The sequence below is a fragment of the Streptomyces sp. NPDC037290 genome (assembly GCF_055603245.1).
Genome location: NZ_JBVJVZ010000001.1, coordinates 243,365 through 299,150 on the forward strand (window position 1 = coordinate 243,365; position 55,786 = coordinate 299,150).

44 protein-coding genes and 2 pseudogenes are annotated in these 55,786 nt (G+C 70.5%); 33 read left to right on the forward strand and 13 right to left on the reverse strand.

Going from position 1 to position 55,786, the window contains the following annotated elements; translation table 11 throughout:
• Positions 1-163: 163 nt before the first annotated feature.
• Complete coding sequence (locus tag ACZ7HQ_RS01130) at positions 164-1,165, reverse strand: hypothetical protein (RefSeq protein ID WP_470983058.1); 1,002 nt, start codon at positions 1,163-1,165, stop codon at positions 164-166.
• Positions 1,166-1,302: 137 nt separating this feature from the next.
• Between ACZ7HQ_RS01130 and ACZ7HQ_RS01135 the strand changes: the two genes are divergently transcribed.
• From ACZ7HQ_RS01135 to ACZ7HQ_RS01185, 11 genes are all read left to right on the forward strand, one after another.
• Positions 1,303-3,927, forward strand: a complete 2,625-nt coding sequence (locus ACZ7HQ_RS01135) for a valine--tRNA ligase (protein ID WP_470983060.1) — start codon at positions 1,303-1,305, stop codon at positions 3,925-3,927.
• A 236-nt stretch (positions 3,928-4,163) separates the two neighbouring features.
• On the forward strand, positions 4,164-5,678 hold the full coding sequence (folC, locus tag ACZ7HQ_RS01140; RefSeq protein ID WP_470983063.1) for a bifunctional tetrahydrofolate synthase/dihydrofolate synthase: 1,515 nt from the start codon (positions 4,164-4,166) through the stop codon (positions 5,676-5,678).
• A 9-nt stretch (positions 5,679-5,687) separates the two neighbouring features.
• Positions 5,688-6,050: a DUF4233 domain-containing protein gene (locus ACZ7HQ_RS01145; protein ID WP_470983065.1), complete on the forward strand. Its 363-nt coding sequence runs from the start codon at positions 5,688-5,690 to the stop codon at positions 6,048-6,050.
• A 64-nt stretch (positions 6,051-6,114) separates the two neighbouring features.
• Positions 6,115-6,528 carry a nucleoside-diphosphate kinase gene (gene ndk, locus ACZ7HQ_RS01150; protein WP_189941963.1) on the forward strand — a complete coding sequence of 138 codons (414 nt, stop codon included), beginning with the start codon at positions 6,115-6,117 and terminating at the stop codon, positions 6,526-6,528.
• Between the two features lie 314 nt (positions 6,529-6,842).
• A complete protein-coding gene (locus ACZ7HQ_RS01155) occupies positions 6,843-7,862 on the forward strand; it encodes a rod shape-determining protein (RefSeq protein ID WP_031158632.1) in 1,020 nt (339 codons plus the stop codon).
• Positions 7,863-8,026: 164 nt separating this feature from the next.
• Positions 8,027-8,968, forward strand: a complete 942-nt coding sequence (gene mreC, locus ACZ7HQ_RS01160) for a rod shape-determining protein MreC (protein ID WP_470983069.1) — start codon at positions 8,027-8,029, stop codon at positions 8,966-8,968.
• Between the two features lie 13 nt (positions 8,969-8,981).
• Positions 8,982-9,659: a rod shape-determining protein MreD gene (mreD, locus tag ACZ7HQ_RS01165; protein WP_470983071.1), complete on the forward strand. Its 678-nt coding sequence runs from the start codon at positions 8,982-8,984 to the stop codon at positions 9,657-9,659.
• A 116-nt stretch (positions 9,660-9,775) separates the two neighbouring features.
• The gene (mrdA, locus tag ACZ7HQ_RS01170; protein ID WP_470983073.1) at positions 9,776-12,025 is read left to right on the forward strand and encodes a penicillin-binding protein 2; all 2,250 of its coding nucleotides are present in this window, start codon (positions 9,776-9,778) and stop codon (positions 12,023-12,025) included.
• Entirely contained in the window at positions 12,022-13,221 is a 1,200-nt protein-coding gene (gene rodA / locus ACZ7HQ_RS01175) for a rod shape-determining protein RodA (protein ID WP_470983076.1), read from the forward strand. Before mrdA ends, rodA begins: the two co-directional genes overlap by 4 nt.
• A 120-nt stretch (positions 13,222-13,341) precedes the next feature.
• Positions 13,342-14,850, forward strand: coding sequence for a CYTH and CHAD domain-containing protein (locus ACZ7HQ_RS01180; RefSeq protein ID WP_470983079.1), 1,509 nt, complete (start codon positions 13,342-13,344; stop codon positions 14,848-14,850).
• Between the two features lie 70 nt (positions 14,851-14,920).
• The gene (locus ACZ7HQ_RS01185) at positions 14,921-16,891 is read left to right on the forward strand and encodes a TIGR03960 family B12-binding radical SAM protein (protein ID WP_470983081.1); all 1,971 of its coding nucleotides are present in this window, start codon (positions 14,921-14,923) and stop codon (positions 16,889-16,891) included.
• A 182-nt stretch (positions 16,892-17,073) separates the two neighbouring features.
• Here ACZ7HQ_RS01185 and ACZ7HQ_RS01190 read toward each other — a convergent pair.
• From ACZ7HQ_RS01190 to ACZ7HQ_RS01200, 3 genes and pseudogenes are all read right to left on the reverse strand, one after another.
• Positions 17,074-17,301, reverse strand: a pseudogene (locus ACZ7HQ_RS01190) (IS481 family transposase); the annotation flags it as partial.
• Positions 17,302-17,387: 86 nt separating this feature from the next.
• Complete coding sequence (locus ACZ7HQ_RS01195; RefSeq protein WP_470983083.1) at positions 17,388-17,696, reverse strand: hypothetical protein; 309 nt, start codon at positions 17,694-17,696, stop codon at positions 17,388-17,390.
• 112 nt (positions 17,697-17,808) lie between these two features.
• Positions 17,809-17,952 (reverse strand): hypothetical protein, encoded by a 144-nt coding sequence (locus ACZ7HQ_RS01200; protein ID WP_470983085.1) that lies wholly within the window; start codon positions 17,950-17,952, stop codon positions 17,809-17,811.
• A 524-nt stretch (positions 17,953-18,476) separates the two neighbouring features.
• Here ACZ7HQ_RS01200 and ACZ7HQ_RS01205 point away from each other — a divergent pair.
• The 13 genes from ACZ7HQ_RS01205 to ACZ7HQ_RS01265 all read left to right on the forward strand — a co-directional run bounded on the left by ACZ7HQ_RS01205 (position 18,477) and on the right by ACZ7HQ_RS01265 (position 32,225).
• A complete protein-coding gene (locus ACZ7HQ_RS01205) occupies positions 18,477-18,602 on the forward strand; it encodes a hypothetical protein (protein WP_470983087.1) in 126 nt (41 codons plus the stop codon).
• Between the two features lie 386 nt (positions 18,603-18,988).
• Positions 18,989-19,210, forward strand: a complete 222-nt coding sequence (locus tag ACZ7HQ_RS01210; RefSeq protein WP_470983090.1) for a response regulator transcription factor — start codon at positions 18,989-18,991, stop codon at positions 19,208-19,210.
• Positions 19,211-19,592: 382 nt separating this feature from the next.
• Complete coding sequence (locus ACZ7HQ_RS01215; protein WP_470983092.1) at positions 19,593-20,738, forward strand: hypothetical protein; 1,146 nt, start codon at positions 19,593-19,595, stop codon at positions 20,736-20,738.
• 374 nt (positions 20,739-21,112) lie between these two features.
• Positions 21,113-22,570, forward strand: coding sequence for a cysteine peptidase family C39 domain-containing protein (locus ACZ7HQ_RS01220; RefSeq protein ID WP_470983093.1), 1,458 nt, complete (start codon positions 21,113-21,115; stop codon positions 22,568-22,570).
• Positions 22,571-22,680: 110 nt separating this feature from the next.
• Positions 22,681-23,700, forward strand: a complete 1,020-nt coding sequence (locus tag ACZ7HQ_RS01225; RefSeq protein WP_470983095.1) for an asparagine synthetase A — start codon at positions 22,681-22,683, stop codon at positions 23,698-23,700.
• Positions 23,701-23,773: 73 nt separating this feature from the next.
• Positions 23,774-24,967 (forward strand): cytochrome P450, encoded by a 1,194-nt coding sequence (locus ACZ7HQ_RS01230; protein ID WP_470983097.1) that lies wholly within the window; start codon positions 23,774-23,776, stop codon positions 24,965-24,967.
• Entirely contained in the window at positions 24,955-25,989 is a 1,035-nt protein-coding gene (locus tag ACZ7HQ_RS01235) for an amidohydrolase family protein (protein ID WP_470983100.1), read from the forward strand. Before ACZ7HQ_RS01230 ends, ACZ7HQ_RS01235 begins: the two co-directional genes overlap by 13 nt.
• A 27-nt stretch (positions 25,990-26,016) precedes the next feature.
• Positions 26,017-27,021, forward strand: coding sequence for an asparaginase (locus ACZ7HQ_RS01240; protein ID WP_470983102.1), 1,005 nt, complete (start codon positions 26,017-26,019; stop codon positions 27,019-27,021).
• An 8-nt stretch (positions 27,022-27,029) separates the two neighbouring features.
• Positions 27,030-28,661: a B12-binding domain-containing radical SAM protein gene (locus ACZ7HQ_RS01245; protein WP_470983104.1), complete on the forward strand. Its 1,632-nt coding sequence runs from the start codon at positions 27,030-27,032 to the stop codon at positions 28,659-28,661.
• A gap of 33 nt (positions 28,662-28,694) precedes the next feature.
• Complete coding sequence (locus ACZ7HQ_RS01250) at positions 28,695-29,690, forward strand: ABC transporter ATP-binding protein (RefSeq protein ID WP_470983107.1); 996 nt, start codon at positions 28,695-28,697, stop codon at positions 29,688-29,690.
• Entirely contained in the window at positions 29,687-30,448 is a 762-nt protein-coding gene (locus ACZ7HQ_RS01255; protein WP_470983110.1) for a hypothetical protein, read from the forward strand. The genes ACZ7HQ_RS01250 and ACZ7HQ_RS01255 overlap by 4 nt, the downstream gene beginning before the upstream one ends.
• Positions 30,435-31,229 (forward strand): ABC transporter permease, encoded by a 795-nt coding sequence (locus tag ACZ7HQ_RS01260; RefSeq protein ID WP_470983113.1) that lies wholly within the window; start codon positions 30,435-30,437, stop codon positions 31,227-31,229. The genes ACZ7HQ_RS01255 and ACZ7HQ_RS01260 overlap by 14 nt, the downstream gene beginning before the upstream one ends.
• Positions 31,230-31,271: 42 nt before the next feature.
• Complete coding sequence (locus tag ACZ7HQ_RS01265) at positions 31,272-32,225, forward strand: JmjC domain-containing protein (protein WP_470983119.1); 954 nt, start codon at positions 31,272-31,274, stop codon at positions 32,223-32,225.
• A 140-nt stretch (positions 32,226-32,365) separates the two neighbouring features.
• Here the strand turns inward: ACZ7HQ_RS01265 and ACZ7HQ_RS01270 are convergent, their stop codons facing one another.
• Positions 32,366-32,929, reverse strand: coding sequence for a hypothetical protein (locus tag ACZ7HQ_RS01270; RefSeq protein WP_470983121.1), 564 nt, complete (start codon positions 32,927-32,929; stop codon positions 32,366-32,368).
• A gap of 190 nt (positions 32,930-33,119) precedes the next feature.
• Entirely contained in the window at positions 33,120-34,163 is a 1,044-nt protein-coding gene (locus tag ACZ7HQ_RS01275) for a helix-turn-helix transcriptional regulator (RefSeq protein WP_470983123.1), read from the reverse strand.
• Between the two features lie 724 nt (positions 34,164-34,887).
• Here ACZ7HQ_RS01275 and ACZ7HQ_RS01280 point away from each other — a divergent pair.
• Positions 34,888-35,166, forward strand: a complete 279-nt coding sequence (locus tag ACZ7HQ_RS01280) for an IS110 family transposase (protein ID WP_470985140.1) — start codon at positions 34,888-34,890, stop codon at positions 35,164-35,166.
• Positions 35,167-35,595: 429 nt separating this feature from the next.
• Here the strand turns inward: ACZ7HQ_RS01280 and ACZ7HQ_RS01285 are convergent.
• Positions 35,596-35,735: pseudogene (locus ACZ7HQ_RS01285) on the reverse strand (MarR family transcriptional regulator); the annotation flags it as partial.
• 153 nt (positions 35,736-35,888) lie between these two features.
• Here ACZ7HQ_RS01285 and ACZ7HQ_RS01290 point away from each other — a divergent pair.
• The 3 genes from ACZ7HQ_RS01290 (at position 35,889) to ACZ7HQ_RS01300 (ending at position 38,101) form a co-directional block, all read left to right on the forward strand.
• Positions 35,889-36,770, forward strand: coding sequence for an NmrA/HSCARG family protein (locus ACZ7HQ_RS01290; protein ID WP_470983126.1), 882 nt, complete (start codon positions 35,889-35,891; stop codon positions 36,768-36,770).
• Between the two features lie 119 nt (positions 36,771-36,889).
• On the forward strand, positions 36,890-37,309 hold the full coding sequence (locus ACZ7HQ_RS01295; protein WP_470983128.1) for a MarR family winged helix-turn-helix transcriptional regulator: 420 nt from the start codon (positions 36,890-36,892) through the stop codon (positions 37,307-37,309).
• Positions 37,310-37,471: 162 nt separating this feature from the next.
• Positions 37,472-38,101 (forward strand): sensor histidine kinase, encoded by a 630-nt coding sequence (locus ACZ7HQ_RS01300; protein WP_470983131.1) that lies wholly within the window; start codon positions 37,472-37,474, stop codon positions 38,099-38,101.
• Positions 38,102-38,241: 140 nt separating this feature from the next.
• On the opposite strand, the gene ACZ7HQ_RS01305 is transcribed toward ACZ7HQ_RS01300, so the two are convergent.
• From ACZ7HQ_RS01305 to ACZ7HQ_RS01315, 3 genes are read right to left on the reverse strand one after another with little or no spacing between them, the layout of a single operon-like run.
• Positions 38,242-39,450, reverse strand: coding sequence for a cytochrome P450 (locus tag ACZ7HQ_RS01305; protein ID WP_470983133.1), 1,209 nt, complete (start codon positions 39,448-39,450; stop codon positions 38,242-38,244).
• Positions 39,451-39,489: 39 nt separating this feature from the next.
• Positions 39,490-40,884, reverse strand: a complete 1,395-nt coding sequence (locus ACZ7HQ_RS01310; RefSeq protein WP_470983135.1) for an NAD(P)/FAD-dependent oxidoreductase — start codon at positions 40,882-40,884, stop codon at positions 39,490-39,492.
• The gene (locus ACZ7HQ_RS01315; protein WP_200420786.1) at positions 40,874-41,101 is read right to left on the reverse strand and encodes a ferredoxin; all 228 of its coding nucleotides are present in this window, start codon (positions 41,099-41,101) and stop codon (positions 40,874-40,876) included. Before ACZ7HQ_RS01315 ends, ACZ7HQ_RS01310 begins: the two co-directional genes overlap by 11 nt.
• 215 nt (positions 41,102-41,316) lie before the next feature.
• On the opposite strand from ACZ7HQ_RS01315, the gene ACZ7HQ_RS01320 reads away from it, so the two are divergent.
• Entirely contained in the window at positions 41,317-42,510 is a 1,194-nt protein-coding gene (locus ACZ7HQ_RS01320) for a CapA family protein (protein WP_470983139.1), read from the forward strand.
• Between the two features lie 40 nt (positions 42,511-42,550).
• Here the strand turns inward: ACZ7HQ_RS01320 and ACZ7HQ_RS01325 are convergent, their stop codons facing one another.
• From ACZ7HQ_RS01325 to ACZ7HQ_RS01335, 3 genes are all read right to left on the reverse strand, one after another.
• Positions 42,551-43,525, reverse strand: a complete 975-nt coding sequence (locus ACZ7HQ_RS01325) for an alpha/beta hydrolase (protein WP_470983142.1) — start codon at positions 43,523-43,525, stop codon at positions 42,551-42,553.
• A 389-nt stretch (positions 43,526-43,914) separates the two neighbouring features.
• Positions 43,915-45,120 carry a cytochrome P450 gene (locus ACZ7HQ_RS01330; protein ID WP_470983145.1) on the reverse strand — a complete coding sequence of 402 codons (1,206 nt, stop codon included), beginning with the start codon at positions 45,118-45,120 and terminating at the stop codon, positions 43,915-43,917.
• Complete coding sequence (locus ACZ7HQ_RS01335; protein WP_470983147.1) at positions 45,117-46,112, reverse strand: DUF1259 domain-containing protein; 996 nt, start codon at positions 46,110-46,112, stop codon at positions 45,117-45,119. The genes ACZ7HQ_RS01330 and ACZ7HQ_RS01335 overlap by 4 nt, the downstream gene beginning before the upstream one ends.
• Before the next feature lie 285 nt (positions 46,113-46,397).
• Between ACZ7HQ_RS01335 and ACZ7HQ_RS01340 the strand changes: the two genes are divergently transcribed.
• The 4 genes from ACZ7HQ_RS01340 (at position 46,398) to ACZ7HQ_RS01355 (ending at position 55,653) form a co-directional block, all read left to right on the forward strand.
• Entirely contained in the window at positions 46,398-49,019 is a 2,622-nt protein-coding gene (locus ACZ7HQ_RS01340; RefSeq protein WP_470983150.1) for an amino acid permease, read from the forward strand.
• 128 nt (positions 49,020-49,147) lie between these two features.
• On the forward strand, positions 49,148-50,194 hold the full coding sequence (locus tag ACZ7HQ_RS01345) for a hypothetical protein (protein WP_470985142.1): 1,047 nt from the start codon (positions 49,148-49,150) through the stop codon (positions 50,192-50,194).
• A gap of 46 nt (positions 50,195-50,240) precedes the next feature.
• On the forward strand, positions 50,241-51,017 hold the full coding sequence (locus tag ACZ7HQ_RS01350) for a TIGR03936 family radical SAM-associated protein (protein WP_470983153.1): 777 nt from the start codon (positions 50,241-50,243) through the stop codon (positions 51,015-51,017).
• A gap of 262 nt (positions 51,018-51,279) precedes the next feature.
• A complete protein-coding gene (locus ACZ7HQ_RS01355; RefSeq protein ID WP_470983155.1) occupies positions 51,280-55,653 on the forward strand; it encodes an Rne/Rng family ribonuclease in 4,374 nt (1,457 codons plus the stop codon).
• The last annotated feature ends 133 nt before the right edge of the window (positions 55,654-55,786 follow it).

The following is a 55,786-nucleotide window of genomic DNA, read 5'->3' on the forward strand; positions in this document are numbered from 1 at the left end:
AAACCACACCCCGCCCCCCCAGGACTCCGGGGGTTGGGGGTAGGGCAAACAGAGGTCGGCGGACCCGCTCCCGGCACCCCGTGCGAAGGCGCCCGGCGATATCGCCGGGCGCCTTCGCCGTTGCGGGACACGTCGGTCCCGCCTCCTGCGGTGACTCGGTGCGTCAGGCCTTGACGCGGATTTCCTCGCGCAGCCTCTTGGTGAGGTCGACCGCGGTTTCCTTCGACACGTCGCCGGTGTTGTCGCCGGGGGAGACCATGGCCATGGTGCTGTAGTCGGCCCAGGCGCAGAACCAGTCGGTCTGCGGCCGCTGGGTCAGCAGGTTGGTCCCCGTGGCCGCCTGGCACTTCATGACCGCGCCGTCGATGTCGACCGACTCGGGGTTGCCGATGAACTGGGTCTTGCCCGAGGAGCTGCGGGACGAGTTCTTCTTCTGGGAGCTCTTCTTGATGTCCGCGAAGAACGCGTCCAGAGATGCCTTCGGATCGGCGACCTTGCCGTAGGCGCCGACGATGGTCATGCTCTTGGCCGTCAGGAGCTCGGTCTTGCTGGGCGCGGTGGAGGGATCCTCCGGGTTGTAGTGGCTGAGGTCGGCCGTCGAGTACGCGGCGAAGACAGCCGTGCCGTTCTGTACGCCGCTCTTCTGCAGGTCCTTCACGGTGCTCGAATCGCTGGCGGCGGTGTCCCCGTCCTTGGTCGCCCGGTTGTACTGGCCGAGCACCTTCGCCGGAGTCGTCAGCTTGTGGGGACCGTCGTCGGTGAGCCCGGACCCGCTCGCGCCGAAGACGAAGTACGCCCCCACCCCGATCGCCGCCACCACGGCCACACCGCCGATGATCAGGCCCGTCTTCTTCTTGCCCCCCGCAGGCTGGGGCGGCTGCGGGACGCCGTAGGGCTGCTGGCCGTAGGGGCCGGGCTGCTGGCCGTACGGGTTCGGCTGGGGCGGGACGCCCTGCTGCGGGTAGCCGTACCCCGGCTGCGGCGGAGCCGGCGGCGCCTGCTGGGGGTAGCCGTAGCCGGGCTGCGGAGCCTGCGGCTGCTGGCCGTACGGTCCAGGCTGGCCGTAGGGCCCCGGCTGGCCGTACGGTGCCGGCTGCCCCGGCTGGCCGTACGGACCCGGCTGCTGGGGCGGCTGGCCGTACGGGCCCGGCTGGTTGTTGCTCATTTCTGGGTTCCCCCTAGGACGCTTATGTGTTCCTGACATCCTGGACCAGGCCCAGGAAACGCACGGCACCGGGGGCCGCACCGTTACAGAACAAACGCGTTTCGGGACCACCCCGTGACACCTCTAAACTGACCCCCGTGACCGAGAACGCTCAGCAGCAGCCACCCGCGCCCGACTCCGAACTGCCGACCCAGTACGCGCCGGCCGATGTAGAGGGCCCGCTGTACGAGCGCTGGGTAGAGCGCGGTTACTTCGAGGCGGACGCCAAGAGCGACAAGCCGCCGTACACCATCGTCATCCCGCCGCCGAACGTCACGGGCTCGCTCCACCTCGGGCACGCCTTCGAGCACACCCTCATCGACGCCCTGACCCGCCGCAAGCGCATGCAGGGCTACGAGACGCTGTGGCAGCCCGGCATGGACCACGCCGGCATCGCCACGCAGAACGTCGTCGAGCGGGAGCTCGGCAAGGAGGGCAAGTCCCGCCACGACCTCGGCCGCGAGGCCTTCGTCGAGCGCGTCTGGCAGTGGAAGGCCGAGTCCGGCGGGCAGATCAGCGGGCAGATGCGGCGCCTCGGCGACGGCGTCGCCTGGTCGCGTGAGCGGTTCACCATGGACGAGGGGCTCTCCCAGGCCGTCCAGACCATCTTCAAGCGCCTCTACGACGACGAGCTGATCTACCGCGCCGAGCGCATCATCAACTGGTGCCCGCGCTGTCTGACGGCCATCTCGGACATCGAGGTCGAGTACCAGGACGACGACGGCGAGCTGGTCTCGCTGAAGTACGGCGACGGGGACGACACCGTCGTCGTCGCCACCACGCGTGCCGAGACGATGCTCGGCGACACCGCCGTCGCCGTCCACCCCGACGACGAGCGCTACCAGCACCTCATCGGCAAGCTCATCAGGCTCCCGCTCACCGACCGCTCCATCCCGGTCGTCGCGGACACCCACGTCGACCCCGAGTTCGGCACCGGCGCCGTCAAGGTCACCCCGGCCCACGACCCGAACGACTTCGAGATCGGCCAGCGCCACGGCCTGCCGTCCATCACGATCATGGACGAGCACGCGGTCATCACGGCCCACGGCCCCTTCCAGGGCCTGGACCGGCTCGAGGCCCGCTCCGCCATCGTCGCGGCGCTGCGCGCCGAGGGCCGGATCGTCGCCGAGAAGCGGCCGTACGTCCACTCCGTCGGCCACTGCTCGCGCTGCAAGACCACCATCGAGCCGCGCCTGTCGATGCAGTGGTGGGTCAAGGTCGGCCCGCTGGCGAAGGCCGCGGGAGACGCCGTCCGGGACGGCCGCGTCACGATCCACCCGCAGGAGATGGAGAAGCGGTACTTCGACTGGGTCGACAACCTCCACGACTGGTGCATCTCGCGCCAGCTGTGGTGGGGCCACCGGATCCCCGTCTGGTACGGCCCGAACGGCGAGGTCGTCTGCGTCGGTCCCGACGACGAGGCCCCCACCGGCGAGGGCTGGCACCAGGACACCGACGTCCTCGACACCTGGTTCTCCTCCGGCCTGTGGCCGTTCTCCACCCTCGGCTGGCCCGAACAGACCGAGTCGCTCGCGAAGTTCTACCCGAACTCCGTCCTGGTCACCGGCTACGACATCCTCTTCTTCTGGGTCGCCCGGATGATGATGTTCGGCCTGTACGCGATGGACGGCACCCCGCCGTTCCACACCATCGCCCTGCACGGCATGGTCCGCGACCAGTTCGGCAAGAAGATGTCGAAGTCCTTCGGCAACGCGGTCAACCCGCTGGACTGGATGGACAAGTACGGCTCCGACGCGCTCCGCTTCACCCTCGCGCGCGGCGCCAATCCGGGCGTCGACGTCCCGATCGGCGAGGACTGGGTCCAGGGCTCCCGCAACTTCGCCAACAAGATCTGGAACGCCACCCGTTTCGCGCTGATGAACGGCGCGACCGTGGACGGCCCGCTGCCCGAGCCGTCGGCGATGTCGGCGACCGACCGCTGGATCCTCTCCCGCCTGAACTCGGTGGTCGCCGAAGTCGACGCGTACTACGAGGACTTCCAGTTCGCGAAACTCTCCGACGTCCTCTTCCACTTCGCGTGGGACGAGGTCTTCGACTGGTACGTCGAACTGTCCAAGACCGTCTTCCAGGCGGGCGGCGAGCCGGCGGAGGTCAGCAAGCGGGTCCTCGGCGAGGTCCTCGACGTCACCCTCAAGCTGCTGCACCCGGTCGTCCCGTTCGTGACCGAGACGCTGTGGACGACGCTGACCGGCGGCGAGTCGGTCGTCATCGCCGAGTGGCCCCAGGACAGCGGCTTCCGTGACACGGCGGCCGAGAAGGAGATCGAGACCCTCCAGTCCGTCATCACCGAGGTCCGCCGCTTCCGCGCCGACCAGGGCCTGCAGCCCGGCCAGCGCGTCCCGGCCCGCCTGACCCTCGACGGCACGGCCCTCGCCTCCCACGAGGCCGCCATCCGCCAGCTGCTGCGGCTTCAGCCGGAGGGCGAGTCCTTCACGGCCACGGCCACCCTGCCGGTCGCCGGCGCGGAGGTCGCGCTCGACCTCTCCGGCACGATCGACGTGGCGGCCGAGCGGAAGCGGCTCGCGAAGGACCTGGCCGCCGCCGAGAAGGAGAAGGCCCAGGCCACGGCCAAGCTCGGCAACGAGGCGTTCCTGGCGAAGGCCCCGGAGAACGTGGTGGACAAGATCCGCACGCGCCTGGCCAAGGCCGAGGAGGACATCGCCCGCATCACCGCACAGCTGGACAAGCTGCCGCCGGCGTAAGGGTTCGTACGCCGCCGAAGGCCCCCGGAGCCGTTCAGACACCGGGGGCCTTCGGCGTGCCGGCGACGAGGCGCTGCTCGCAGCCGCGGCGGTGCTGGTCAGCGGGCGGCACCGCAGCTCCCCCCAGGGGCGCGGGGAACCGCGCGACCAGCCCCCGAACACCCGCACCCGGGCGACAAGACAAGCCACCCCATACCGGCGCCGCGAAGCCCCCGCCCGCTCCGTAGACTGGCACCGTGAGCGACCACCCCGGCACCAGCGACACCCCCGACCCCCTCGACGGCTTCGACGACATCATCGAAGCCGAGACCACCCGCGACCCCGACCTCGCCGTGATCGAGGCAGGCAGCCGAACCCTGCGGACCCAGGGCGGCCAGCCGTACGCCGACGTCCCCGCCCGGCCGGAGGACCCGGAGGTCGACAGGGCCCTGCGCGAGGTCGAGGCGGAGCTTGCCACCCGCTGGGGCGAGACCAAGCTGGAGCCGTCGGTCAGCAGGATCTCCGCGCTCATGGACGTGCTCGGCGAGCCCCAGCGGTCGTACCCCTCGATCCACATCACGGGCACCAACGGCAAGACGTCCACCGCCCGCATGATCGAGGCCCTGCTCGGCGCCTTCGAGCTGCGCACCGGCCGCTACACCAGCCCCCATGTGCAGTCGATCACCGAGCGCATCAGCCTGGACGGCGCCCCGATCTCCGCCGAGCGGTTCATCGAGACGTACCAGGACATCAAGCCGTACGTGGAGATGGTGGACGGACAGCAGGAGTACCGCCTGTCCTTCTTCGAGGTCCTCACCGGCATGGCGTACGCCGCCTTCGCGGACGCCCCCGTGGACGTGGCCGTCGTCGAGGTCGGCATGGGCGGCTCCTGGGACGCCACCAACGTCATCGACGGTGACGTCGCCGTGGTCACCCCCATCGACCTGGACCACACCGACCGCCTGGGCGAGACGCCCGCCGAGATCGCCGGCGAGAAGGGCGGCATCATCAAGCAGGACGCGACCGTGATCCTGGCGCAGCAGCCGGTGGACGCGGCGCAGGTGCTGCTGAAGAAGGCCGTGGAGGTCGACGCCACCGTGGCCCGCGAGGGACTCGAGTTCGGGGTCGTCGCCCGGCAGATCGCCGTCGGCGGGCAACTGGTGACGCTGCGCGGCCTCGGCGGCGAGTACCCCGAGGTGTACCTCCCGCTGCACGGCGCCCACCAGGCGCACAACGCGGCCGTCGCCCTCGCTGCCGTCGAGGCGTTCTTCGGCGTCGGCGCACAGCGCGCGGAGCCGCTGGACATCGACGCCGTCCGCAAGGCCTTCGCCGCCGTGTCGTCGCCGGGACGCATGGAGGTCGTACGGCGCTCCCCGACGATCGTGCTGGACGCCGCGCACAACCCGGCGGGCGCCCGGGTCACCGCCGAGGCCGTCCAGGAGGCGTTCGACTTCAGCCGGCTGATCGGCGTGGTCGGCGCGAGCGGCGACAAGAACGTGCGGGGCCTGCTGGAGGCCTTCGAGCCGATCTTCGCCGAGGTCGTCGTCACGCAGAACTCCAGCCACCGGGCCATGGACGCGGACGAGCTGGCCGCGATCGCCGTCGAGGTGTTCGGCGAGGAGCGGGTGCAGGTCGAGCCGCGGCTGCCGGACGCCCTGGAGGCCGCGATCACGCTGGCCGAGGAGGAGGGCGAGTTCGCGGGCGGTGGCGTGCTGGTCACCGGTTCCGTCATCACCGTCGGCGAGGCCCGGCTGCTGCTGGGGAAGGGCTGAGGATCGTAGATGCGTACGCTCTGTGCGTCGACCCTGATCGGCGAGTTCTTCGTCATCGGGTTCGCCGGGCTGGTCGCCATGAAGGACCCGGGCCTGTCGGTCTCCACGGTGTGGCTGGTCAGCGGTGTGGCCATGCTGCTGTGCGTGCTGCTGTGCGGCATGGTGACCCGGCCCGGCGGGGTGGCCCTCGGCTGGGCCCTGCAGATCGCGCTGATCGCCTCCGGTGTCTTCGTCCCGACCATGTACTTCATGGGTGCGGTGTTCGCGGCGCTGTGGTGGGCGTCGGTGCACTTCGGCAGAAAGGTGGACGAGGCGAAGGCCAGGTTCGCCGCGCAGGCCGAGGCCGGCTCCTCTCCGGCTGACGCTGTGTGACCGGCGCCCCGACACGCCCTGTAACCTCGTCCCACCGCACACGCCAGTCGTAAGGAGTCCTCCCGTGAGCCAGCGCACCCTCGTCCTCCTCAAGCCCGACGCCGTCCGTCGTGGCCTGACCGGCGAGATCATCAGCCGTATCGAGCGCAAGGCGGGCTGGCAGATCACCGCGCTGGAACTGCGCACCCTGGACCAGGACACCCTGGAGCAGCACTACGGCGAGCACAAGGGCAAGCCCTTCTACGAGCCGCTGGTCGAGTTCATGTCCTCCGGCCCGGTCGTCGCGCTGATCGTCGAGGGCGAGCGGGTCATCGAGGGCGTGCGCGCGCTCGCCGGCCCGACCGACCCGATCGCCGCCGCGCCGGGCTCGATCCGCGGTGACTACGGCGTGATCGTCCGCGAGAATCTGATCCACGCCTCCGACTCCGAGGAGTCCGCCGAGCGCGAGGTGAAGATCTTCTTTCCGGGCCGGGCGTAGGCGCCGCGAGCCGAGTTTTTCGATAATTTTCCTGATGGGGCGTCAGCTCGCTACGGTGGCGCCTGACCAGGGACGGCCGTACATTTCCGGCCGTCCCTTGGCATATGCCTTGCCGATCGGGGGAACGCGTGCCTCCGTTGGACCGTCTCCACAAGCGGGGCGGGCCGCCATCTGGTGACAATGGCGGAGACCCTCGCGCAGTGTCCGTGCAGGCGCGTTTACGATGGAAGCCTTCACGTCACAGCACCCGCCTCGCCGTCCTGACATGCCCTCAAAAGCTCGGGAAGGCCAGATGAATCCGGATGGGGAACTCAATGTCGTTCATCGGCCGTGACATGGCTGTCGACCTCGGGACCGCCAACACGCTGGTGTACGTCAGGGGTCGCGGAATCGTACTCAACGAACCGTCCGTCGTCGCGATCAACACCAACACGGGTGGGATTCTCGCGGTCGGTGCCGAAGCGAAGAAGATGATCGGCCGTACGCCTGGCAACATCGTGGCCGTCCGCCCGCTGAAGGACGGCGTGATCGCCGACTTCGAGATCACCGAGCGGATGCTCCGCTACTTCATCCTGAAGATCCACAAGCGGCGGTATCTCGCCCGTCCGCGGGTCGTCGTCTGTGTGCCCTCGGGCATCACGGGTGTCGAGCGCCGCGCCGTGATCGAGGCGTCCTCCCAGGCCGGTGCCCGCCAGGTGCACATCATCGAGGAGCCCATGGCCGCCGCCATCGGCTCCGGCCTGCCGGTCCACGAGGCCACCGGCAACATGGTGGTGGACATCGGCGGCGGCACCACGGAGGTCGCGGTCATCTCGCTCGGCGGCATCGTCACCGCGCAGTCCATCCGGGTCGCGGGCGACGAACTGGACAACGCGATCATCCAGTACATCAAGAAGGAGTACAGCCTTCTGCTGGGTGAGCGCACGGCCGAGCAGATCAAGATCACGATCGGTTCGGCGTACGACCTCGACGCCGACGAGCACACCGAAGTCCGCGGCCGGGACCTGGTCTCCGGGCTGCCGAAAACCGTCGTGATCTCGGCCGCCGAGGTCCGCAAGGCGATCGAGGAGCCGGTCAACGCGATCGTGGACGCGGTCAAGACGACGCTCGACAAGTGCCCGCCGGAACTGTCCGGCGACATCATGGACCGAGGAATCGTTCTGACCGGTGGCGGCGCCCTGCTGCGCGGGCTCGACGAGCGGCTGCGGCGGGAGACCGGCATGCCGATCCACATCGCCGAGGACCCGCTGGACAGCGTCGCGCTCGGCTCCGGCAAGTGCGTCGAGGAGTTCGAGGCGCTGCAGCAGGTCCTGGACGCCCAGCCGCGCAGATGACTCAACACTTCGATTCCGCCGTACGAGACGTTCTCCTCTCGTGCGGCGGATCGTTGATGAGAGGCATAAGCTCCCACAAATGGGCCCCTCGGGTTTGCGTTTCGAGTATCGCGCCCGCAAAGAGGCTCCCGAATTCCTATTGAGGAAGGGCACGGCCGCCGCACGTGAGGGACACGAAAGAGAGCCGTCTGCTCCTGGTCCTGCTGGTCGCCATCGCATTCGCACTGATCACGGTGGACATCCGCGGGGGCAGGAACTCCCCGGTCGACGGTGCCCGGCAGGCCGCGGCCACGGTGTTCGGCCCGGTCGAGAACGGGCTGTCCTCGGCGGTCGACCCGGTCGGCAACGCCGTCTCGGCGATCCGGGACTCCGGCAGCCGGCACGACCGGCTCGCCCGGCTGGAGAACGAGAACGCGGCCCTCAAGGCGAAGCTCGGCAGCGACGACCGCAACCGCAGCCGCCTGAACCAGCTCGACAGGATGCTGAAGATCGCCGGCGAGGGCCAGTACGGCATCAAGGGCGCCCAGGTCATCGCCATAGGAGCGGCACAGGGCTTCTCCTGGACCATCACCATCGACGCCGGTGCCAATGACGGCATCAAGCGCGACATGACCGTCCTCAACGGCGACGGGCTGGTCGGCCGGGTCACCACGGTCGGCCCCGACACCTCCACCGTGCTGCTCGCCAACGACCCCGACTTCACCGTCGGCACCCGCATGGAGGGCAGCGACGAACTCGGCTTCGCCTCCGGGCAGGGCGACCGCCCGCTGCGCGTGGAACTGCTCAACGGCAAGGCCGAGGTGAAGAAGGGCGACCGCCTCGTCACCTTCGGCTCGCAGGCCGACCGGCCGTTCGTGCCGGGCGTACCGGTCGGCGTGATCTCCCGCGTCGAGCCCTCCAACGGCGGCCTCACCCGCACGATCTACGTCACCCCGTACGTCGGCTTCACCAAGCTCGACATCGTCGGCGTGGTCGTCCAGGCCCCGAAGAAGGACCCGCGCGACGAGGTCCTGCTGGCCAAGCCCAAGCCGGTTCCGACGCCGACGGTGACGGTCACCGTCAACCCGTCCGCAGATGCCACCGCCAACGACGAGCAGCAGCAGTAGGAGCTGAATCCCCATGCGTGTCAACCGGATCCTGCTCTCCTCCGTGCTGGTCGTCGTCGCCCTGGTGATCCAGGTGAGCGTCCTCGCCCGCCTGCACCTGCCGGGCGCCGTCCCCGACCTGCTGCTGCTCACCGTCCTCGGCCTCGCCATGGTGTACGGCCATGTCGGCGGCGCCCTCGTCGGCTTCGGCGCCGGCCTGCTCGCCGACCTCGCCCCGCCCGCCGACCACGCGGCCGGCCGCTACGCCCTCGTGCTGTGCGTCATCGGCTACTTCGCCGGGCTCATCAGGCCGGACAACGGCCGCCTGAAGTCGGCGACCGGCCCGATGGCCGTCGTGGTCGCGGCCGCCATCGGCTCCACACTGCTGTACGCGGGCGTCGGCGCGCTGGTCGGCGACACCGCGGCCCGCCATGTCGGCCTGCCCGGGCTGCTGTTCTCGGCGGCCCTGTACGACCTGCTGCTCGCCCCGTTCGTGGTCCCCGGGATCATGTGGCTGGCCCGCCGCGCGGACAACGACCCGCTGGCCGAGGCCGGCCCCGCGACCAAGGCCGGTGACATCTCCGCCGGCTGGCTGTCCTCCGGCACCGGCCTGCGCATCGGCAGCCAGCGCGGCGGTCTCGGCGCGCTGAAGGCCAAGGCCCGCACCCGCTCCGCGCGGGTCGGCCGGATCAAGGGGGTCAAGCGGCTGTGAACACCGGGGAGTTCACTCGAACGGGTCAGCTTTCCTGGAACGCGGGTTCACAGGCTGGTCGTTCATCATTCGTACGCGTTCTCACACATGCGCACTGAGAGGGGGAGACAGCCGCAGTGACCAACATCCCCGAGACCGGTCGGACCCCACGGGTCCAGATCCGGCTCGTCGTGATCCAGATCCTCGTCCTCTCCCTCCTCGGCACGCTCGGCGGCCGGTTGTGGTACCTGCAGATCCGCGAGGGCGCCCAGTACCAGAAGGAGGCCTCCGGCAACCACGTCCAGCAGGTCGTCGACCCCGCCGTGCGCGGCGACATCCTGGACGCCCGAGGCGTGCCCCTCGCCGACAACGAGACCCGCCTGGTCGTCTCCGCCTCCCGCACCGACCTGCTCAAGCAGAAGGACGACGGCAAGGCGGTCCTCACCAAGCTGGCCGGCGTCCTCGGCATGAAGCCCGCCGACGTCATCCAGAAGGTCCGGCTGTGCGACGCCAAGACCCCCCAGCCCTGCTGGAACGGCTCGCCGTACCAGCCGATCCCGATCACCGACGAGGCCACCCCCAAGCAGGCCCTGCAGATCCGCGAGCGCTCCGAGGACTTCCCCGGCGTCACCGCCGAGCCCGAGGCCGTGCGCCGCTACCCGGGCCCGGGCAAGTCCAACACCGCGCAGGTGCTCGGCTATCTCTCGCCCGTCACCGACGCCGAGATCCAGAAGGCCAAGGACACCGAGTCGCCCTACCTGCGCTCCGACATGGTCGGCCGCTCCGGCCTGGAGCGGGAGTACGACAGGGAGCTGCGCGGCAAGGCCGGCGTCACCCGTTACGAGGTGGACAACCTCGGCCGGGTCATCGGCAAGGCCAAGTCGGACGCCGCCGAGCCCGGTTCGAACCTGGTCACCAGCATCGACTCCCGCGTGCAGCGCGTCGCCGAGTACGAACTGGACAAGGCGATGAAGACCGCCCGCGGGCAGTTCGACAAGGTCACCGGCGAGAACTACAAGGCCGACTCCGGCGCCGTCGTGGTCATGGAGGCCAAGACCGGCCGGATCGTCGCGATGGCCTCGGCGCCGACCTACGACCCGAACGTGTGGGTGGGCGGCATCTCCGGCAAGGACTACAAGTCCCTCACCGGCAAGGACTCCGACTACCCCCTGCTCAACAGGGCCATACAGGGTCAGGCCGCACCCGGTTCGACGTTCAAGGTGGTCTCCACGGCCGCCGCGGTCAACGCCGGCTACGTCTGGGACGGCGGCTACCCCTGCACCAGCTCGTACTCGGTCGGCGGCCAGGTCTTCAAGAACTTCGAGGGCGAGAACTTCGGCCCGATCTCCCTCGGCCGCGCCCTGGAGGTCTCCTGCGACACGGTCTTCTACGGCCTCGCCGACAGGGAGTGGAAGAAGGACGGCGGCATCAACCCGAAGAAGGGCCAGCCGAAGGACTACTTCTTCAAGACCGCCCACCAGTTCGGCCTCGGCAAGGAGACCGGCGTCGACCTGCCCAACGAGGTCACCGGCCGCGTCCCCGACCGCCAGTGGAAGCTCGACTACTGGAAGGCCAACAAGGACGCCTGGTGCAAGAGCGGCAAGAAGGACGGCTCCTACGTCGAGAAGATCGCCTACGAGAACTGCCTCGAGGGCAACAAGATGCGCGAGGGTGACGAGATCAACTACTCGATCGGCCAGGGCGACACCCTCGTCACGCCGATCCAGGAAGCGATGATCTACGGCGCCGTCGCCAACGGCGGCACCGAGTACTACCCGACCATCGGCAAGGCGATCATCAGCGCCGACGGCAAGAGCGTCCGGGAGATCAAGCCCAGGGTGCAGCGCAAGCTGCCGGTCAGCCAGGCCACCCTCAAGGGCATGGACGACGCGTTCGCCGGCGTCATCACCCGCGGTACGGCCGCCTGGAAGTTCGGCGGCTGGCCGCAGAACAAGATCCCGCTGCACGGCAAGACCGGTACGGCGGAGGTCTACGGCAAGCAGACCACGTCCTGGCTGGCCACCTACTCCAAGGACTACACGGTGATCATGACGATCGCCCAGGCCGGTACGGGTTCCGGCGCCTCCGGTGAAGCCGTGCGCAACATCTACAGCGCGCTCTACGGCGTCCAGGGCGACGGCTCCATCGACAAGAAGAAGGCACTGCTCGCCGAGCCGCAGAAGGGCCTGCCGAAGGTCCGCACGGACGGCACGATCGTCACCCCCAAGGTCACCGGCGACCCCGCCAAGGACGCCGAGACCGCCCAGAAGGACAACCCCAGCAACGGGGACGACCAGCAGCCCGCCACCACGGCCTCGCCCGGCACGGGCAACCGCAACACCCGCAGGCGGCCTCGCCGGAGGGGAAGCCGGAGGATGTCCTCATGACCGGCGTGAACAGCTTCTCCGTCTCCGGGTACGGCCCCGAGCGAGCCGGCTGGACCAAGCTCTTCGCCCGCGACTCGCTCACCCGCCGGCTCGACTGGCCGATCCTGTTCGCGGCCACCGCGCTGTCCCTGCTGGGCTCGCTGCTGGTGTTCTCCGCGACCCGCAACCGCACCGAGATCAACCAGGGCGACCCGTACTACTTCCTGATCCGCCACCTGATGAACCTCGGCATCGGGCTGGCCCTGATGATCGGCACGATCTGGCTCGGCCACCGCGCCCTGCGCAACGCCGTGCCGATCCTCTACGGCATCTCGCTGTTCGGGGTGCTGCTGGTGCTCACCCCGCTCGGCGCCACCATCAACGGCAGCCGCAACTGGATCGTGTTCGGCGGCGGCTTCTCGCTCCAGCCCGCCGAGTTCGTGAAGATCACGATCATCCTGGGCATGGCGATGATACTGGCGGCCCGGGTCGACGCCGGTGACAAGCCGTACCCCGACCACCGCACGGTCCTGCAGTCGCTCGGCCTCGCCGCCGTGCCGATCCTGATCGTGCTGCTCATGCCCGACCTCGGCACGGTCCTCGCCATGGTGTCCATCATCCTGGGCGTGCTGCTCGCCTCCGGCGCCTCCAACCGCTGGATCTTCGGCCTGCTCATCACCGGTGTGATCGGCTGTGTCGCCATCTGGCAGCTGCACATCCTGGACGAGTACCAGATCAACCGCTTCGCCGCCTTCGCCAACCCGGACCTGGACCCGGCGGGCGTCGGCTACAACACCAACCAGGCCCGCATCGCCATCGGCTCCGGCGGCCTGACCGGTGCCGGCCTCTTCCACGGCTCGCAGACCACCGGCCAGTTCGTGCCCGAACAGCAGACGGACTTCGTCTTCACGGTCGCGGGCGAGGAACTGGGCTTCCTCGGCGCGGGCCTCATCATCTTCCTGCTCGGCGTGGTCCTGTGGCGCGCCTGCCGCATCGCCCGTGACTCCACCGAGCTGTACGGGACGATCGTGGCCGCCGGGATCGTCGCCTGGTTCGCGTTCCAGTCCTTCGAGAACATCGGCATGACCCTCGGCATCATGCCGGTCACCGGTCTGCCCCTGCCGTTCGTGTCCTACGGAGGCTCGTCGATGTTCGCGGTGTGGGTGGCCGTGGGACTGCTGCAGTCGATCAAGGTCCAGAGACCCATGTCGGCCTAGGTACCGGCGGTCCGGCCACGCCCCCGGGCGGTGGTTCACCGGGGGGATGACGGGAGTTTTCCGGCCATTCACCCGGGACGGCCTCTGCCGCGCCGCCCCGCAGCCCACTAGATTCAATTCATGGCGGATGCGAAACGCGAGATCGAGCGCAAGTACGAGTCCGACGACAGCGGGCTGCCCGACCTGACTGGCGTCGGCACCGTGGCGGCCGTCGTGGACAAGGGCCTGGTGGAACTCGACGCCACCTACTACGACACCGCCGACGAACGCCTGGCCGCCGCCTCTCTCACCCTGCGCCGCCGCACCGGAGGCTCGGACGCCGGCTGGCATCTGAAGTTCCCGGTCGCTCCCGGCGTGCGCGACGAAATCCGCGCCCCGCTCTCCGACACCGTCCCCGAGGAGATCGCCGCCCTGGTCCGCTCCCGGGTCCGGGACGCCCAGCTGGTCCCGCAGGTCCGGCTGCGCTCCGCCCGCGATGTGCGCCACCTCGTCGACGCCGACGGCACCCTGCTGGCCGAGGCGAGTGTCGACGCCGTGACCGCCGAGCGGCTCACCGCAGGGGGCGGGGCCGCCCAGTGGACCGAGATCGAGGTGGAACTGGCCGACGACGCCGACCCCGCCTTCCTCGACCTGGTGGAGAAACGGCTGCGCAAGGCGGGGGTGCGCCGCTCCAAGTCGCCGTCGAAGCTCGCCCGGGCCCTGGAGCAGACGGGGGAGCACCGCCCTGGGAGCCGTGGGAAGGGCAAACCCTCGCCGCCGGTGACGGCCGGCGACCACGTCCTCGCCTATCTGCGCGCCCAGCGGGACGTACTGGTCGAGCTCGACCCCGCCGTCCGCCGGGACGTGCCCGACGCCGTACACCGCATGCGGGTCGCCACCCGACGGGCCCGCAGCACCCTGCGCAGCTTCCGCTCCGTCCTCGACCGCGCCGTCACCGACCCCGTCGGCGCCGAGCTGAAATGGCTCGCGGGCGAGCTGGGCCTCGACCGCGACCAGGAGGTGATGGCCGAACGCCTGACGGCCGCCCTCGACGCCCTCCCGCCCCACCTCGTCAGGGGTCCCGTACAGGCACGCCTCAGGTCCTGGGCCGAGGCCCGGCACGACGGCGCACACGCCCACCTCACCGGCGTCCTGGACTCCCGCCGCTATCTGACCCTGCTCGACACCCTGGACGCCCTGCTCGCCGACCCCCCGCTGCGCAAGGCCGCCGCGAAACAGCCGAGGACGGCGCTCGCCAAGGCCGTGGACAAGGACCTGGCGACCCTGTCCGCCCTGGTCGAGCAGGCGATCGGCGCCCCGCCCGGCGAGGAACGCGACCTCGCCGTGCACGAGGCCCGCAAGAAGGCCAAGCGCACCCGGTACGCGGCCGAGGCGGCCACCCCGGCCCTCGGCAAGCCGGCCCGCTCCCTGACCAAGGGCATGAAGTCCCTGACCACCCTGCTCGGCGACCACCAGGACAGCGTCATGACCCGGCTGACCCTGCGCGAGCTGTCCGCGGTGGCCCACGCGGCGGGGGAGAACACGTTCACGTACGGGGTGCTCTACGGGCGCGAGGAGGCACGCGCCGCGCGGGCCGAGGCGGAGCTCCCCGGACTCTGGAAGGAGATCAGGTCCACGTCCGCCGGCTGAGCGTACGGGGGAGTCCGCCGGGCGGGTTACGCTTGATGGTCACCCCTGTCAGCTCACGAAGGTTCGCGAGATGCCTGCCGAAGCCGCCGAGTCGGTGTTCCCGCAGCTCGAAGCACTGCTCCCGCATGTGCAGAAGCCCATCCAGTACGTCGGCGGAGAGCTCAACTCCACGGTCAAGCCGTGGGACGAGTGCGACGTCCGCTGGGCACTCATGTACCCGGACGCCTACGAGGTGGGTCTGCCCAACCAGGGCGTCATGATCCTCTACGAGGTCCTCAACGAGCAGGAGGGCGTCCTCGCCGAGCGCACCTACAGCGTGTGGCCGGACCTCGAGGCGCTGATGCGCGAGCACGGCGTCCCGCAGTTCACGGTGGACAGCCACCGCCCGGTGAAGGCCTTCGACGTGTTCGGCCTGTCCTTCTCCACGGAGCTGGGCTACACCAACATGCTCACGGCCCTGGACCTGGCCGGCATCCCCCTGGAGTCCAAGGACCGCGGGCCGGACGACCCGATCGTCCTGGCCGGCGGGCACGCGGCCTTCAACCCGGAGCCGATCGCCGACTTCATCGACGCGGCCGTCATCGGCGACGGCGAGCAGGCCGTGCTCGACATGACCCGGATCATCCGCGAGTGGAAGGCCGAGGGCCGCCCCGGCGGCCGCGAGGAGGTCCTCTTCCGCCTGGCCAGAACCGGCGGGGTGTACGTCCCGGCGTTCTACGACGTCGAGTACCTCCCCGACGGCCGTATCGCCCGCGTGGTCCCGAACAAGTCGGGCGTCCCGTGGCGCGTCTCGAAGCACACGGTCATGGACCTGGACGAGTGGCCGTACCCCAAGCAGCCGCTGGTCCCCCTGGCCGAGACGGTCCACGAGCGCATGTCGGTGGAGATCTTCCGCGGCTGCACGCGCGGCTGCCGCTTCTGCCAGGCCGGCATGATCACCCGCCCGGTGCGCGAGCGCTCGATCACGGGCATCGGCGACATGGTCGACAAGGGCCTCAAGGCAACGGGTTTCGAGGAGGTGGGCCTCCTGTCCCTCTCCTCCGCGGACCACTCGGAGATCGGCGACATCGCCAAGGGCCTCGCGGACCGCTACGAGGACGACAAGATCGGCCTGTCCCTTCCCTCCACCCGCGTCGACGCCTTCAACGTCGACCTGGCGAACGAGCTGACCCGCAACGGCCGCCGCTCCGGCCTGACCTTCGCACCGGAGGGCGGCTCGGAGCGCATGCGCAAGGTCATCAACAAGATGGTCTCGGAGGAGGACCTGATCCGTACGGTCGCCACGGCCTACGGCAACGGCTGGCGCCAGGTGAAGCTGTACTTCATGTGCGGCCTGCCCACGGAGACCGACGACGACGTCCTCCAGATCGCCGACATGGCGACCCACGTCATCCAGAAGGGCCGCGAGGTCTCGGGCTCCAACGACATCCGCTGTACGGTCTCGATCGGCGGCTTCGTACCCAAGCCCCACACCCCCTTCCAGTGGGCCCCGCAGCTCTCGGCGGAGGAGACGGACGCCCGTCTGACCAAGCTGCGCGACAAGATCCGCGGCGACAAGAAGTACGGCCGCTCCATCGGCTTCCGCTACCACGACGGCAAGCCCGGCATCGTCGAAGGCCTCCTGTCCCGCGGCGACCGCCGCATCGCCGCCGTGATCCGCGCGGTGTACGACGACGGCGGCCGCTTCGACGGCTGGCGCGAGCACTTCTCCTACGACCGCTGGATGGCCTGCGCCGACAAGGCCCTCGCCCCCTACGGCGTGGACGTCGACTGGTACACCACCCGCGAGCGCACCTACGAGGAGGTCCTGCCCTGGGACCACCTCGACTCCGGCCTGGACAAGGACTGGCTCTGGGAGGACTGGCAGGACTCCCTCGACGAGACGGAGGTCGAGGACTGCCGCTGGACCCCGTGCTTCGACTGCGGCGTCTGCCCGCAGATGGACACCCACATCCAGATCGGCCCGACCGGCAAGAAGCTGCTGCCGCTGACGGTCAAGAACGCGGGTCCGACGCCGGCTTCGAGCGGTCACACGCACTGAGGCGGAGTGGGCCTGCGGCCCATTCCGCGAGCCCCCTTTCCTGATCGGGAGGGGGCTCGTTGGCGTTCGGTGACTCGTGAGTCCGTGGGCGGCGCTGTGCAGTGCCCAACGCATGTCGGATCCCAGCTGATGCCTGACGTTCTGGTCCCAGGTGATGCTTGACGGTGGGCCTGGACAAAGGGAGCCCCGTGGGGCTTGTTCGCTTTCACGTTACGGACCGGGACGTCGGTCGTGCGCCGGATCACCCGGACCTGGCCGTCCAGGTCGACGGTGATCGTCGTGTCAGACACGTGGACGGTCACGGTCTGCCTCGCGTAGGTCGTTCGTACAGTGGCGCGCTCCACCTGGACGCCGTGAACCACGCCTGCTCCACGGTATGTGGGTCGACGGCGTACCGGATGGGAGCTGGGGTGAGTGGTGGTGAAGGCCGCGGCTAGGCATGGAGGGATCATCCGAACGCGTCACCGTAAGGCTGCCGTGGGAGCCTTAGTGGACGTTAAGTCCGTTTCTGGTAGCGGCCTCGTCCGGGCTGGGTGAGGAAGCCTTGGCGGGTGAGGCGTCCGAGGTGGCTGCGGGTGATGTTGACGGACGCTTCGTCGGTGGGCATGCCGAGGAGTTCGTGCAGCTCACGGGCTCGAAACGCCTGGTCGGGGTGCTGGTTGAAGGCATTCGCGATGGCCTGGTAGGCGGTGTTCGTCTCGGGCGGATCGAGGTCGCCTTCAACGGGCGCGAGTTCGGTGATGACCTTGGCGGTGGTGGCCAGGTCCGCGAGTCGCGCTTCGGTCTCTGCCAGGGCTGCTGTCAAGTGCTGTATCTGGTCGCGTAGTTCACCGGCCCGGCGGTGGTCTCGTCGTGCTGGGCCGGGAGACCGGCCAGGAGCTTGGTGACGTTAACGCGGCCGGCCCGAGGGTGTCGCGTCAGGCCGGAGACGGTGTGGTGAGACGGCGGGCCATGTTCGCGATCGAGGCCCAGTAAACGCGGGAGGTGGAGGTGTCGGGCCGGTGGTCGTACTCATGGGCGAGGCGGTGGTGCAGCATCAACGTGCCGTTGACCTGCTCCACGATCCTGGCAGCGCAGGAGTTCCTGGATGCGCTGGTCGAGACCTTCCTGGCGCCACAGCATGAAGTAGTAGAACACCGCCGACCAGGCCGGCAGGTCGCAGGCCCCGGGATCACCGGTCGCCGACCGTGCCACCCGGTCCTGCTTTCAGGCCGTGATCATCGGCTGGATCAACCCCCACTGCCCGTCCGATAAGTCGCTGGGGTATGGCTCTCGCTCCATGGCCCGCATCTCGGCATGAGCATGCCTATTAGGGGGTCAGTACGGCGATCAGTACCCACGATCGAGCGATCATGAACCGAGGAAGATCGGACTTGACGTCCACTGAAGAGGGACACGCCGTTTTCCTGCTTGATCCAACTTGAGCCTAGAGAACTCAAAGGATGGCAGGGGATGGCGCGTTTCCCGTATCAGGGCTGGTCAGAGCACCCACACATACAGCAGGAGAGCTCGAAACCGCCACCCCGACCGGCTCTGGCGGCACTTCCTCGACGCCACCGGCACCCTGCACATCACCGAACACGCCGTGACCTGCGCACTCAGCCTGCGGACCCACCGCCCGGTCCTCATCGAGGCAGGCTTCGCGGACCTGGAACCCCCCATCCCCTGGTGGAACGACCGCACCCTGCGCTTCCGCTTCCCACCACGCTGAGCAAGACGGCCAACCTCAACCGAGCTATCGCACCGGGAATCGAGGCTGACAAACCACCGGTAGGTGACAGAGCCCCTCCACGCACGCACACTCCCACAGGCCAGCACCGAGGGAATGGAACCGTTCCGGAAGGTTTCATACCTTTTGAGGGCTTGCCAGTTTGCTGCCAGGCAGGTTGGTGAGGACCACGAACTACCCGGATCCCATTGGCGGCCGGGCCATGCTGGGCCCTGTCCACAGGTCGTGGCTCCCCGGGGAGAAACCTTCCCGTGGTTCGCCGTCCGGACTCCGCCGCCCGGCCCTGATCGTTCCGTCGACCGATTGAAGCCGGGTGTCCCGATCTCACGAGTGATCCGAATCAACCCACCAAGAAAGGTGTGGACCTCTTGACCATCAACGCCACCGCCGAGCCACTCTCCCTGACCCCTCGCGAACGGCAGGTCCTCTCGCTGCTAGCAGCGGGAGGGACGTACTGGGAGATCGCTCAGAACCTCGGTATCAGCCCGCACACCGTGGACACTTACCTGCGCCGGCTTCGCACCAAAACCGGGACGGCGAACAGCGTGCAGCTCATTGCGCTTGCCCTTCGGAACGGCTACCTACCCTGATCCCGGCACCGCGCTGATGCGCCCGGTCCCTGGGGACTGAAATCTCGTGACTGGCCGGCCTCCTGAAACCGCGCAAACATTATTTCCGGGCCGAAGAGAAACACGGAACCAAGAAGGACGAAGGCGCGGCTATTGATGAGTACGAGGAGCTGAGGGTATGCGGGAGAACGAACGGGGAGCGAAATCGACGCTCCGCGACCGGCTCCTGTCGGAAACCGTCCGATATGCCGAAGCCATTCCCTTCTACGCTGAACGCTGGGGTCCGTCCGCCGCAGGACGAATTTCCACCACGGGCTCCCTCCCCCGACTGCCGGAGATCGGACGGGACGATATCGCCCGGCATGGCGACCGGATGCTGCATCCGGACCGGACACCCAGCGTCATGCTCCACAGCACCGGGACGACCACCGGACGGCCCGTGCGCCGGTTCCGGTGCGCGGAGGAACTGGCGGCGATGGACGCCTTCCGGCACCGGCTTAGCTCCAAGGCCCGGGCGCGAAAGGGCGAGAGTCGTCCGATCGTTCACTTCACGACCCTCTCGGCCCGCCACCACGGTGCCGTCCTCGGTGCCCGCACGGGCGCACAGCGTTCGGTGTCCCTCAGCCTTCTGACGGTGGGGGAGGTGGAGCGGTCGGTGGCCCTGCTGGCCCACGGCCACCTCTTCCCCGATCTCCCGGACGACGGCTGCGTATACGAACTGAGCGGATCACCACAGGACTTGACGTTGCTGGCCACCGTCCTGTCCGAGCCGGGGAACGAGGCCGCACGACGCAGAATCCAGCGAATCGTCGCTGTGGCGGACTTTCTCTCCCACGCCCAGCAGCGCCTTCTGGCCCAAGTGATGCCCGACCCGGGGCGGGTCGTCCACCGCTACAGCCTCTCGGAAGTGGCGGGTGGTGCCACCCGCTGCGAGCGCTGTTCCCTGTTCCACTTCGACGCGATCGTGGTGCCCGAGGTGGTCCCTCTGGATGGCGGCGATCCGGTGCGCGAGGGCGTGGGTCGACTGGTGCTGACCGAACTGTATCCGTTCTCTCAGGTGCAGCCGCTGATCCGGTACGACACCGGTGACCTGGTCGAGGCGGTCCCCTCCGACTGTGACGCCGGCGAGGTTTCGGTGGAGCTGCTGGGCCGCACCGCACTCGTGCCGACTGTGCGCACGGCGGGCAGCCAGGTGCCGGTATACCGGCCCTACGCCCTGCGGGAGTTCACGGAAAAGATGCCCGAGCTGTGCCGTGCTCCGGTCTCCGGCCTGCCCCCCTGGCAGTCCACTGCGGGAACCATCCCGCTGGTGGCCTGCGAGTTCCACCCGGCCACCGGCCGTGAGCCGCACCGGCTGACGGTGCGCGCCGCGGTCGGGTTCCCGCCCCGTCTCCTACCGGAGGCCGTTGAGGGGGTCACGGAGCGGCTGCGTGCCGCGGTCCTCGCCTCCTCACCCGAACTGCAGGATCTGGTGACCCGTTGCGTCTGTGAGCTGCGCATCGAAATCACCGGTGACTCCTCCGCCGTCCCACCGCTCGCGACCCGCTGAGCACGACGGCGAACCCTTGGAATTCCGGCCCGCGTACGTAGGCCGGATGGTGCGGGCTGTTCCGGGGAGATATTCCGGGATCACGGCCGTACCGCCCTCGGACGGAATGTGGACCGTCCGATTCATCGGAAACCCTTTCCGGGTTCCCTCTTTCTGAAGGAGAAAGTCATGGAGAACGTCGAGTACATCGTGGACGAGGTTCTCGCGGCCATCGCCGACGAAGAGCTGGACGAGGTCATCGGCAGCGCCATGCTCGCCGAGACCATCTGACGTTCGGACATCCCTTAGTCCGAAAAGCTGCAGCGGGTTGGCGTGCACGCACGCCAGCCCGCTCAGTACCGGCTGTGAGGCCCGAGCGACAAGGAACTCCCGTCATGCGTTCCCGAATTCCGTTCCATTCCCAGGTGACTCTGCACGGCTGCGGCGCGGCCTGCCTGCTGATGGTCTTCGAGCACCATGCCGGGCGCCTGCCGACGGCCCTGAACACGCCGGAACTGGCTGGCCGCCGCTTGAGCGCCCGGGAACTCCTGATCCTCGCACGGGAGTACGGACTCGCGGCCCGGGCCGTGCGGATACCACTCGACCGATCGGTGCCGCCTCTGCCGAGGGCCAGCATCCTGCATCTGCGCGTCGGCCATTACGTGGTGCTGGACTCCATCAGACGGGGGCATGCGGTGATACTGGACCCGAGCATCGGCCGGCGCCGACTTCCCTGGAACCTCCTCGCAGACCAACTGAGCGGCGTCGCACTAGCCTTCGGCCGGGATGCTGGCACACCGGTGCCGACGGGCCGGGCAGCGACCGGTCCGGCGGCGGCCCCCGGCCGGGCGGACCGCGGCCCGCGGGCTTTCGAGCCGCTCCGCGCGCCGACGCGTCGACCTGAAACGGGCACGGCGCCGCTGCCGGCCCGCTCCAGGCCCAGCGGACCGAGGCTTCCGGCCGCATGCCGGATGCTCCTCGGTGACACGCTCGTCGCGTTCGCCCCGGGGCTTACGGCTCTGGTGACGGCGGCAGCACTCCAACGGCGCCCGGCACCCCGTACGGCGGCGGCCGGGTTCGCAGCGACGATCGCGTGCGCGGTCTGGGGCGGTGTGAACGGGCCACTGACCCGGCCGGCGTACAGCGCCGCCCGCTACCGCGTGGCGGACGACATCGGGCGCACTCTGGCGCACGCCGACATCGGATACTTCGTCGCACGCGGCGACAGCGATCTGCTCGCCAGGTGGCGTACGGCCCCGGCCGACCGTACCGAGCGGCGTCTCGCCCTGCCGTGGACCCTCGCCGCGCTGGGATACGCGTCAGCCGCGCTGGTCCTCGTCGGCCGAAGGGACCGGCGAGCCGCGGCAGGGTTGGCAGCCGTGTGGAGCGCGCACACACTGCTGGTCGCCGCCGCTGAGTACCGGGCCGGCGTCGCGCGGCGGGAGCGGCTACTCGCCCAGGAACAAAGTCACGGGCTCACAGCCGAGTTGCTCGCCGGTCTCGAGCGGGCGCAGCCGGCCGGTGCCGAGCGGTTCCGCCGCGACCAGTGGGGCCTCGTCGCACAGTGGCGCCGACGGACCGGACCGCTGCTGGCAACGATCGACGGCCTTGCAGCGACGGAGCGGGAGGCGGAGGAGGCGGCCCGGCGGTCCGGTGCCGTGGTACCGCTGCTCGTTTCAGTCTTCGCGCTGACCTGCCGGCGCACTCCCGGCCCGCTGGTCCTGGCGATCCTCGCCACCTCGCCCACCGCAGTCCCAGCACGGGCTGTGCGCGCGCTGGTGCGGGCCCGCGTCGACACCGTCCGTCGTGCCCGGCTGGCGGATCTCTCGGGCTCGCCGCTCGACCAGGTCTGACGCATCCCTTGCCCGCAACACCGCTTCCCCGCAGTCGGCCTGCCGTACAAAGCGGCCGTGCGGCCGCGCACCACTTCCTCACCATCGAATTCTTCGCCCCGGAGGCATCCATGCAGACAGCAGTCACCTTCGCCCACCCGGGCTGGCGTCCCGACCCCGAGCGTTTCCTGGCGATCCTCGACAGCCCCCTGCACCGCACCATCGCCGAACTCCAGAACCTCATGACCGTGGTCAGCACCCGATTCTGGGCCGAGCGGGGGGTACAGGCGATGCATCTGCCGATCACCACGGACAGTGTTTCCAGCCCAATGGGCCTGGGCAGCGACTCCCTTCCAGTGCAAGTGGACCTCTTCGGGCGTCCCACGTATCTGGCCGACTCCATGCAGTTCATGCTGGAGTACGGCTGCCGGCTCAGCCCCTCCGGAGCCTGGTACCTGATGCCGAGCTTCCGCGGCGAGGACAGCGACGCCACGCACCTCAACCAGTTCTTCCACAGCGAGGCGGAGATACCCGGCGGCCTGGCGGAAGTGATGGCCACCGTCGAGGACTATGTGCGCCGGCTCGCCGACGCCGTCCTGGCCGAGCACGCCGAAGCGGTGAACCTGCAGGCCGGGGCCACCAGGCACCTCGAACACATGGCTGCGCTCGGGGAATTCCCCAGGCTCACCTTCGACGAGGCCGTCGGTATCCTCGCCGACGACCCCGCAGCGGTACGGGACGAGGGGGGCTGGCGAACCCTGACCCGGCACGGCGAGCGACGGCTGATGGCAGAGGTGGCACCCGTGCTCTGGGTGACCCACTTCGACCATCTCTCCGTGCCCTTCTACCAGGCTTACGCGGACGAGAGCCGCGACCGGGCCCGCAATGCCGACCTACTGTTCGGCATCGGTGAAGTGGTCGGCGCGGGCGAGCGGCACATCGATGACACCGCGGCGCGTGAAGCGCTGCGGCACCACTGCGTAGACGCGCGCTCCTACGACTGGTACCTGCGAATGAAGCAGGACCGGCCCATGCTGACCGCGGGCTTCGGGCTCGGCGTGGAGCGGTGGCTGATGTGGGTGCTCGGCCAGTCCGACATCCGTGACATGCAGCTCGCCCCGCGCCTGAACGGGATCTCCCTGGCCCCCTGACCCGACCTCCGGAGCCGTCGTCATGTCCCTGAACACAGCCCCCCACAGCGATACGTCGGATGGCACACAGCCCGTGCAGCCGACACGCTGGTGTCCCGAACACATTCTGGATCCCTACACCGCCCTGGACCCCCACCCCTTCTACTCCTGGCTCCGAGAGACCGGGCCGGTCCAGTGGAACGAGCCGAGCGGGGCCTGGTACGTAACTTCGCACGCGCACGTGTCGGAACTGCTGCTCGAACCGCGGCTCGGCGCACGGTCCAAGCAAGCCCAACTGGCACTGCTGGACAGGTCCGAACACGCGGAGGTGTTCGCCGCCGAGAAGTTCCTCGCCCGATGGCTGGTCTTCTCCGACCCGCCGTTCCAGACGAGGGTGCGCAGGCTCGTCGCACCGCGGCTCACCCCGCGCGTGATCGGCGCTCTGGACGAGGTGATCTCCTCTGCAGCCCGGCATCACGTGCGCGGTCTCGAAGCCGGCACGCACGACCTGCTCGCCGAGGTCATCCGGCCCTTCGCGCTCAACGTGGTGTGCCGCGTCCTGGGGATCGAGGACGCGGACCGCGAGAGGGTCCTCTCCTGGTCCGACGCCCTGGTGCACTACCTCAGCCGTCCGGGGATCGAGACGGCGGCCGCCTGCGCGGCTGCCGACGCGGCGGCACAACTGACCGGCTACGTTGCCGACCGGGCGTTGAAGAGCCCCGCGGGGCCCATCGCCCAGGCGCTCGCCGAGCCCGTCCGGCGCGGCGAGCTGACGGCTGCCGACGCCGCCGCCGTGTTCGCGCAGATTCTCACCGGCGGCATAGAGCCGGTGGCCGTCGCAGCGGCCACCGGCATCAGCCGCCTTTTCGGCGATGCCGAACAGCACATGGCCATACACACCGGGGACGTCCCGTGCGGCCGGGCGGTGGAGGAGATCCTCCGCTTCTGCGCACCCTTCCACTATGCGCCGCGCACCGCGACGCAGAGTCTGAGCGTCGCGAGCCGGCACATCGAGCGGGGCCAGCGGGTGGTCCTCGTCCTGGCCGCTGCCAACCGTGACCCAGCCGTCTTCGCCGAGCCCGACCGGTTCAACGTTCGGCGTGCGGGAGCGGACCGCCACCTGGCTTTCGGGAGGGGTGGCCACTACTGCCTCGGTTCCGCGCTCGCGCGTCGCGAGATCGAGGTGCTCGTCGCGGAGTTGCTGGAAGCCGGCATCACGCCGGGAACACCGCTGCTGCTTCCGTCCCTGGGCATGACCGCCGTAGCGGAGCTGCCATGCCTGATCTGACACGTACGCAGATCGCCGCGCTGTTGCGCGCCGACGCAAGCCTGATCAGCCCGCACGAGCACGTCGGCAGCGAGATCATCGAGCACGGCCCGGCGGACCGTCACACCTATCGGCAGTCCGTCTCCGAGCTGATGGCGCTTATGGCCCGGCTCCGGGACCGCCTGCTGAACGGTGCGGGCACGGTGGCGGCCCTAGCCCTGCCAATGCCGTTCTACCGGTATTTCAAGCCCGCTGAGAGCCCCGTCGATCCGGTGACCGCCGTCCGTGCGATCAGGCGGCGTAACCACGAGACGCTGGACGCCTGCGCCGAGCACCGGGCCGCCGAGTCGCGCGGCCAGGGCCGGACCGTCCCGCTGGCCGCACTGCTCGCAGACCCCTTCCGCACTGCTGAGATCTTCGCTGCGGAGTACGCCGACCGCCGCGAGGAGGTCTTCGCCCTCAAGTGGCATCCGGCGGCCCATCTGCGCTCGCCCGGGGCCCATGTCGCACTCGGCTATGTCGAGCTGGCCGCCCAGTGGGACGTGCCGATTGTCGTGCACTGCGCCCCTGCGGGCCGGATGGGCGATCTGACCGAACTGCGCACACAGCTGCTGGCCCCCGCAGCCGAAAAGGGTGTACGGATCGCCGTCGCGCACGCCGGACATCTGGACCCGGCCCTGCCCGAGGTCCTGGCGGCGCCGGGCGTCTACGCGGACCTGGGCCCCTGGGAAGCCCTGCGAGAGCGTGCGCTCGACACCCCCGCCCCGAGTGGTCACGACGACCGGCTCGGCGCCCTGCTCGCCGCCGGTGGGACGCGCCTGATGTTCTCGCTCGACTCGCCCTGGCACATCGAACACTGGGCGAGCGGACGGGTACTGGGCGCGCACCCCGAGGAGTCGCTCTCCCGCCTGCTGGTGGCCACGGCCGCCGTCCGCGGCCACCAGGAGCGGCTGCTGCACCAGAACGCGTACGCGTTCCTCTTCGGCGACCGCCACGGCTGCCCGGCGCACGCGTCCACGGCGGCGCGTACGGATCCCCACTGACCCATGCCACCGGAGGTGTTGCACCCCATGGACAGCCCCGTCATCGCCGAAGCGGTCCGCAGCGGGTTCGTCGAGTCCCGGCATCGTGGCGCTCTGGTCATCCTGGACGCGGACGGCTCGCCCATCCTGCAGGCCGGCGACGTTCGGCGACCGGTCTTCCCGCGGTCGTCGGCCAAGCCGCTCCAGGCCACAGCGCTGGTGCACCCCGCCGTCCCGCTCACCGGCGAGACGCTGGCGATCACTGCGGGAAGCCACGAAGGCCAGCCCTACCATGTCGCCGCGGTACGGGCGATCCTGCGGACCGCGGGGCTGGAGGAGTCCTCCCTCGGCACGCCCGCGGCTCTGCCTTGGCCACCCGAGCCCTATCTGCGTCAAGGGGGCCGCGCCCGGCCCGTTCTCATGAACTGCTCGGGTCAGCATGCCGCGATGCTCGCGGTCTGCGTGGCCGAAGGCTGGGAGACTGAGGGCTATCACCATCCCGGGCATCCGGTGCAGCTGCGCGTGCGTGCCGCCGTGGAGGACCTGATCGGGGAACGGGCCGCCCACCTCGGTGTGGACGGCTGCCGGGTTCCGGTCCTGGCCTTCAGTCTGCTCGGCCTCGCCCGCGGCTTCCAGCGCCTTGCCACCGCCCCCGCAGGCACCCCCGCCGCTGAGGTGGCTGCGGCCATGCTCGCGCATCCGCGGTTCGTCGCGGGCGCGCAAGGGTTCGACACCCGGCTGATGGAGGCCGTGCCCGGGCTGCTGTCCAAAGCGGGAGCCGAGGGCGTGCAGTGCGTGGCGCTTCCAGATGGCCGCACACTCGCGCTGTCGGTGGAGGACGGCGCGCGCCGGGCCGTGGGGCCGGTGGTCGCCGCGGTGCTGCGCCGCCTGGGCGCAGCCGCCTTCGAGGCCGAAGCCGTGTGCAGGTCCCCGCTACCGGGTGGTGAGACGGAAGCAGACGAGGTCCGGGCCGCCGTCTTCCTGCCACACCATCGGCGTGCGGGGCCCCGTTCCCCTCATTCACCTGTGCCCGACTTCCCGGAGAACACCTGAAGGTGGCCATGTACACACTTGAAACCCTGCTCGACGGCGGACACTTCGCACCCGACCCCGAAGCCGGAACCCGCATCGCCTTCATCCACCGCAGTTTCCGTTCCGTCGGGTTGAGCCGCGGGCTGGAGGACTCCTTCTTCAAGGCCCACTTTCCCGCGCTCGGCCTGCTGAACCTGGCCCAGGCAGTCCGTACGGCGACCGCCGAGAGCCGCATACCCCCGGTCGAGGTACGGTACTTCGACGAGGATGCCCATCCCCACGAGGTGGCCTTCCGCGAGGCGGTCACCGACTGGCTGGAGGGCAGCGCACGACCGGTCGTCGCGGCCAGTTCCTACACCGGAACGATCGACCGGCTGGAGGCCTTCCTGGGCTCCTTCGCCGCCGACCGGTACCTGATCATGGTGGGCGGCGCCCATGCGTCGGTCGCGCCGGACATCGACAACGTCCACATGACGGTCCGCGGCGAGGGCACGCCGGCCCTCCTCCACGTCCTGTCGACCTTCGGCACACCCGCGTTCGAGCAGGGCGCCGGCACCCGGGGGCTGCACTATCGCACCGAGGACCGGCAGGTGGTCTCGCCCCCGTGCTTCGACCGTTCACTGCAGGAGACCGAGGGCCCTGCCTTCGCCTACGACCTACTGCCCCGACAGGTCACCGAGTCGCCGGTGTACGCCACGAACTTCACGCGCATGCTCGGGGACCGGCCCCAGTTGTACATCTGCACCCAGAGCTGCCGGGGGCGCTGCACCTTCTGCTCCACCTACCTCATCCACGGGCGCACGGTGGCCCGGCCGGTGCGGCTGATCCGCGACGACCTCGACGACCTGGTCCGCACCACCGGCTGCGACAGCGTCGAGTTCCACGACGACGACCTCACCCAGCACCCGGAGTTCGACGAGCTCGTCGAGGTCATGGGCGAGCTGGGCCTTCCCTGGTTCTGCTATCTCCGGGTGGACGGGATGAGCGCGGACCGGGCCCGCCGAATGGCCGCGGCCGGCTGCCGCAGGGCGTTCGTGGGTCTGGAGTCCATGGATCAGGCCGTGCTCGACTACTACAACAAACAGGTGACGGTGGAGCAGAACCGCTCGGCCATCAGCGCGCTCGCCGAAGCGGGCGTCGACTGCGTCACCGGTTTCATCATCGGTGCGCCCCAGCACACTGTGGAGAAGGTCGTCCACGAGATGGAGCAGTTCCTCGACCTGCCGTTGTACGCAATGAGCTGCACCATCCTGTCACCGGACCCGGCGACAGTGGAGTTCGTGCGGGCGAAGAAGGCCGGCCACTACGGGGACGAGGTGGTGCGCCGGGGCCGGATGCTGCGGCTGGTTCCGAACGTGGAGAAGTACGGGCTGGCGTCACCGGTGGGACTGCCAACCGTCTGCGAGCGCATCAGCAAGGCCGACCTCAACCGGCTGCAGGCCGTGGTGGACGCCCGCTTCTACTTCCGGGAGCACGTGTGGGAGGGGCTGACCGCCGGCCGGACACCGGAGCAGGTGGGGGTCGTGAGCGACTACTACCGCCATCTGCTGCGACGGCTCGACGACCCGGCGCTCGACGTCGGCCGCGCGGACGTCACCACGCTGGTGCAGGACACCCGCCGGGCGAGCACCCGCTTCTCCCTCTTCGCGACCGCCGCCTGACGGCCCCCTCTCGACCCGAGGAATCCGTACGACATGACTCCCACCGCCGAACCGCTCCCACCCTGCGACGGCAGCGTCCTTCAGGTGTGCGAGGTCACCCGGAACTTCCCCTCGCGCACCGGCCGGATACAGGCACTGAACGGGGTCTCCTTCAGCGTCCGCCCCGGCGAGCTGCTGGGCCTGCTCGGCCTCAACGGCGCCGGAAAGACAACTCTGTTGAAGATCATCTCCACTCTGCTGCTGCCGACCGGCGGGACCGTCCGGGTCTGCGGCCACGACGTCGCCCGCAACCCGCGCGCGGCTCAGCAACGCCTCTCCGTCGTACTGGGCGGCGAACGCGGCCTGTACCTGCGGCTGTCCGCCCACGACAACCTGCGCTTCTTCGCGATGCTTACGGGTGTCCGCGGCCGGGACCTCGCCAGGCGCCAGGACCAGGCCCTGGAGTCGGTCGGTCTCGCCGAGGCCGCCGCCCGCCCGGTGGAAACGTACTCCAAGGGCATGCGGCAGCGGCTGCACCTGGCCATCGGCATGGTGACCCGTCCCGACCTGCTCCTGCTCGACGAACCCACCGTCGGCCTGGACCCGGCGGAGGCACAGAACATTCGCGCCGCGGTGGCCCGGATGCGCGACGAAGGCACGGCGATCGTCCTCACCAGCCACTATCTCCATGACATCGAGCAACTCGCCGAGCGTGTCGTGGTCCTGCACCAGGGACGTGTCCTGCACGACCTGCCGCTGCCCCGGCTCCTGGAACGGGCGACCAGCGCCGCCGTGGTCACCTTGAACGGACGGGGCCGCCCACCGGCCGTGCCACCGCGCGACGTCGCCGACCAGGCGTGGGTCGACAAGGTCGAATCCACCGCCTCGGGATGGACGATGGTCCTGCGCGTGCGCAACTGGACACCCGAATCCCTGCGCACGCTCGCAGGCGCCTGGCCCGAGGGACACCTCTCGGACGTCCGGGTCACCCCCTCCAGCCTGCAGCAGATCTTCGACGAACTCTCCGACGGCACACGGAGGGTCGTATGACGGGCCTCCGAGTCGCCTGGGCCTCCTTCCGGATGCAACTGCGCGGCACCTCCTGGCTGTCGGTGCTCATCGCCGCCGCCGTCCAGCCCGCAACGTATGTCTCCATCACGCTTTCAGCCGACCGTCCCGGCGGGGTCGCACCCCAGGCCATCGTGCTTGGCAGCAGCCTGCTCGCGGTCTGGACCGTCACACTGTGGCAGGCCGGCATGGTGCTGCGCCGCGAGTTCTGGTCGGGCACCCTGCCCTCCATCTGCTCCCGCCCGGCCGGTCTCGGCCCGGTGCTGATCGGCAAGTCGGTGGCATGCGTGGCGCTGTCGGCAAGTGTGACGGCGCTCTCGATCATGGCGACCTCGGCCGTCGAGGGGCATCCGCTCACCATACGGCGGCCCGCGGTCTTCACCGCCGCGCTGGCCGCCGGACTGGTCAGCACACTGCCTCTCGGCCTCCTGGTCTCCTGCCTGTTCCTGCTCACCCGGTCGGCGATCAGGATCGCCGAGACCCTGCTGTACCCGATCGTCCTGCTGGGCGGCCTGCTCGTGCCGCTGAGCATGCTGCCCGCCCCACTGCGCCCGCTGGCCGACACGCTGAGCCTGCACTGGGCTCATGTGCTGCTGGCGGGTGCGATGAGCGGACCGGTGAACCGGGCGGCCTGGGCGGGCCTGCTGGCGACGGGCCTCTGCTACACCGTCGCGGCACGCCTGGCCTTCGTCCGCGTTCTGCACCGCGCCCGCGAGGAGGGCACCCTTGAGATCTTCTGACCTCTCGGCGCTCGCGAGCGCGTTCGCCCGGACGGTCCGCATCGGCGCGCGCGAGTACCTGGTGGAGTATCCGCCCGCAGTGCTGCTCGCCGCCGTTGTGCCACGCACCGTCCTGCAGGTTCTCTTGCTCACCATGCTCGGTCGAGCCGTCGCTGGCCCGGCCGGCGCGACGGCAGCCGGCCTCGGCGCCTCGGCGTTCGCGACGGTCACCGCCACCGTGAACAAGGCCCCCGACGTGCTCGTCAACGAGCGAGTACAGGGCACGCTCCACCGGCTGCGGATGACAACGCTCCCCCTGCCGGTGCTGGTAGCAGCTCGCTGGGCGGTGTACGCGGCGGAGGGCCTGACGACGGCGCTGGTCGCCGCCCCCGTCGCCGCCCTGGTGGCCGCAGACGGACGGATGCTGCACGAGCTGCCCGCCGCCCTGCCGCTGTACGCTCTGATGACCCTCAGCAGCAGCGCATTCGGTCTCGCAGTCGCCGTCCTCGCAATGAACGGCCGGGCTGACGTCTTCCTGACCAACCTGGCCACCTACCTGGTCCTCGCGCTCAGCGGGGTGCTCTCGCCCCTGCGGGGCGGCGGTGTGCGGGCCGCGGCCGGTGCCGTGCTGCCGCTGTCGCACGGGATCGCCGCGCTGCGTGCCCTGCACGCCGGGGCTCCGGTGCTCGCCACCGCGTCCGGCGAGGCGCTCGTCGGCGCGGTGTGGTGCGTGCTCGCGGTCGTGGGTCTGCGGTTGCAGGAGCGGCGCTCCAGACGGACCGGACGGGACTTCCTGCTCTGACACCCCCACGGCCTTGAGACGACGAAACAACAGGAGTCCTACGTGACGATCACCGCGACCGAGCACATAGCGCCCTCGCCCGAACTGGCCCGGTGGGTCGGCGACACCCAAACGTTTCTGACGTCCTTCTGGCGCCAGCGACCGGGCGTCTTCCGACCGTCGGTATCGCTTTGCCCGCCCCTGACCCTCGACGATGTGGACACGGTGCTCCGGGAGGGCCTGCTGCGCACTCCCTACGTGGAGATGGCATGCCCGGACCGGATGATCCCCGAGGACGCCTACTGCACCCCACGCACCGTCAACCAGACGGTGCACAGCGGCTTCGCCGACGCGACGAAGGTGTCGGAGCTGCTCCGAGACGGGGCCACGCTACTCCTGCGGCACATCGACCAGTGGCACGGCGCCACCGCAGAACTGGCCAGCCGCCTCGGCCGTGACCTCGACCGCAAGGTGGAGGCCTTCTTCTTCGCCACCCCGCCCGGCCGACAAGGGCTACGCATCCACCGTGACGACGCGGACGTGTTCGTGTTCCAGGTCAACGGCAGCAAGCACTGGCAGATTCACCCAGGGCCCGCCGACGGCAACTGGCACCCCGGGCCAATCGCCAGCGCAGGGCCGGCGCTGCTCTCACCGACCCTGCACACCGGCGAAGTGCTGTACATCCCAAGGGGTTTCGCACACTGCGCCACAGGTTCGCTCGGCCTGTCCGCCCATCTGTCGCTCACCGTTCGCGAGATCGGCGGCTCGCATCTCCACAGGGAACTGCTACGCCTGCTCTCGGCGGGACACCGCCCGCCGCCGCGTCCGCTCGACGACGCGGCATTGATCGCTCAGGCTCGTGCCCTCATCAGCCATATGACCGCCGAGTTGAGCCGGATCACCCCGGAAGCGCTGGTCGCCTCCGCCCAGCAAGGCCTACGAAAAGAGAGCGCGGCGGCACATCCCGATCCCGGTCTGGTGACACTGGCCCGGCACCTTGCCAGTGAGAGGAGCTGACCCGTCCCAACAGGTCACCGGAGCGTGCCTCGCACCAGCGGCCGCCTGCCCGTCCCAGAGCCAGGCATTCGGATGGGCCGGCGTCGGACAGCAGCGCCTTCCGGCTCCGCCCCGAGCGGCGACTCGAGGGCCAGCCGTGGTCACCGTGCGGCGCGGCAGTCGGAGCCGGCTTCCGACAAGCTCAGCACCAGCAGCACAGAGGCGGCGGCGCCACCGGAGACAGACAGGCCCGACCGCGCCGGGAGGTACAGGACTTCGGCGGTGCGCACACGCAGGTGCAGCGGAGCCGTCGAAAGAGCCGGGGCTTCACCGGCGCGCGTACTTGGTGCGAGGACAGTGCAGTCGAAGCTACCGCGTAATGGGAAAAGCAGTGCCTCAGCGCCCTTGTGCAGCGCGCCGCTGTCCCGCCAGAACGGACCCGAGGCGTAGTCGGCGCGGACGGCACGACCGAGCACGGCTTGGAGCCGGTCGGCCAGCGGAGCGGCTTCGGGACCGGCCGGCAACACATTCCACCAGGGCCCGGACAGCGGTTCCAGACGAGCCGTGGCAAGAAGGGCGAGCCTCCTCAGCAGGGCCACGGGTTCGTGTTCAGGCCACACCATTGCGGGGCTGCGGTCGCGATGGACGGAGACGGACAATGCGACTTCCCTCACGAAGCCCTCGAGTCCCAAGTCCTGTGCCTCCGCGCCAGGATCGCCGGTCATCGTGCCCCTTCCGCCCATGCTGCCCCGAGCCACCCCCGATACCACGGCAGGCAGAGGCACGTTCGAAGCCGGGGACGACGGCATGTCGCCACGCCACAAGAATCCGTAGGTCTCAAGTGTGGTGCGCGGTCCCGCGCGCGGACCAGTCACGGACTCGCGGCACCGACGACATGGGCGGTACGGCGGACCGTCAGCCAGCGGCCCCCTCCGCTTGCGGACGAGGCCCGGCGTCGGCCGCGATCAGTCCGGCCTGTGCCGCCAACGCCCCCGCCTGGAAACGGCTTTCAGCGCCGAGTGCTTCCATGATGTCAGCGATGTGCCGCCGCGTGGTGCGCAGGGACATCCCGAGACGCCGTGCGATGGCCTCGTCCTTCAGTCCGGCCGCCAGTAAACGCACTATCGTCTGGTCCAAGTCTTTGGCGACCTGTTCCAAACCGTCCTGCCAGGCGTCGGAGAAAGGCGTGGCATGGGTCCAGGTCTGCTCGAAGACCTCGCACAGGTAGGCCACTATGGTCGGTTCCCGGATCACCACCGCTCCCCACGTCCCGCGGTGGTCAGGAATGAAAGCCACTTCCCGGTCGAAGACGATGATGCGGCCGAACAACTCATGCGCGGTGCGGTACTCAGCCCCGTGCGCCCCGGCGGCGGCGACGTAGGCCTGGCTAGGACCGTTGAACCGCGCCGTGTGGTGGTACAACGTACGGATACGCACTCCGCGCTCAAGCATGGCCATGTCGCGACCCAAGGCCTCCTGCATGGCCTCCGGCACACGGTTCCCGCCGGGCTGGCTGGTCAGCATCTCCGTCACACATGCGGCGGAGGCACGGTTGAGGGCCGCTCGTACCTCCTCCAGGCTGCCTATGGTCTCTACGGCGGAGGACTCCTTGTGGTCACAGCGCCGTAGGAAGCGGTCACGCAGAGCGCCGAATCCCTGCTCCAGCAACTCCAGCTGGTCCTGCTGACTACGGATCGACTCCCGAAGCGGCCTGGCCAGAGCGGCCTTGGCCACATCCGGGTCAACTGCCCTGGCTCCAAAGGGGGCGCTGTCGTCGGGAATGACCAGACGCAGTGCCCTGAGATTCGCCAGGGCAGCGGCCACCGACCCGTACGGTAGTCCCAGGTGCTCGGCGGCACGCTCCACTTCCACGCTCCGCCGGTCCAACACCCAGCCGTATAGCGCGGTCTCGTGCTCCCCGAGTTGTCCGGGCGGCACATCGCCGGAGGAATCGTGCACTGTGTCCCCTTTTGAGTCCGGCTCACCTTGATGCCAGGCAGCTTGGTGAGGCTTGTCCCACATGGCGACGACTTCGCCGAGCCGACAGGCTGGGGCCATTGAGTCACGTTCCGGGAATCTCCCTGCTGGGAGCCAGGCGACGCGACCCCCACGCCACGTAAGGGAGCTTAACAATGGTTCTGCGCCGCTTCAGTCTCGCTGCCCTCGCCTGTGCCGCACTGGCCCTCACCATCGCCCCAGCCCCGGCTACCCACCAGGGCCCCTCCGCGACACACCGAGTCGTCGCCGACGGCCACACGGAAGACAGCTCTTGGGGCGGCGGCTGCCGGACGTGCCGGCCAATCCAGTGATTCTGGCTCGTTGCCGCGCCGCCTGGTCGGCGCGGAAATGTCCAGGCAGGTGCCGCCCGCGTCGAAGCCGACGTTACTTGGCCGTTCAGGCCGCAATTCCAGTCTGTTTTCGGGCCGCGGTCAGGGGCTGTGTCCTGTCGCTTCGAGCACGCCCTCTGGCCTTCGGCGTTCCCCTTGCGCGGCCCCGTGGCCGGTACCTGCTCGGCTGTGGTCGTGGAGGGAGTCCCGATGGATGACGAGCGGGCCGAGGCGGTGCTCGATGCGCGCACCGAGCTGGTGACGCGGGTGGCGGCGATCGACATCGCCAAGGCCTCGGCGATGGTGTGTACCCGGCTGCCGGGTGAGAAGAGCCCGGACCGGCGGGTGCAGCGCACCTGGCCGGTGAAGGCCACGATGAAATGGAGGCCACCGGCGTCTTTTGGAAGCCGTTCTTCTACGTCCTCGAGGCTCACGGGCTGTGCTGCCGGCTGGTCAACGCCCGCGACGTGAAGAACGTCCCGGGCCGCCCCAAGACGGACAAGCCGGATGCGATCTGGCTGGCGAAGCTGGCCGAACGCGGCATGCTGCGCCCGAGCTTCGTGCCCCCGAAGCCGGTGCGGCAGCTGCGGGACCTCACCCGGCTGCGGAGGGTCCTCACCGACATGTCGCGCTGATGGCCAGGGATTCCCGACCGGTCAACCCTGGATCCGTCCCCATCAAGTTCACCACGCCCACGGGCTTCGTGTTCACCGGCAACGCGCGCAGCGCGTACTACACCTTCGGCGCCGGCCAGGGTGAAACCGCGGATCTGAAGCTTGAGTACTCCGCGGATCACAAGACCGCGACTGCAACGGCGAACCCGCACTTGTCCGACGCCATGCGAGAAGCCGCGACGACTGAGTATCCGTACCCATGTTTGGGGCGGGCGTCCTGCTTTCCGATCCAAGTGTCGCCGCGAACCCGGCAGGCTCAGTCCGGCTCGGGCCGGGACCGCAGGCGTTGCATCCGGGCGCGGCTGAGGCCGTGTGCCCGTCGTATGTGCCGGGTGCTCACCCCGAGTTTGTCCTCGGTGTGGTCGTCGAGAAGTTCCTGCCAGGTCTGGCCGTGGCCGAGCCCGTGGTCAGGCCCGTCATGTCGGCGACCGCCTGACCGTGAGCGGCCCCGGTGCTGCTGTCAGCAGGCTCAGGCACTGCACGTCGGTGGGGTGCAGTCCGAGATGGTCGGCGGTGGCCTGGTTGAACGGGACTCCCTCGACAACTCCTCGTACGGCCGGGCCCGACGGGAGTCTGTCATCTGGGTCACACTTTCAAATTGCTGCGCGGCGCAGTGAATTCCGAGTAGTCTCCTGCGTGGCGCAGTTAATGCGTCACGCAGCGACCATACTCCCTGGAGAATCATGCTCACCGTTGCCGTCACCGGAGCCACCGGAGCCCAGGGCGGGGCCACCGCCCGCGCCCTGCTCGCAGCCGGCCACCAAGTGCGCGCGCTCACCCGCCAGCCCGCCTCACCCGCCGCCGACGCCCTGCGCGGCCTCGGTGCCCAGGTACTCCGTGCCGACTTCGACGACCGCCCCTCGCTGGAGACCGCCCTCGCGGGAGCGGACTCACTCTTCGCGGTCACCACCCCGTTCGCCACCGACACCGCCACCGAAGTCCGCCAGGGCAAAGCCCTCGCCGATGCCGCGGCACAGGCCCGTCTCGGCCACGTCGTGTTCACCTCCGCCGCCCACGCCGACCGGGGCACCGGCGTCCCGCATTACGAGAGCAAACACCTGGTCGAGCAGCACCTGCGTGCAGCGGGGGTGCCCTGGACGGTGATCGCCCCGGCCGCGTTCATGGACAACTACGCCACCGGCTGGACGCTCGACGGGCTGCGCGAGGGCACCTTCGCCTGGCCCATGCCCGCCCACCAGCCCCTCACGCTCATCCCCGCAGCCGACATCGGCGCCTTCGCCGCGCTGGTCCTCCAGCGCCGTGACGAGTTCACCGGTCACCGCATCGACATCGCCTCCGACGAGCGCACCCCCGGCCAGATGGCGGAGATCCTCGCGACCGCCATTGGTCTGCCGGTCACCCACCAGGAAGTACCCCTCGCCCACGTCCGGACCCGATCGGCCGACCTGGCAGCCATGTTCGAGTACTTCACCACCGCCGGCCTCGACGTCGACGTCACCGGGCTGCACCGCGACTACCCCGAGGTCGGCTGGCACAGCTTCACCGACTGGGCGGTCACCCAGGACTGGCCCGCCCTCCTGGCCACGGCGTCTGCGCATCAGTGACGTCCGCCGCCTGCGCCCGGGACCAGTTGCGCCCGCCGCCCTCCGCAGGCGTGCCACAGACCAGCGCCCCCGCCGGGACGGCACCGGACCAACCGGTCCGCTACCGAAAGAGCACACTCATGAAACCGATCGGCTACTGGCTGAACCGCACCGACAAGGCCCTCACCCGCTACATGAACGGCATGCTGGCGGAGTTCGGGCTCACGCGCATCACCTGGCAGGTCCTTAACGTCATCCACGACACCCCCGAGACCGCCGACACCGAAGTCCTGTCGACCCTCTCCGCCAACGCCGACACCGCCACGCTGGCCGAAGCCATCGACACCGCTGTCGCCGACGACTGGGCAATCCGCCCCGCACCGGGGCTGCTCACCCTCACGCCCGGTGGCCGCCGGCGCCTGACCGACGTGGCCGCGCGCGTCGACGCGTTCCGCGAACTGTGCACGGCCGGCATTTCCCCAAAGGAGTACCGCACAGCCGTCCGTGTCCTGGAACGCATGAGCCACAACCTCGAAATGGCGACAAGCGCCGGCCATTGAACATGACGCCACTCAGCGGGCACCGATGATCTCCAAGAACCGCGGTCCGGCCCTCACCACCGTATGGCGCCATCCCGCTGACGGATGAACCCCGCACGGACGGCGCCGAGTACGACGGCGGTGGTCAGTGGCCGCTGACGGCGAGTTCTGGTCGTCCGCTACTTGACCGAGTCCGGACACACGGCCGAGGGCCTCTACGACGGGCTCTCAGGGCTCGCCGCCGCCCGCGACCCCCGGTTGGATGCTGTGATGCTGCCCGAGACGCTGCGCTCCGTGGACGCCAAGGTCCAGCGACTGATCGACCTCTCCAACGCACTGCTGGAGCTGGAGGAACTCGGCAGCACGGGTCACATCACCCGCGCATCCGTGCCCCTCGCCGACCTTCTCGACGCCGCCGTCGTCCCGCACCGGCGTACCGCGGAGCGGGCCGGGCGCGCGCTGTCCGTCGACACCGCCCGCGTGACCGTGGACGTCGATGCCCGGTGGCTGCGACCTGCCATCGGCAACCTCGTCGGCAACGCCCTGCGGCACGGACACGGGACCGTCCGCCTCACGGCATCGATCGAGGAGGACATGCTGCTGGTGAGCGTCACGGACGAAGGACCCGGCTTCCCGCCGGAGTTCCTGCCGCGGGCGTTCGACCGCTTTGCCCGCGCCGAGGCCAGCCGCACCGGCGACGGGTCCGGCCTGGGCCTCGCATTCGTGCAGGCGGTGGCCACGGCGCATGGAGGCACCGTCCACGCCGACAACGTGGGCCGGGGAGCGGCTGTCGCCCTTCGTCTGCCCTGCTGACCGGCGCGACGGGCTCCCGCGCATCGGCCTGCGAGCGTGGTGCGCGTGTGCATGGCTCCTTGCCCCCGGTCGGACACCCACATCCCCGTCGAGTTGCTTCTGGGGCGGCGGCGACGAGACGCGTGCGGGACGCGCACGCTTCAGGCCGTGATCCCCTCGATCGCCACGGGAAGGTGGCGGGGGCCGCGCAGTACGGCGTTGGCGCGGTACGGCGGGGGGTCCTCGAGCAGGCCGGAGAACCTGACCCGGCGGAACAGTTCGGGTACGGCCACATGGAGTTCTATCCGGGCGAGGGGGGCGCCGAAGCAGTAGTGGATGCCGGTGTAGAAGCCCAGGTGCTCGTTGTCCCCGCGGTCGGGGTCGAACCGGTCGGGGTCCTTGAAGCGTTTGGGGTCGCGGTTGGCCGCGGCCAGCATGAGCCAGACCGGGGAGCCCTCGGGGATGGTGGTGCCGGCGACGTCGATGTCGGCCAGGGCGGTGGTCCACGGGACGAACTGGACCGGGGGCTCGTAGCGCAGCACTTCCTCGATGAGCGGGACGGCCAGGTCCGGGTCCTTCTGGAAGCGGTCGAGGACGTCGGGGTGGCGCAGCAGGGTGAGGGTCGTGTTGGTGATCGCGTTGACGGTGGTCTCGTGGCCGGCGACCAGGAGCAGCACGGCGGTGGCTTCCAGGTCCGCCGGGGTCATGGCGGGGGCGAGCGCGCTGAGCATCCCGGGGCCGGGGTGGCGGCGTTTGGTCTCGATCAGGTCGGTCAGGTAGGCGCCCATGTCCTGGCGTGCCCGCTGTGCCTTTTCCTGGCCGTCGGCGCCGCCGGCCTGGGGATCGAGTGACGACGCCAGGGCGTCGGCCCAGACGTGGAAGCGCGGTTCGTCCTCGCGCGGGACGCCGAGGACCTTGCAGATGGCGGTGACGGGAAGGGGGTAGGAGAAGTCCTCGACGATGTCGACCTGTTCCTTGCCTTCGAAGGCGTCGAGCAGTTCGGTGACGACCTGGGCCAGCTCTCCGCGCAGGCCGTCGAGGAACCTGGGGCTGTGCGGGGGGCCGAACGGCCGGTTGATGGTGTCGCGCAGCCGGTCGTGCACGGGTGGGTCGGTGAAGATGAAGCTGGGCGGCAGACCGGTGTCCGGGTCCGGCTGCCCGACGCGGGCGTAGCCGGACGGGCGGTTGCTCGTGTCGTTGCTCAGCCGCGGGTCGTTGGCGAGCCTGCGCACCTCGTAGTAGGTGCTGACCAGGTAGGTGCCGTCGTCCTCCCGCCTGACCGGTTGCTTGCGCAGTTCCGCGTAGAGCGGGTACGGATCGGCCCGATGGGCGTAGTCGGTGATCTGCGCGACGAGGGTGCCGGACGTCATGGTGTCTCCTGAGTGCTCCGGGCGGTGCAGGGCCGGTGATCAGGCATGCGCCGGAACGAACGCGACGCGCCGCTCGCTCGGCGAGTGACCCGTCAGCGTGACCGTGGCCCCGTGGGTGGGCAGATGGGGATCGGGGAAGACCGGGTCGACCGGCTCCAGCGTCTCGGTCCGGCGGTCGACCGTGCGGTACTCCGGCGGGAACGGCGCGCCGGACGCGATCTGCTGCTCGTAGAACCCCAGCCACTTGGCTCCGTCGAAGGACGCCGCGGCGATGACGCGGCCGCGGTACCCGTACACCGCGACGAACCGCGCCTCCGTCAGCGTCCCCTGGGCGATGACCAGTTGGTCGCCCAGCGAGGGCACACCCACCGACTTGATGTTCACGCCGAACTGGGTGGACCAGAACATCGGCAGCCACAGGTGCGGACGGCGGTCCGGACCCGCACAGATCATGTTGTGGGCCGCGATCTCGGCCTGTTCGACCGCGTTGCCCCAGTGTTCCAGCGCCAGGAACTGGTAGTCGAACAGCGGATGGGGGCTGCGGGCCACGTCACCCGCGGCGTAGATGTCGTCGGTGACGATGCCGTTGACGTCGAACACCCGGCACCCGGCGTCGCACGCGATCCCCCGGGGACCCGCGGCCACGCCCGAACCGGCGAGCCATTCCGTGTTCCGCAGGGCACCGAGCGAGACGACCGCCACGTCCACGTCGATCGCCGAACCGTCGGACAGGTGGGCGCGCCTGAGCCGTCCCACATCGTCGCCCTCCAGCGCGGTGACGCTGACGCCGCAGCGCAGGTCGACTCCGTGCTCGCGCTGCAGCCGGTCCGCGACCGCGCCGATCACTCCACCGAGCGCGCCCACCAGCGGGGCCGGGCCGCGCTCGGCGACAGTGACCTGAAGGCCCAGTTCCCGGCAGGCGGAGGCGACCTCCGAGCCCGTGAAACCGGCGCCGATCACCAGCACCCGGGACACGCCCCCGGTCAGCTTCCGGCGCAGGCGGGCGGAGTCGTCGCGGGTGCGCAGCACGAACACCCCGTCCAGCGCGGCCTCTTCCGGGTGGAACCAGGGCCGCGCTCTGGTCCCGGTGGTGATCAGCAGACGGTCGTAGGGGACGGTGTCGCCGTTCGTCAGGCGCACCTGCTTGGCGTCCCGGTCGAGGCTCTCGGCGGCGACGCCCAGACACCATTCGGCGTCGATGTCGCGCCGCCGCGGCAGCGCGGTGTCCTCGGGCCGTGCCCGCCCGAGCAAGGCCTGCTTGGACAACGGCGGCCGGTCGTAGGGCTCGTACGGCTCGTCGCCGATCATGGTCAGCGATCCGGTGAAGCCCTGCTCGCGCAGGGTCTCCGCCGCGCGCAGACCGGCCAGCGAGGCGCCGACGACGACGATGCGGCCCTGGCGCCGCAGGACCTGGACGTCCGTGTCAGCCGACATGGGGCTCTACCCGCCTCGTCGGCTCGTCGGAGTAGTCCACGAGGATGGCCTGGACCGGACAGGCGGCAGCGGCCTTCTCCACCCGGTCACGTTGCGCCTCGTCGAAGCGAGGGGAGAACAGCAGCGCCTCTTCCCCGTGGAGGGAGAAGACGTCCGGGGCGAGAAAGACGCACTGGGCGAATCCCTGGCACCGGTTGAGATCGACGACAAGCCTCATCTGGTACCCGCTCCCTGCTCGGGCCGCGGTCCCCCTGGGCGCGTCAGCGGCCTTCGCCGCGAGCTCCGCGGCCCTTGTGCTCGGTCCACACGATCGGACGGCATGCCTCATCTTCAGGATCGACTCCTCCGACGGGGCTCGCAAACCGGGAGAAACGGAACACGCCGGTGACTGATCTCCGCGAAGAATGGGTGTCTATTTCGTAGTATGAGCCGATGATCAGGTCTGGCAGACGGCGTGCCCGGCGGCGGCGCGAGGGGCAGAAGGCCGTGCACCGGCACCGCTCGTTCGCCCTCGGTCTGCTCGGGACCGGTGCGGTGGCCGTCGCGGCGGTCGTCGCCGTGTTCGCCGCGGTGTTCGTCTTCCGCGGCGGATCCGAGGAGGCGGCGTCCGCCGGCTCCGCCCGGCTGCGGACGACGAGGACCACGACGTCCGGGGCGCCGGCGGCGCCGCGCCCCACCGGCACCGTACGGATCGCCGCCGTGGGGGACGTCGTGATGGGCTCACTGCCGGACGACCTGCCGCCGGACGACGGCGCTTCGTTCTTCGATCCCGTCGACGACCTGCTCGTCGGCGACGTGGTGCTCGGGAACCTGGAGGGAACACTCACCACCGGCGGCTCCAGCAAGTGCGACGGCGACAGCCCGCACTGCTTCGCGTTCCACGTCCCTCCGTCGTACAGCCACTGGCTCAAGAAGGCCGGGTTCACGGTGATGAACGTGGCCAACAACCACATCGACGACTTCGGGGCGGAGGGGCGGCGCCAGACGTTCGCCGCCCTGCGCTCGGTGAACCTGCCGTTCACCGGCCGCCTGGGACAGATCACCGTCCAGCGGGTCAACGGCATCCGGGTCGCACTGCTCGGGTTCGCTCCCGACCAAGGGGCCAACGATCTCACGGACATCCCCGCCGCGAGGCGACTCACCGCGCGCGCCGCGAAGTTGGCGGACGTCGTGATCGTCACCATGCACGCAGGCGCGGAAGGCTCGGACCGCACCCATGTGGAGCCCGGCACCGAGTACTTCCTCGGCGAGAACCGTGGCGACTGCTACCGCTTCAGCCGCGCGGTGATCGACGCCGGCGCCGACCTCGTCGTGGGCAGCGGTCCGCACGTGATGCGGGGAATGGAGTTCTACAAGGGCCGGCTGATCGCCTACAGCCTGGGCAACTTCTCCGGCTACAAGGTCCTCGGCCTAGGCGGCACACTCTCCACCAGCGGTGTGCTGCAGGTCACCCTCCGCGCCGACGGCACCTACCTGTCCGGGCGCCTGCACCCGACCCGGATGGTGGCGCCGGGCACACCGGAACCGGGCGGCGACGGGATCGACCTCGTCGACGACGTGTCGGAGGAGGACTTCGGTCCGCACGCCGCCCGGATCTCGGCGGACGGGACGATCCAGCGCCCGTAGCCGGGCGTTTCCGGCGCGAGCAAGGCCCGTACCGATGCGGTCAGATGTCGCGGCGGCCGGTTCCGAGGGCGTCGCGCAGGAGCGCGACGGCCTGGTCGACGGCTGCTCGGGTGGCCTTGGACTGGCTGAGCGAGTTGATCATCATGAAGTCGTGCACGGTGCCGTCGTAGCGCACCGTGGTGACCGGGACGCCGGCGGCCCGCAGCTTGGCGGCGTACGCCTCGCCCTCGTCGCGCAGCACGTCGGCCTCGTCGACGATCAGCAGGGCCGGCGGCAGGCCGGTGAGTTGCTCGGTGGTGGCGTTGTTGGGAGAGGCGGTGATCTCCGCGCGCTGCTTCGGGTCGGTGGTGTAGGCGTCCCAGAACCACTCCATCGCCTTGCGGCTGAGGTAGTAGCCGGTGTCGAACTGGTCGTAGGACCTGGTGTCCATGGCCGCGTCCGTGACCGGGTAGTACATAGACTGCTGTACGAAGGTGACGTCACCGCGCTCCTTGGCCAGCAGGGCGAGCGCGGCCGTCATGTTCCCGCCGACCGAGTCGCCGGCCACCGCCATGCGCCGGGCGTCCAGGCCCTTGGAGGCTCCCTCGCGTGTGATCCACTGCGCGGTGGCGTAGCCCTGCTCGATGGCCACGGGGTAGTGGGCCTCCGGCGAGGGGGTGTACTCGACGAAGACCACCGCTGCCTGCGTACCGACCGCCAGCTCCCTCACCAGCCGGTCATGGGTGGCGGCATTGCCCAGTACCCAGCCGCCGCCGTGCATGTACAGGATGACGGGCAGTGTTCCGGCGGCGCCCTCCGGCCGGACGATGCGCACCCGCACGTCGCCCACGGAGGCCGGTACGGTGATCCACTCCTCGGAGACCGGCGGTTTGTCGATCGGCGCGGCCTGCAGGTCGTCGAGGACCTTGCGCGCTTCCGTCGGCTTCAGCTCGTACAGGAACGGGTGGTTCCTGGTCGCGTCGGCCAGTTCCTGCGCCGGGCGCTCCAGGATGAGCGAGGGAAATTGATCGGCCATGACAGTGCTCCCTGGCGGGGCTGAGAAGCATGGTGAAGACAGGCGGGAGCGTCGTCCCGTCCTGAGGGCGCCGGCGCTGCCGCACGCCTGGGCTCTGGCCCGAGCCCCTGGTCATGCCCTCGATGGGGCGGTACCGCCATCGTAGTCGCGCGCCTCGCGGCCCTCGACTCGGAACACCGGCGGGGCGGTTCGGGACGCGCCGGGGAGAACGCGCCTGCGGCGGCTGCGTTCAGGCTCCGGGACGGGCGGGGCCGGCGGGGTGGTGGCGTGCGCGAGTTCCCGTCCCGCCTGCCGTCGACCCCGCCGGCCCAGTGCGTCGCTGCCTGCCGTGCCCATCGGCCCGGGTGGGCCGGTGCACCCTCCCTCCGCGCGCCGCGATGTGCGCCGTTCTACCAGGCCACCGGCAACTCGAGGGGGAAGCGCCTGATCGTCTTCGTGTCCCACCGCACGTCCTCCGGCGCCACCGCGAGCCGCAGACCGGGGAACCTCTCCACGAGCCGCCCGATGGCCACTTCGAGCTCTGCCATGGCCAGGGGCATCGCGATGCACCGGTGTCCGCCCCAGCCGAAGGTCATATGCGGAGCGCTCTCGCGGTCAGGGTCGATGACGTGCGGGTTCGGGTAGCGCTCCGGGTCGCGGTTGGCCGTCAGGTAGGACACATGGACGAAGTCGCCCGCCCGGATGCGCGCGCCGTCCAGTTCCACGTCCTCGAGAGCCACCCGGGGGATTCCGACCCCCTTGCGGAACGGGATGCAGCGGAGCATTTCGTGCAGGACGTCGGGCAGGGTCTCCGGCCGGTGCCGGAGGTGCTGCATCAGCTCGGGACGTGTCAGGAGCAGGTAGGTGATGTTGCTGATCTGGCAGGTTGCCGTGTCCTGGCCGCTGAGCGCCAGCGTCAGCGTCATGACCGCCAGTTCCTTGTCGTCGAGCTGTTCCTCGCCCTCCCGCGCCGCGGCCATCGCGCTGATGAGGTCGGGACCGGGGGAGACCCGGCGCTGTCCGGCGAGTTTCGCGAAGTAGGCCGTCAGATCGGCCTTGGCCCTCGTGGCGGCCTCCTTGTTGTCCGAGCCGACGACGAGCAGTTGGTTCACGGACTCCTCGATCCAGGGCCATTCCTCCCGTTCGATGCCGAGGAGTTCCAGGACGGCGTGCTGGGGGAGGGTGTTGGAAAGGTGCTGGACCACGTCCGCCGGCGGTCCTTGCTTCTCCATGTCGTCCAGCAGGCGGTCCGCGAGCTGCATGATCCGGGGCCGCATACTGTCGACCTGTTGCTGTGTGAAGGCCTGTGAGGCCAGGTGACGGACGCGGCTGCTGTGCGGCGGGTCCATCACGTTGATCGATTCCGGCGAGACGATGGGCTCCGGCGTCATCCGCGGGTAGTCGCGCCCGATGATGCCCGCCCTGCTGAACCGCTGGTCGGTGGTGACCTGTTTGACGGAGTCGAAGCCGGTGATCAGCCAGGCGTCCGCGTCGCCGTAGGGGAGCCGGATGCGCGCGGGAGAGCCGCGCTGCATCAGTTCCTCGAGCGCGGGATCGAATTCCAGGGCTTCGCTGAAGTCGAACGGGCAGGTGGGTGTCTCGTTGTCCGTGGTCATTGGCCGGCTCCTCCAGGCATGGGTACGACGTTGGTGATGTCCACGGCCCTGCGAACGGCTTCGGCGAGCCTGACGGCATCGCCGACGGCCCAGTAGTGGACGAAGAACAGGCGCGGCTCGTCGTTCAGGTTGTGGTGGTGCACCTCGACGAGTTCGACGCCACCGCGCCGCAGGGCCGTGAGGACGGGTTGCACTTCGTTGGCGATCATGACCAGGTCACCGCTGAGGGCGGCCCTTCCGCCGCCGAGGGGCTGGAAGTTGACGGAGGTGGTGGCGCCCAGTCCCGGAGGCAGGACCAGATGGCCGTCGGCGACCGTCTCACGGCGGACATAGGTGCACTTGTAGATCTCACCGTCAGCGGCGCCCCTGACGCCCATCGCGGCGTCGATGGCGGTGGTGTCCAGGTCGACCGTCGGCGACGACGTGGTGGCTTCGGCAGGTGGGGTACCGGTGCACCTGAACGCGGCGCGCAGACCCCGGGCGACAGCGACCGGATCGTGACCGTGGGCGTGCACGTGCACCCACCAGATGTCCGGTTCGTGGGCGAGCAGGTGCTTGTGGATGGCCGTCTGCATGATCCCGTGTTCCTGCAGGACGTCGCAGAAGGTCTGCAGCTCGCGTTCGGTGACCACGACGTCGCCCATCAGGAGCGTGCTGTGGTCCGCGTACCGGACGAAGGACAGGTGGGTGCCCAGGGCGAGCGCGGGATCGATCCGTACGCCACGGGAGAGGACCGTGAGGTCCCGGCGCGGCAGGCCCGTGTGGTACATGAAGCGCCGCATGTCACCGGGCCGGCCGAGCACCTCGCCCACATCTGCCCAGTCCGCCTGCTTGGTCATCACCGGTTCCACCAGGGCGTCCCGCCCGCCGGACAGGGCGTGGGCCCGGTCCGGCACGCCGGTGAGCACAGGCGCGAGGGTGGCCGCGGCCAGCAGACGGCGCCGGGACGGGGTCGGTCGGGATCGGGTGTCCTGCTGTCGCTCGTCAACCATGTCATATGCCTCCTGACATGATCGAAACATCGCAACGCGCATCGCCCGGTGATCGACGCAGTGACCTCCCGCAGGTGGCCTAACGGACTTGTGACGATCGTGACCATGAGTGCGAGCGACTGCCGCCCTTGGACCGCCGCGACTGCGGCCCGGCTGCGGCACCGGGCGGCGAGACGCATCGGACGGGGGCCCCGGGGCGTGCCGTTGATCCCGGAGTGCGTGTTCCCCGCCACCCGCCGGGCCCGCGCTGTTGCGGAGGCCGGCGCCCCGGCGTTGGAATCAAGTGTGAGGCACTTTGGCGGCGCCGGGTCCGTCGACCGCCCCGCTCCGGGAACGGCGGCCGGACGGAAGGGGCTCAGGAGCGACGCCCTGGGCATGTTCTCCTCGGTGGCCATGGGCCTGGCCTCCACCGGCCCGGCCTACAGCCTGGCCGCCACGCTGGGCATCATCGTGGCCGGGGTCGGACTGCAGGCGCCGATCGTCACGATGCTGGCGTTCATCCCGATGCTGCTGGTCGCGTACGCCTTCCGGGAGCTCAACGCCAGCAACGCCGACTGCGGGACCACCTTCACCTGGGCCACCCGCGCCTTCGGGCCGCGCACCGGCTGGATGGGCGGCTGGGGCCTCATCGTCGCCAACATCATCGTCATGGCGAACCTGGCCGCGATCGCCGCTGCCTACGGCTTCCGGCTGGTGGGCCTGGACGACCTGGCCCAGAACCGCCTGTGGACCACCCTGGCGGGCGTCGTCTGGATCATCGTGCTGACCGCGATCTGTTACGTCGGCATCGAGGTCTCGGCGGCCGTCCAGCGCTGGCTGCTCTGCCTGGAAGTGGCGATGCTGATCGTTTTCGCCGTCGCCGCGCTGGCCAGGGTCTACACCGACCCGCCGCCGACCGCGATCCATGTGTCCGCCTCCTGGTTCAACCCCTTCGCGGTGCCCTCGACGACGGCCCTGACCTCGGGCGTCCTCGCCGGCGTCTTCATCTACTGGGGCTGGGACACCGCCTTCTCGGTCAACGAGGAGACCGTCGACAGCACGCGCATCCCCGGACGCGCCGCCGTCCTGTCCACCGTGCTGCTCCTGGTCATGTACGCACTGGTGTCCACCTCGGCACAGTCGTTCGCCGGAGTCGGCAGCTCGGGCATCGGGCTCGGCAACACGCACAACGCCGACGACGTGCTCTCCGGACTGGGCGAGGCCGTGTTCGGCAGCCAGGGCACGGGGCTGCTGCTGTCGCGACTGCTGATCCTGATGGTGCTGACCTCCGCGCTGGCCTCCGCCGAGACCACCATCCTGCCCCTGGCCAGGACCGTCTTCTCCATGGCGGTCCACAAGGCGGTCCCCTCCCGGTTCGCCCGGGTCCACCGCAGGTTCCTCACGCCGACCTGGGGGACCCTCGGCATGGGAGCGGCCGCGATCATCGTGTTCCTCCTGCTGGCGTCGTTCAGCCAGAACGTCCTGGCCGACTCGATCGACTCGGTCGGTCTCGCGATCGCCTTCCAGTACGGGGTGACCGGCTTCGCCTGCGTCTGGTACCACCGCAAGATCCTCCGCCGCAGCGCCAAGGACCTGGTCTTCAAGGGTGTCCTGCCCGGGCTCGGCGGGCTGATCATGGCCCTGCTGTTCCTCTACGCCACCTTCGTCGTCTACGCGGACCCCAGGTACGGCACGACCACCGTGGACCTGCCGCTGATCGGCAGGACGGGCGGGGTCACCGTCCTGGGCCTGGGCGCGCTGCTGATCGGTCTGCTGCTGATGCCGGTGGTCACCCGGGGTCACGGCGTGGCCCTCAAACTCCAGCGGGGCCTGCTTCCACGCCGCCTGCCTCGGCATGCCGCCGTCGACTCGGCGAGCCGCTATCTGCCCGCCGACAGCGGGTCCGGGGTCGGCGGCGACTGGTACGACGTCATCCCCCTGTCCGGCACCCGGGTCGGCCTGGTCGTCGGGGACGTGCTCGGGCACGGCCTGCGTGCCGCCGCCACCATGGGGCGCCTGCGCACGGGTGTGCGCGTCCTGGCCCGGCTGGACCTGGCCCCGGACGAACTGCTGTCCCGCCTGGACGACCTGCTCGACCAGACCGCCGAGGAGAGCGGGATCGACCACGGGCCGGGCCATCGGAGGCAGCAGGCCGACGCGGCCATGGGCGTGAGCTGCCTGTACGCGGTGTACGACCCCGTCTCGGGCGAGTGCAGCCTCGCACGGGCCGGCATGTCGGTGCTGGCGGTCGTCGACCCGTGCACGGGCGTCGTCGACCGCCCGGAGCTGCCGCCCGGACCTCCGCTGGGCATCGGTGGGCCGCCCTACCAGAGCACGGACCTGGAGCTGGCGCCGGGCAGCCTCGTCGCCCTCTTCACGGGCGGCCTCCTGCAGGCGGCCGACGACCTTGACGCCGGGCTCGCGCAGCTCTGCCACATCCTCGCCGGCGCGGACGGGTCCTTGGACGCGTTGTGCGACCGGGCGGTGAGCACCCTGCTGCCCGGCCCGGTGGACGTGGACGCGACGCTGCTCGTGGTCCGCACCCGGCGGCTCGACCGGAACCAGTTCGCCGAATGGGCGCTGCTCCCGGACCCGGCCGCGGTGGCCACGATCCGCACCGCCGTCAGCAAGCAGCTCGGCGACTGGGGGCTGGGCGACCTGGCGTTCGCCACCGAGCTCATCGTCAGCGAACTGGTCACCAACGCCATCCGTTACGTCGGCGGTCCGATCCAGGTCCGTGTCATCCGCGACCGGACCCTGACCTGCGAGGTCTCCGACACCGGCCACACCTCGCCCAATCTGCGGCACGCGGCGAACGACGACGAGGGGGGCCGGGGCCTGTTCATCATCGCCCAGATGACCCACCACTGGGGCACCCGCTACACCCCCACCGGCAAGACGATCTGGACCGAGCAGGACCTGCCGTGACCGGACCGCCGGCGTCCTGACGGAAGGAGCTGCCATGGTTCGGCAGACGGCGACGTGTGTCCCAGGGGGCGGTCCGCCGGGCAGGCCCCAGCCGGATCCGAACGGGCGGCTCCGGCGTCTACCCCGGTATGGAACTGCAGAAGCCGCCTCCCCCGCCCCGGCAGCCGGAAGGGTGCCTCACCGTGGCGATCCGTGTCCCCCTGCGGATCGTCGTCCTGGTGCTGGTGGTGCCGGTGCGGATGGTGTGGGACGCGCTCGTCGTCACCGGAAGGTTTCTGCGGGACACGGTCCTGCGGCCGCTCGGCCGGGCGCTGCTCCGGGCCGGAAAGGCCCTGTTCGTCTGGCCGTTCGTGGGCCTGTGGCGCTATGTCCTGGTCCCGGTCGGCAAGGCGCTCGCCTGGCTCGCCACCGTGCTCGTCGTCGTACCGGCCGTGTGGTTCCACCGGTACGTCCTCACGCCCCTCGGGCACGCCGTCGCGTGGCTGGTGCGCGGGGTGGGCGCCGGGCTCGGCTGGGTGTACGCGCGCGTGCTGCTCCCGATCGGGCACGCGGCCGCCTGGCTGGTGCGGTATCTGCTCGTCGTCCCCGCGCGGTTGCTGTACGACCGGGTCCTCGCGCCCGCCGGACGCGCCGTCGCCTGGTGCGTACGAGGGCTGGGGCGGCTGCTGGGCATGATCGCCACCGGCATCGGAGTCGCCCTCTACTGGGTGCTCCGCGTCCTTGTCGTCCTGCCCGCCCTCGCGCTGTGGCGCTGGGTCCTCGCGCCCGTCGGCCGGTTTCTCGCCGTCGTGGCACGGGAGGTGGGCGACGCCCTCGGGCACGCCTGGCGGATCGCCGGACGGATCTCGCGGGCCGTCGGCCGGGCGCTCGGGACCCTCTTCCGGTGGATCTTCGTGGAGCCGGTGCGCTGGGTGTACCGGACCGTCCTCACCCCGGTCGGCCATCTCGTCCGGGACGCCGTCCTGCGGCCCGTCGCCGAGGCCGGGCGCGTGGTGGGCCGGAGCGTACGCGAGGCGCTGGCGGGCGCCCGCGACACGGTACGGCAGGCCCGCGCGGACTTCCGGCGGATGCTGTTCGGCGAGCCCCGGCAGCCGGCCGCCGTGGACCGGCGGGAACCTCAGGCGCCCGCGACACGTACTCTTGGTAGCAGTACGACCGCACTCACGAAGGACTAGGACACTGGGCAAGCGACAGCCCGAAGGCCCGCCGCCCGCACCCGCGGTGCAGCGCATCCGACTGCGCTACACCAAGCGCGGCCGCCTGAGGTTCACCAGCCACCGAGACTTCCAGCGCGCCTTCGAGCGGGCGCTGCGCCGCGCCGAGGTGCCCATGGCCTACTCGGCCGGTTTCACGCCGCACCCGAAGGTGTCGTACGCCAATGCCGCACCCACCGGCACAGGCAGTGAAGCGGAGTACCTGGAGATCGCGCTCACCGCACCGCGCGACCCCGAGACCCTGCGCGTCCTCCTCGACGAGTCGCTGCCCTCCGGGCTCGACGTCATCGAGGCGGTCGAGGCACGGACCTCGGGTCTCGCCGACCGGCTGACGGCCTCCGTCTGGGAGCTGCGGCTGGACGGCGTCGACCCGGCCGACGCCGAGCGCGCGGTGGAGGCCTTCACCGGGGCCGGGACCGTCGAGGTCCAGCGGATGACCAAGAACGGCGTCCGTACCTTCGACGCCCGCCCGGCCGTGGCGAGCCTGGAAACGCACGGTTCACCGGCTGATAGGCCGACCGACCAGCCCTGTGCGATACTGCGGCTGGTTGTTCGGCACGTGACGCCTGCCGTACGACCCGACGACGTCCTGTCCGGTCTCCGCGCCGTGGCCGACCTGGCGCCGCCGGTCCCCGCAGCGGTGACCAGGCTGGCGCAGGGGCTGTTCGATGAAGAGACCGGCACGGTGACCGACCCGCTCGCGCCCGACCGCGAGGCAGCCGAGGCCCTGACGGCCCAGCCGGCTGCCGCCGCGACGGCGCCGACGCCGGAAGGTTCCGCGTAGGGACGGACGTCGTAGCGCCGCCCTTGTACTCGGGAGCCACCTGGGTCGGGCAGCGCACCGACCAGAAGACTTTCGCCAGGCCGTACCGACAAGGCGTACGGAACCGGCGAGACAGGACACAGAGTGCTCCCGTGCGGCGCCCGCGCCCCGGACGGCGGCCATCGCGCATCGCGCGGGCCGCGGACGTCAACGGCGGACGGTCTTGGCGGACCGGCGCCGGACCAGGCGCGGCGCCCGGGAGCCTGACGGGAGAAACGCCCGCATGCTCGAGCCGACCGAACCCCTTGAGGGTTCCGAACTGAACACTCCGAGCGACACCCTGCCGCCGCGCAGGCGTCGCCGTGCCGCCTCCCGCCCGGCCGGTTCGCCGGCCGGGGCCGAGGCGGCCGCCGAGGTCACGGTGCCGGCCATACCGGCCGCGGACTCCGACGACATCGCCGAGACCGCTGCGGCGGAAGGCACCGAAGAGGCCGCGGCAGCCGCCGGGGCCGTAGAGGCACCTGAGGCGATCGAGGCCGAGGCGACCACGGAAACCCCTGAGTCCGCCGCCGAGGAGACCGCACCCTCCGGCCGTCCGCGCCGCCGTGCCACCCGCCGTGCGTCCGCGCCCGCCGGGGCCCCCGCGTCCACGGAGACCGCCGCGGCCGCCGAGAGCGTCGTCCCGGCCACCGTCGCCGAGGCGGAGAAGCCCGCCGCCGTCGCCGAGGCCGGCGAGGTCGTCGTCGGCGAGCAGGCCGCACCGCGCCGCGCCCGCCGCCGTGCCACGCGCAGCGTCTCCGCGCCGACCGGAGCCGCCGGAGCGCCGGAGGCCACCACCCCTGTGACCGACGAGGCCGCCGTGACCCATGCTGATGACGTGACCGGCGAGCCCGCCGAGGCCGTCGCCGAAACCCCCTCCGCCGGCCGTCCGCGCCGCCGGGCCACCCGCCGTGCGTCCGCGCCGGCCGGGGCCCCCGCGTCCACGGAGGCCGCCGAGGCCGCCGAGGCCGTCGTACCGGCCACCGCCGCGACGGACGTGACCGCCGGCGCCGAGGCCGCCGCGCCCGCTGCCGAGGAGGCCGCGCCCGCCGGCCGTACCCGCCGTCGTGCCACCCGCCGCGCGTCCGCGCCCGCGGGCGCGCCGAAGGCCGCCGCCGATCAGGCCCCGGCCGCTGCCGCCGCCGAGCCGGCCCCGGCTGACGAGACCCCCGCGTCCGCCGAGGTGGGCGGTGCCGACGAGGAGGCAGCCCCGCGCCGCACCCGACGCCGGGCCACCCGCCGCGCGACCGCGCCCGCCGCTCCCGTGGCCGAGACCGAGACCGAGAAGGCCGCCGCCGAGGCCGCGTCCGCCGACGCCGGGGCGCACACCCCGGAGGTCCCCGTCACCACGCACACCACCGAGCCCGCGCCCGCCGCCCAGGCCCCTCAGGTACCGGCCGCGCAGGCTGCCGCCGAGGAGGCCGCTCCGCGCCGTGCCCGGCGTCGGGCGGTGCGCCCGGTGTTCGGGTTCTCCGAGCCCGCGCCGTCGGTCGGCGAGACCGAGGCCGCCGAGTCCGAGGGCCGGCGCCGTCCCGCCCGCCCCGCCGTCGCCGTGTTCCAGGCGCCGGTGTTCGCCGAGCCGAGGTTCCAGACCCCGGAGCGCGCCGCCGCCGAGGCCGCCGCGGAGGCCGCCGAGCCGGAGGAGCCCGAGGAGTACACCGAGGAGAGCGCGGAGGAGCGCGCCGAGACCGGCTCGCGCCGTCGCCGTCGCCGCCGGGGTTCCGCCGTCGCCGAGGAGACGCAGCCCGCCCAGGCCGAGGATGAGCCGGAGGAGGCCCAGGAGTCCGTCGAGGACCTCGGTGAGGGCGAGGAGGCCGAGGAGGGCGACGAGACGGAAGGCGCCGAGGGCTTCGAGGAGTCCGGCTCGCGCCGCCGTCGCCGCCGTGGCGGTCGTCGCCGCCGCCGCGGTGACGCCGTCGAGGGCGAGGGCGCCGAGGGCGAGGAACTGGCCGCCGAGCAGGCGGCGCAGGACGCCGAGGACACCGCCGAGCAGGAGGAGGAGGACGCCGAGGAGGCAGGCGACGAGGCGTTCTCCAGCGCCGGCAGCCGGCGCCGCCGCCGGCGTCGTCGCCGGGCCGGTGACACCGCCGCCGACAGCGAGCCGTCCGCCGACGACCCGGAGCGCACGGTCGTCAAGGTCCGCGAGCCGCGCAAGCCCAGTGAGCCGTCCGACGAGGTGCAGTCCATCAAGGGCTCGACCCGCCTGGAGGCCAAGAAGCAGCGCCGCCGGGAGGGCCGCGAGCAGGGCCGCCGACGCGTTCCGATCATCACCGAGGCCGAGTTCCTGGCCCGCCGCGAGGCCGTCGAGCGCGTGATGGTCGTGCGCCAGCACGGCGATCGCACGCAGATCGGCGTGCTCGAGGACGGCGTGCTCGTCGAGCACTACGTCAACAAGGAGCAGTCGACCTCCTACGTCGGCAACGTCTACCTGGGCAAGGTCCAGAACGTACTGCCGTCGATGGAGGCCGCCTTCATCGACATCGGCAAGGGACGGAACGCCGTTCTCTACGCCGGTGAGGTCAACTTCGAGGCGCTGGGCATGGGGAACGGCCCGCGCCGCATCGAGTCCGCCCTGAAGTCCGGGCAGTCCGTCCTGGTGCAGGTCACCAAGGACCCGATCGGGCACAAGGGCGCGCGTCTGACCAGCCAGGTCTCCCTGCCGGGCCGCTACCTCGTGTACGTCCCCGAGGGCTCGATGACCGGCATCAGCCGCAAGCTGCCCGACACCGAGCGGGCCCGGCTGAAGACCATCCTCAAGAAGATCGTCCCCGAGGACGCGGGCGTGATCGTGCGCACCGCCGCCGAGGGTGCGAGCGAGGACGAGCTGCGCCGGGACGTCGAGCGGCTGCAGGCGCAGTGGGAGGAGATCCAGAAGAAGTCGAAGAACGGCAACGCCCCGACGCTGCTGTACGGCGAGCCGGACATGACCGTCCGGGTCGTGCGCGACATCTTCAACGAGGACTTCTCCAAGGTCGTCGTCAGCGGTGCCGACGCCTGGGAGACGATCCACGGGTACGTCTCGCACGTCGCGCCGGACCTGGCCGCCCGGCTGTCGAAGTGGACCTCCGAGGTCGACGTCTTCGCCACCTACCGGATCGACGAGCAGCTCGCCAAGGCGCTGGACCGCAAGGTCTGGCTGCCCAGCGGCGGTTCGCTGGTGATCGACCGGACCGAGGCGATGGTCGTCGTCGACGTCAACACCGGCAAGTTCACCGGCCAGGGCGGCAACCTCGAGGAGACGGTCACCAGGAACAACCTGGAGGCGGCCGAGGAGATCGTGCGCCAGCTGCGGCTGCGCGACCTCGGCGGCATCATCGTCATCGACTTCATCGACATGGTCCTGGAGTCGAACCGGGACCTGGTGCTGCGACGGCTTCTCGAGTGCCTGGGACGCGACCGTACGAAGCACCAGGTGGCCGAGGTCACCTCGCTGGGCCTGGTGCAGATGACCCGCAAGCGCGTCGGCCAGGGCCTGCTGGAGTCCTTCTCCGAGACCTGCGTCCACTGCAACGGCCGCGGTGTCATCGTGCACATGGAGCAGCCGACGTCCGTCGCCGGCGGCGGTGGCGGCAAGCGCAAGAAGCGCGGCCGGGGCGGTGAGGTGCACGAGCACGTGCACGAGACCGCCGCCGTGGCCGTGGAGACCGGTGAGGCCGTCGAGCCCGAGGCGGAGACCGCCGCCGCGGTGGCCGCCGAGGTCGCCGAGCCGGTCGCGCTGCCGGCCCCCGACTTCGCGCCGGACGAGGAGCTGTACAGCAGCGTCGCCGAGGCGGAGGCGGCGGCCACCCGTGGCCGTACGCGGCGCCGGGCGAGCCGCCGGGCCTCCGCTCCGGCGGGCGCGCCGAAGGCGGAGCGGGCCGCGAAGGCTCCTCGTGAGAAGGCTCCGCAGGCCGAGGCCGTCCGCGAAGAGGCCCCGGTGACCGAGACCGCCGTGGCGGCCGAGGCACCGACCGCGCAGCAGGTCACGGCCGAGGAGGCGGCGGCGCGTCCGGTGCGTCCGGAGCCGGCCGCCGAGGCGCTGGCCGAGCCGGCGGCCGTCGAGGACCAGGTGGTCCCGGCGGCGCAGGCCGAGGCGGCCGAGGAGGCCGCGCCCAAGGGCCGTACGCGCCGTCGTGCGACCCGGAAGGTGTCGGCGCCGGCCGGTTCCCCCGCGGGAGCCGAGGCGGGCGTGGTGACGGTGCCCGAGACCGCGCCCGCGGCCGAGGCGCCGGTGGCACAGCCCGAGGCCGCGGCACCGGCTGCGGCCGAGGAGGCGCCCGCCGAGAGCGCCGCCCCGGCCCGCCCGCGCCGCCGTGCCGTGCGCCAGGTCAGCGCCCCGGCCGCGACCGAGGAGACGGCCGTCGTGGTCGTACCGTCGCCTGCGGCGGGAGAGGCCCTGGCTGTCGTGGAGGTGGACGAGGAGGCCGCTCCGGCCAAGAAGGCGGCCCGCAAGACCGCCAAGAAGGCCACCGCGAAGAAGGCCGCCGCCAAGAAGACGACGGCCAAGAAGACCGTGGCCAAGAAGACGGCCGCCAAGAAGACGACGGCCAAGAAGGCGGCCAAGACCGCCAAGACGGCCGCCGCGAAGTCGACGGCGAAGAAGACCAGCACGGTCTCCGCCCCCGCCGACGAGGGCTGATGCCCAGGGTGTGGGGGGGGGGGGGGGGGGGGGGGGGGCGCCCCCGCGGGGCGGTGGTTGTTCCCCCCTCTTGTTTCCTCCCCCTTGCCCTCTGCTGGGTCTCTCCCAAGACCCACCCCCCCCACAACCCCCC

What these genes read in the sequence shown, in the direction of transcription:
- ACZ7HQ_RS01235 (WP_470983100.1), top strand. Translation starts at nt 24,955, where the DNA reads ATGCCTGATCTGACACGTACGCAGATCGCCGCGCTGTTGCGCGCCGAC.
- ACZ7HQ_RS01355 (WP_470983155.1), top strand. Translation starts at nt 51,280, where the DNA reads ATGCTCGAGCCGACCGAACCCCTTGAGGGTTCCGAACTGAACACTCCG.
- ACZ7HQ_RS01250 (WP_470983107.1), top strand. Translation starts at nt 28,695, where the DNA reads ATGACTCCCACCGCCGAACCGCTCCCACCCTGCGACGGCAGCGTCCTT.
- mreD (WP_470983071.1), top strand. Translation starts at nt 8,982, where the DNA reads ATGCGTGTCAACCGGATCCTGCTCTCCTCCGTGCTGGTCGTCGTCGCC.
- ACZ7HQ_RS01315 (WP_200420786.1), bottom strand. Translation starts at nt 41,101, where the DNA reads ATGAGGCTTGTCGTCGATCTCAACCGGTGCCAGGGATTCGCCCAGTGC.
- ACZ7HQ_RS01295 (WP_470983128.1), top strand. Translation starts at nt 36,890, where the DNA reads ATGAAACCGATCGGCTACTGGCTGAACCGCACCGACAAGGCCCTCACC.
- ACZ7HQ_RS01330 (WP_470983145.1), bottom strand. Translation starts at nt 45,120, where the DNA reads ATGACCACGGACAACGAGACACCCACCTGCCCGTTCGACTTCAGCGAA.
- ACZ7HQ_RS01185 (WP_470983081.1), top strand. Translation starts at nt 14,921, where the DNA reads ATGCCTGCCGAAGCCGCCGAGTCGGTGTTCCCGCAGCTCGAAGCACTG.
- ACZ7HQ_RS01155 (WP_031158632.1), top strand. Translation starts at nt 6,843, where the DNA reads ATGTCGTTCATCGGCCGTGACATGGCTGTCGACCTCGGGACCGCCAAC.
- rodA (WP_470983076.1), top strand. Translation starts at nt 12,022, where the DNA reads ATGACCGGCGTGAACAGCTTCTCCGTCTCCGGGTACGGCCCCGAGCGA.
- ACZ7HQ_RS01325 (WP_470983142.1), bottom strand. Translation starts at nt 43,525, where the DNA reads ATGGCCGATCAATTTCCCTCGCTCATCCTGGAGCGCCCGGCGCAGGAA.
- ACZ7HQ_RS01240 (WP_470983102.1), top strand. Translation starts at nt 26,017, where the DNA reads ATGGACAGCCCCGTCATCGCCGAAGCGGTCCGCAGCGGGTTCGTCGAG.
- ACZ7HQ_RS01130 (WP_470983058.1), bottom strand. Translation starts at nt 1,165, where the DNA reads ATGAGCAACAACCAGCCGGGCCCGTACGGCCAGCCGCCCCAGCAGCCG.
- ACZ7HQ_RS01215 (WP_470983092.1), top strand. Translation starts at nt 19,593, where the DNA reads ATGCTCCACAGCACCGGGACGACCACCGGACGGCCCGTGCGCCGGTTC.
- ACZ7HQ_RS01320 (WP_470983139.1), top strand. Translation starts at nt 41,317, where the DNA reads ATGATCAGGTCTGGCAGACGGCGTGCCCGGCGGCGGCGCGAGGGGCAG.
- ACZ7HQ_RS01335 (WP_470983147.1), bottom strand. Translation starts at nt 46,112, where the DNA reads ATGGTTGACGAGCGACAGCAGGACACCCGATCCCGACCGACCCCGTCC.
- ACZ7HQ_RS01180 (WP_470983079.1), top strand. Translation starts at nt 13,342, where the DNA reads ATGGCGGATGCGAAACGCGAGATCGAGCGCAAGTACGAGTCCGACGAC.
- ACZ7HQ_RS01270 (WP_470983121.1), bottom strand. Translation starts at nt 32,929, where the DNA reads ATGACCGGCGATCCTGGCGCGGAGGCACAGGACTTGGGACTCGAGGGC.
- ACZ7HQ_RS01145 (WP_470983065.1), top strand. Translation starts at nt 5,688, where the DNA reads ATGCGTACGCTCTGTGCGTCGACCCTGATCGGCGAGTTCTTCGTCATC.
- ACZ7HQ_RS01220 (WP_470983093.1), top strand. Translation starts at nt 21,113, where the DNA reads ATGCGTTCCCGAATTCCGTTCCATTCCCAGGTGACTCTGCACGGCTGC.
- ACZ7HQ_RS01345 (WP_470985142.1), top strand. Translation starts at nt 49,148, where the DNA reads ATGGAACTGCAGAAGCCGCCTCCCCCGCCCCGGCAGCCGGAAGGGTGC.
- ACZ7HQ_RS01310 (WP_470983135.1), bottom strand. Translation starts at nt 40,884, where the DNA reads ATGTCGGCTGACACGGACGTCCAGGTCCTGCGGCGCCAGGGCCGCATC.
- ACZ7HQ_RS01290 (WP_470983126.1), top strand. Translation starts at nt 35,889, where the DNA reads ATGCTCACCGTTGCCGTCACCGGAGCCACCGGAGCCCAGGGCGGGGCC.
- ACZ7HQ_RS01305 (WP_470983133.1), bottom strand. Translation starts at nt 39,450, where the DNA reads ATGACGTCCGGCACCCTCGTCGCGCAGATCACCGACTACGCCCATCGG.
- ACZ7HQ_RS01225 (WP_470983095.1), top strand. Translation starts at nt 22,681, where the DNA reads ATGCAGACAGCAGTCACCTTCGCCCACCCGGGCTGGCGTCCCGACCCC.
- ACZ7HQ_RS01255 (WP_470983110.1), top strand. Translation starts at nt 29,687, where the DNA reads ATGACGGGCCTCCGAGTCGCCTGGGCCTCCTTCCGGATGCAACTGCGC.
- ACZ7HQ_RS01245 (WP_470983104.1), top strand. Translation starts at nt 27,030, where the DNA reads ATGTACACACTTGAAACCCTGCTCGACGGCGGACACTTCGCACCCGAC.